Origin of the sequence: Maribacter sp. 1_MG-2023 (assembly GCF_030547005.1) — a bacterium.
Taxonomy (GTDB): domain Bacteria; phylum Bacteroidota; class Bacteroidia; order Flavobacteriales; family Flavobacteriaceae; genus Maribacter.
Genome location: NZ_JAUOPN010000004.1, coordinates 57,672 through 115,342, shown reverse-complemented (window position 1 = coordinate 115,342; position 57,671 = coordinate 57,672). Strand labels below are relative to the sequence as shown.

The window sequence follows — 57,671 nt, the reverse complement described above, 5'->3', positions numbered from 1 at the left end:
GGTGAGGCATTGGATCATACCTTGTTTCATGGTCCTCCAGGTTTGGGTAAAACTACCTTGGCGAATATTCTTGCCAATGAGTTGGGGGTAGGGATTAAGATTACATCAGGTCCGGTTATGGATAAGCCAGGCGATTTAGCTGGACTGCTTACCAACTTAGATGAGCGAGATGTTTTGTTTATTGATGAAATTCACAGATTAAGCCCTATTGTAGAAGAGTATTTATATTCTGCAATGGAAGATTATAAGATTGATATCATGCTAGAATCTGGGCCGAATGCGCGGTCTGTTCAAATAAATTTGAATCCGTTTACTTTAATTGGTGCAACCACCCGTTCAGGATTATTGACAGCACCAATGCGTGCTCGTTTTGGTATTCAGAGTAGGCTTCAATATTATTCTACTGAATTACTTTCTACAATTGTTGAACGTAGTGCAGAAATTTTACGTGTACCTATTTCACAAGATGCAGCCATAGAAATTGCCGGTAGAAGTAGAGGGACACCTAGAATTTGTAATGCGTTACTTAGAAGAGTGCGTGATTTTGCCGAGATAAAAGGAAATGGCTCTATTGATATGGAAATATCAAAATTTAGCCTAAAGGCATTAAATGTAGATGCACATGGTTTAGATGAAATGGATAACAAAATTCTGACCACTATAATCGATAAGTTTAAAGGCGGGCCTGTGGGTATAACCACTTTGGCAACGGCAGTATCTGAAAGTGCAGAAACTATTGAAGAAGTTTACGAACCTTTTTTAATTCAGCAAGGGTTTATTATGAGAACTCCTCGTGGTCGTGAAGTAACCGAATTGGCCTACAAACACTTAGGAAGGATAAAAGGAGGAATTCAACCTGGCTTATTTTGAGTATCGACATAAAACATAAATGGACAAATAGTATAAAAACCGAAGCCAAACGCCTCGGTTTTTTATCATGCGGTATATCCAAGTCAGATTTTTTAGAAGAAGAAGCACCTCGGTTAGAAAAGTGGCTCAATAAAAATATGAATGGCGAAATGAGCTATATGGCAAATCATTTCGATAAAAGATTAGACCCTCGATTATTGGTCGAAGGCTCCAAATCGGTTATTTCTCTACTATTAAATTACTACCCGGAGGAAACGCAAACCGATGATTCTTACAAGATTTCTAAGTATGCATATGGTCAAGATTATCACCATATAATCAAAACAAAACTAAGACGGTTGCAAGAATTTATTACCGAGGAAATAGGAGAGGTCAATGGTCGTGCTTTTGTAGATTCTGCTCCGGTATTAGATAAGGCATGGGCAGCAAAAAGTGGACTGGGGTGGATTGGTAAAAACAGTAATCTACTAACCCAGCAAGTAGGTTCATTTTATTTTATAGCAGAGTTAATAGTTGATTTAGATTTAGAATATGACCATGCGGTAACCGATCATTGTGGTACCTGTACCGCTTGTATAGATGCCTGCCCAACACAGGCAATTGTTGATCCATACGTGGTTGACGGTAGTAAGTGTATTTCTTATTTTACGATTGAGTTGAAAAATGAACTTCCAAACGAGATGAAAGGCTCTTTTGATGATTGGATGTTCGGTTGTGATGTTTGCCAAGATGTTTGCCCTTGGAATCGGTTTTCGAAACCTCATAACGAACCATTATTCAACCCTAATCCAGACTTACTTAGTATGACTAAAAAAGACTGGGAAGAAATTACGGTCGATGTCTTTCAAAAAGTGTTCAAAAAATCTGCTGTGAAGCGAACGAAGTTCGACGGACTTACAAGAAATATTGAGTTTTTGAAATAATTAAAATTTCTCAATCGTTTTCGTTCGTTTTTCTGAATAGTAATGCACTAGAACAGTCTTAATTATATTATATTGGTAGTCGTTCAAAATTACGTTTTCCGAAATAATACTATAGCTTTTGTGAGAATGTACTAAAATGTATCATCAATTAAATAATAGACATCGTACATGAAGTTCAATAAACCTAGTCTTAGTTTCTGGCAGATATTTAATATGAATGTTGGTTTTTTAGGAATCCAGTATAGCTTCGGGTTACAGCAAACAGCCATAAATCCTATTTTTTTATATCTAGGTGCCCCAGAAGATATGCTTCCTATTTTAAATATCGCTGGTCCAGTAACAGGTTTAATCGTACAGCCTATAATTGGAGCTATTTCAGATAAAACGTGGTCAGAACGTTGGGGTAGAAGAAAGCCTTTTTTCTTAATTGGTGCTATTTTAGGTAGTTTATGTTTATTCGCTTTCCCAACGAGTCCCGTTTTGTGGTTTGCTGTTGGTTTACTTTGGATTCTTGATGTAGGTAATAATATGGCGATGGAGCCTTATAGAGCTTTTGTTGGTGATAAACTCCCTGAGAAACAATTGAGTTTAGGTTATCAAATGCAAAGTTTGTTTGTAGGTGCAGGTATACTTTTAGCTAATGGATCTATAGTATTATTCCAATATTTATTTGGAGGAGAATCTGTTGAAGTTGCTGGAACGATACCTACTTGGTTGTACTACTCATTTTATATTGGTGCAATTCTTTCCATTACCACTATCCTTTATTCAGTTTTAAAGACTCCAGAAATTCCCCCTTCATCAGAAGAGTTGACCGCGATTAACAATGCAAAAGCTAAACCGTTAACTGAGCGCATTGCTTTACCCTTTAAAGAAATTCGAGAATCTATACAAAAAATGCCCAAATTTATGTGGAGAGTAGGGGCAGTATATTTATTTCAGTGGTATGCACTATTTATTTACTGGCAGTATACTACACCGCTGTTTAAATTGACAATGGGCTACTCAACAGGTGAGGCAGCTTCTCAATCTGCACAAATGAGTTTAACTTATAATATAGTTACCATGGTGGTTGCTTTGGCTTTGGTGCCTTTGACATTGAAATTCGGTGGTAAAAAAATATATGCATTAAGTTTGTTCGGTACTGCTATTTCATTATTTTCGATTCCGTATATCACAGATCCAATTATGGTTTTAGTGCCAATGGTACTTTTTGGTATTGGTTGGGCGGCAATGATGGGTATTCCTTATACTATGGTTTCTAAAGTAGTTCCGCAAGAAAGACGTGGGGTTTATATGGGTATCTTAAATATGATGATAGTAATCCCTATGGGTGTTGAGACATTAACTTTTGGTCCTATTTATAAATATCTGCTTGATAACAATGCTATTAATGCCATGTTGTTTGCTGGAGCATTTTTTGCAATCTCTGGTTTTCTGGCATTACGACTTAATGTCCCAAATAAAGAAAGGGCATCTGAATTATAATTGCTATGCTACTTTATGCCAATAAAATAGAAGAATTTATTTTGTTTATATAATTACGGATCCGCTTAACACTTTCTTACAGAATACCTTTAAATTTGTTTTTTTAAATAGAAGAGTATGAGTAATGAAAAGCTAAGAAGAGAAGCACTTATTTATCATGCAAAACCACAGCCTGGTAAGATAAAAATAGTACCCACAAAACCATATAGTACACAACGTGATCTTGCTTTGGCATACTCGCCGGGTGTGGCAGAGCCATGCTTAGAAATAGCAAAGGATAAGGAAAACGCATATAAATACACATCTAAAGGTAATTTAGTTGCCATTATTTCTAATGGTACAGCTGTTTTAGGATTAGGAAACATAGGTCCTGAGGCATCAAAACCTGTAATGGAAGGTAAAGGTCTTCTTTTTAAGATTTTCGCTGATATCGATGGTATTGATATTGAAGTGGATACTGAAGATGTAGATAAGTTTATTGAAACTGTAAAGATGATTGCTCCAACTTTTGGTGGAATTAATCTTGAAGATATAAAGGCCCCTGAAGCTTTTGAAATTGAACGCAGATTAAAAGAGGAGTTAGATATTCCTGTAATGCATGATGATCAACATGGTACTGCTATAATTTCTGCAGCGGCTTTATTAAATGCTTTAGAAATTTCTGATAAGAAAATGGATGAAGTGCGCATCGTTATCAGTGGTGCGGGTGCTGCGGCTGTTTCATGTACTAAATTGTATAAAGCATTTGGTGCCAAGGCAGAGAATATAGTAATGCTTGACAGTAAGGGTGTCATTAGAAAAGATGCAGATAACTTATCGCCAGCTAAAAAGGAATTTGCTACCGATAGAAAAATTAACACGCTTGATGAAGCGATGGTTGATGCCGATGTATTCGTTGGTCTTTCAATAGCTAATGTAGTAACTCCAAATATGTTACTGTCTATGGCTAAGAACCCTATTGTATTTGCAATGGCTAATCCGGATCCAGAGATAGCTTACGATTTAGCAGTTGCTACCAGAAAAGATATTATAATGGCAACGGGAAGATCTGATCATCCTAATCAAGTAAACAACGTACTTGGTTTTCCATTTATATTTAGAGGTGCTTTAGATGTTAGGGCTACAGCAATAAACGAGGCTATGAAAATGGCAGCAGTAAAAGCTTTGGCAGATTTAACAAGGCAACCTGTACCTGAGCAAGTGAATATAGCTTATGGCGAAACAAGATTAACATTTGGTAAGGAATATATTATTCCTAAGCCTTTTGATCAGCGATTAATATATGAAATACCACCTGCAGTAGCTAAAGCGGCTATGGAGAGTGGTGTTGCCAAAGCTCCAATCGATGATTGGGATAAATATAGAGAAGAACTTATGCTTCGTTCGGGTAACGATAATAAAGTTGTTCGATTATTACATGGTAGAGCACGTAGTAATGCTAAGAGAATAGTATTTGCTGAAGCTGATCATTTAGATGTTTTAAAAGCAGCACAAATAGTTCATGAAGAGGGTATTGCTATTCCTATTCTTTTGGGTAGAAAAGATATTATTCTTGAATTGAAGAAAGAATTAGAGTTCGATGCCGACTTAGTAATTATCGATCCTATCTCAAAGGAGTTCGATGAACGTCACATTCGTTATGCTACTAAATATTGGGAAAGTCGTAAACGAAGCGGAGTAACTTTTTACAGTGCTAAAATAAAAATGCGCCAGCGTAATTATTTTGGAGCGATGATGGTTCTTGAAGGCGATGCAGACGGAATGATTTCTGGTTACTCAAGAGCTTACCCTACGGTAGTAAAACCAATTTTAGAAGTTATTGGTAGAGCAAGTGGAGTTAAAAAAGTAGCAACGGTGAATATTATGATCACCGATAGAGGTCCATTGTTTTTAGCGGATACTTCTATTAATATAGAGCCTAATGCTGAGGAGCTTGCAGATATTGCGCAAATGACTGCTAACGTCGCTGCTAATTTCGGTTTTGATCCTGTATTAGCAATGTTAAGCTATGCTAACTTTGGATCTTCAACGCATCCTAATGCTAGAAAAGTTAGAGAAGCAGTTCGTATTCTTCATGAAACTACACCTGATTTGGTGGTTGATGGTGAAATACAAATGGATTTTGCTTTGAACAGAGAACTTCATGAGAGTAAGTTCCCATTTTCTAAGCTAGCTGGTAGAAAAGTAAACACTTTAATATTTCCGAATTTAGAATCGGCGAATATTACGTATAAGCTTTTAAAGGAGTTGAACAGTGCAGAATCTATCGGTCCGATAATGGTCGGTTTAAGAAAAGCGGTTCATATTATGCAATTGGGTGCCAGTGTAGACGAAATAGTAAATATGGCAGCAGTAGCTGTAATTGATGCTCAAGAGCGTGAAAAGCGCAAGAAAGCTAAAGGTTCAAAATAATATTTAATTAAATAATAACTCAAACAGGGAAATAGGTAGACATACTTCTTTCCCTTTTTAATTTTTTAAAAAACCATGATACATCACTTAAGAGGAAAACTAGTAGAGAAGAACCCAACTCATGTTATTATCGAATGTAGTGGTGTGGGCTATTTTGTAAATATTTCTTTAAACACTTTTTCAAAGCTGCCAGAGCAAGAAAATATCTCAGTTTTTACGCACCTTCAGGTGAAGGAAGATTCTCACACTTTGTTCGGGTTTGTTGAAAAATCTGAACGTGAAATATTCCGGTTATTGCTCTCTGTTTCTGGTATTGGATCAAGTATAGCCAGAACCATGCTTTCATCTATGTCTCCTTCTCAAGTAAGAGATGCTATTGCTAACGGTGATGTTGCATCAATACAAGCCGTAAAAGGTATAGGAGCTAAAACCGCACAACGTGTAATTTTAGATCTTAGAGATAAGGTCTTAAAAGTTTACGATATAGACGAACTTTCACTAAGTATAAACAATACAAATAAAGATGAAGCGTTATCTGCTTTAGAAGTTCTGGGCTTCGCACGTAAACAATCAGAGAGGGTTGTCGATAAAGTGCTTAGTCAAGATGCTTCTCTAAGTGTCGAGAATATAATTAAACTCGCGCTCAAAAATTTGTAATAAGTTTGAAAAACGGGGTAACTAAATTTCTTAAAATTTCTTTTAAGCACATCTTTGTATTCTTTATGTTTTTGGGTTCCATAACAACTGTTGTGGGGCAGGAAACAGAAGAACAGGAAGTTGATTCGGTGAAAACGGGATATGATCTGGGTAGAATTCTAATTGAGAATCCAGAAAGTATTGTGTCTAGGTATATTTATGACCCAGAACTTGATCGATATATTTATAATGAAAGTGTGGGCGATTTTAATATAGGTAATCCTATAATTCTTACACCAGATCAATATTTTAAGTTGATAAGGGAGGAAGGGATAAAATCATATTTCAAAGAAAAATCTGATGCTTATTCTGGTAAAAAAGAGGGTAGTGACGAAGCTCGTAAAAACTTACTTCCCAACTTTTATGTAAATAACGATTTCTTTTCAACCATTTTTGGTGGTAATACTATCGAGATTATTCCACAAGGATCCGTTGCGATGGATTTAGGTGTTATCTGGCAGAAAAATGATAATCCTTCTTTATCACCAAGAAACAGAACGAATCTTTCATTTGATTTTGATCAACGTATTAGTCTTAGTATGTTAGGTAATATAGGTGAGCGTTTGCAAGTGACCGCTAATTATGATACCGAAGCTACTTTTGATTTTCAGAATATTGTAAAGTTAGATTATACGCCAACAGAAGATGATATCATTCAGTCTATCGAGGTTGGTAATGTTAATATGCCTCTTAATAGTTCATTGATTCAAGGGGCACAAAGTTTGTTTGGTGTAAAGACAAAACTTCAATTTGGTAAAACATCAGTTACCGCTGTTTTTTCTGAACAACGCTCACAAAACAATACTGTTGTTGCGCAAGGTGGTGGAACAGTAAACGAGTTTTCATTAACAGCCTTAGATTACGATGAAAATAGACACTTTTTCTTATCACAATATTTTAGAGATAATTATGATAATGCACTTTCTTCCTATCCTTACATACAAAGTCAAGTACAAATAACCCGTATTGAGGTCTGGATTACGAATAGAACACAACAGACTATAAATGTACGAAACGTTGTAGCTATTCAAGATTTAGGTGAATCAGATAGAGACAAAACTAGGGTAGGTCTAAACAACGGTAGCGGAAGCGGATTTTTTAATGATCCTGCAGATTTAAGACCTAGAAACAATGCAAACGATTATAATCCGGCTTTGATACTTACAGGTGGGGGTGCCTTAAATGACAATATTAGAGAAATTGCAACAGTAGAAGGTGGTTTCAATGATAGTAGTTTTGCCAATGGGTATTCTCCCAACCAAGGTTTTGATTATGCATATTTAGAAAATGCAAGAAAATTAGAAGAAGGTAGAGATTTTGAATATGATACTCAATTAGGTTACATTTCCTTAAATCAGCGTTTAAGTAATGATGAGGTTTTAGGGGTTGCTTTTCAGTATACTTTTCAAGGACAGGTTTATCAAGTAGGTGAGTTTGCAAATGGAGGTATAGAGGCTACTACAACTACTCCAGAAGTTAGTACCGTTATTAAGAATAACACCTTAATTCTTAAATTACTAAAAAGTAATATAACTAATATCACAGACCCTATTTGGGATTTGATGATGAAAAATATTTATGCAACCGGAGCTTATAGTTTAAGTCAAGAAGATTTTAAGATGAATATTTTATATTCTGATCCTACTTCTAGAAACTACATTACCCCGGTAGAAGAGGGTCCAGGCTCTGGATGGCCGGAAGGTTTGGAAGAACGAATTCTTTTAAATGTTTTTAATCTAGATAGGTTAAATGTTTACAATGATATACAGCCAGGTGGTGATGGCTTCTTCGATTTTATTAGTGGTCAAACCATAGATGTTCGAAACGGGCGTATAATTTTTACTACCGTAGAACCTTTCGGTGAGTTCTTATACGAGCAATTGGAAAATGGTAATAGTGGACAATATGATGTTCCTTCTGGATATAACGCTAACCAAGAACAATACGTATTTAGAGATATGTATTCATTGACCAAAACGGCAGCGTTACAAGACCCAGAAAAAAATAAGTTCTTATTAAAAGGTTCGTACAAGTCAGAAGGTAGTAACGGTATTTCTATCGGTGCATTTAATGTGCCCCAAGGTTCTGTTACAGTAACGGCTAATGGTAGAACATTGCAAGAGGGTATAGATTATACGGTAAATTACCAATCTGGAACGGTACAAATTTTAGACCCTAGTTTAGAGGCGTCTAATGTTCCAATCAATATTTCTGTAGAGAATAATGCCGTGTTTGGACAACAAACACGTCGTTTCACTGGAATTAATGTTGAGCATCAAATCAATGAAAAATTTGTGTTAGGAAGTACCTTCTTAAATTTGAATGAGAGGCCATTAACACAAAAATCAAACTACGGAGTAGAGCCGGTTAATAATTCTATATTCGGATTGAATGGTAATTTTTCAACCGAAGTGCCTTGGTTGACACGTATGGTGAATAAGCTTCCGAATATTGACACAGATGTTCCGTCAAATGTATCAATTAGGGCAGAGATGGCTGTTTTACAACCAAATTCACCTAAAAATGCCGATTTTAATGGTGAAACAACTACCTATTTAGATGACTTTGAAGGAGCTCAGGCACTAATCGATATTAGAGCTTCTCTTGGTTGGTCTATTTCAAGTATGCCTTTAGAGTTTGGTAATAACGGACAGCTTTATGGTAGTTCGCCTGAAGATTCAGAAAACTTATTGAATGGCTATGGTAGAGCTAAATTATCTTGGCACACTATAGATCCAATTTTTTATACTACGCAAAGACCAGCGGCAATAAGTGATGATGATATTTCTACAAACTCTAGTCGTAGAATATATATTGATGAAGTTTTTCCGCAGACAGATGTTGCTCAAGGTCAAACTCAGGTACAAACTACCTTAGATATGGTATATTATCCAGCGCTAAAAGGTCCGTATAACAACAATCCAGATTTTGAAACTCAAGCACAAACTGAAAAATGGGGTGGAATGATGCGTTCATTAAGTAGTACAGATTTTGAACAAAGTAACGTTGAATTCGTTCAGTTTTGGGTAATGGACCCCTATGTTGATGGAATTGCAAATGGTGCTGGTGAACTGGTTCTTAATTTGGGTAATATATCTGAAGATATATTACGAGATGGTAAGAAACAGTATGAAAACGGATTGCCAGGGGTGAATAGTAACGATTTCGTTGCTCCAACTTCTTGGGGTGAGGTGCCAGCAACGCAATCATTGGTATATGCTTTTGATGCAGACGAAAATAATAGAGGTTTGCAAGATATTGGTTTTGATGGGTTAGATGATATTCGTGAAGCTGATGTGTATACCAATAACGGAGGTGAAGATCCTGCATTAGATAACTACGGCTATTACTTAAATAGAGAAGGTAGTATTCTAGAGAGATATTTAGATTTTAATAACCCACAAGGTAACTCGCCGGTTTCTGTGACTAATACAGATAGGGGCTCAACAACTTTGCCAGACGTTGAAGATATTGATCGTGATTTAACCATGAATACGGTAAATAGTTATTATGAATATAGAATAGCGATTAAGCCCAATACTACAATAAGTGATAAATATGTAACTGATATTCGTGAAGGCGTTGCTAGTGGAAATAGAGTTCCAAACGGTGACGATGTTAATTATAGATGGATTCAGTATAAGATTCCATTAAGTGATTTTACCGATGCTGTAGGTGGTATTACCGATTTTAGATCTATTAGTTTTATGCGTATGTATATGACAGGCTTTAATAGTCCTACAATACTTCGTTTTGCAACTTTAGATTTAGTTAGAGGAGATTGGCGTACCTATTCTAAATCATTACAAGATTCTGATATCGATGACGACTCAACCGATGATGGTACAACCTTTGATGTTAAGACAGTAAATATTGAAGAAAACAGTACTAGAACACCTATTCCGTATGTAATGCCTCCAGGTGTTGCGAGAGAACTATTAAATAATAATAATACAATAATTCGTCAAAACGAACAGTCTTTATCTTTGTTGGTAGAAGATTTAGAACCTCGTGATTCTCGTGGCGTTTTCAAAAATATAAATGTTGATATTCGCCAGTACGAAAAGTTGAAAATGTTCATTCATGCTGAAAAAATATCAGATAATGATTATGCTGATACATCTACACCTTTGGTTGGTTTCTTGCGAATGGGTACCGATTTTACCCAAAATTATTATCAATTAGAGCTTCCTTTAGAATTTACACCTTTTACCGCTGTTACCGATACGGAAATTTGGCCAGAAGCAAATGAAATGAATATTTCACTTAGTGATTTAAACAAAGTGAAATCTCTTTGGATATCTGATGGTGATTTATCTGAGGTTCGTTTTTTTGAAATTGAAAACGGAGAAGTTATTCCTGTTGATGAATTTGATGTTCGAACCCCAGGTAGAATTAGAATTGGAATAAAAGGTAATCCTTCTTTAGGTAGTGTTCGTACTGTAATGATAGGTATTAAGAATCAAGATATATTACCAGCTCGTGGAGAGGTTTGGTTCAACGAACTTCGCCTTGCCGGATTAGATAATAACGGTGGTTGGGCTGCTATTGCAGCAATTGATGGTAATATTGCCGATTTTGCCAATTTTAGTGCAACAGGTAGTAAAAGTACATCTGGTTTCGGGTCTATTGATCAAATGCCAAATGAGCGTGCTCGAGAAGATGCTGTTTCTTACGATGTGGTAACCAATGTTAATGTAGGTCAACTTCTTCCTAAACAATGGGGTATACAACTACCATTCAACTATGGTATCTCAGAGCAAATGATAACTCCTGAATTTGATCCAGTCTATGACGATTTGAAATTAGATGATAGAATAGCAGCAGAAACTACTCAAGAGGGTAAAGATGAGGTGTTGGAGCAGGCTGAAGATTATACAAAGCGTACTAGTATTAATTTAATAGGTGTTAGAAAGGAACGTGGGGAAGAAGCTGATGCTAATTTTTACGATATTGAGAACTTTACTTTTAACTACAGTTATAATGAAACAGATCACCGCGATTTTGAAATAGCTGAGCTTAGAGAGCAAAATGTAAATACAGGTTTAGTGTATAATCACAGTTTTGATCCTGTAGAGGTTGCTCCTTTTGCTAAAAATGATTCATTATTTACTGGTAAGTATTGGAAATGGCTAAAAGATCTAAATTTGAATCTATTACCTTCTAATATAGGTGTAACTTCTAATATTAATAGGCGATTCAATGCACAAAGGTTTAGAGACGTTTATACAGAAGATATAGATAGAATTGAATTACCCGAGTTACAACAACGTAACTATTTATTTAATTGGCAGTATGCGGTAAACTATAATTTAACCAAATCGTTACGATTAAACTTAACAGGTTCTAATAATAATATCGTTAGAAATTATTTAAACGAAGATGAGCCTATAGAATCTGCTGATAGAATTAATAATGAACTTGGATTATGGGATGGCTTCTTTAATTTAGGAGAGCCTAACAGGCATTCTCAGCAAATGCAATTAAATTATGATGTGCCTTTTTCAAAGATACCTGCGTTAGATTTTATAAGTGCACAGTATTCATATACAAGTAATTTCGATTGGCAGAGAGGTGGAGATGCATTGTTTGAAGTTGCTAGAGAGTATATTAATACGGTTCAGAATGCTAACACGCATACAATAACATCGTCATTGACAATGCAAAAGTTCTATGATATGTTAGGACTTAAGAGACGTGAGTCGCCAAAAGCATCCAATTCAAGTCCTATTCGAAGAGATAAAGCAGGTGCTCTTTTAGAGGATCAAGAAAAAATTGAACGCAAAACGAGTAATGTGTTCAATACGGTGGTTGATATTGTTACCATGGTGAAGAGATTAAACCTAAATTATAGCGAGAATAATGGTACGGTACTTCCTGGATATACGCAATCTGTCGGTTTCGTTGGTACTACCAAACCTACAATTGGCTTTCTTTTCGGTAGTCAATCTGATGTTCGTTTTGAAGCTGCTAGAAATGGTTGGTTAACTAATTTTGAACAGTTCAACGAACAATTTATCCAAAGAACAAATAAACAATTGAATATTACCGCTACAGCGCAACCAACAAAAGATATTACTATTGATTTAGTTGCCGATAGGCAGTATTCAAATAGTTATCAAGAAAATTTTAATGTTACTGATCAAGAGTATAATATTCAACTAGGAAATAACTACGGCAGTTTTAGTATTTCTTCTATGATGGTTAGTACTGCATTTGGTAAGAGCGATGAATTTGATTCAAGTACATTTCAGCAATTTAAGGATAACAGAATTACAGTAGCCAATAGAATTGCCTTAGAAAATAATATTCCAATTGACCCAGAAGGGGGATTTCCTGATGGATATGGAAAAACTCAGCAAGATGTATTATTACCTGCATTCTTTGCTGCATATACAGGTCAAAATGCTGAACGTGTAAACTTAGATACGTTTAGAGATATTCCAATACCGAACTGGAGTATAAAGTATACAGGTTTAATGAAGAGTAAATGGTTTAAAAAGAAATTCAAACGTTTTTCTTTAAGTCATGGCTATCGTTCGGCATATAGTATTAATTCTTATCAGACAAATCTTGAAAAAGTACAGTTGATAAAAGATGGTGATGAACCTATAAACCTCGAGAATGGAAATATACTTCCAGATTTAATTTTAAACAACGTCGTATTAACGGATCAGTTTAACCCGTTAATTCGTGTAGATTTCGAAATGAAAAATTCTGTTAGTGTATTAGCTGAAATAAGAACAGATAGAGCATTGTCATTAAGTTTCGATAATGATTTAATGACCGAAATTAATGGTAAAGAATATACGGTTGGTTTAGGGTATCGTTTTAAAGATGTAAAATTTGTAACCAATATTGGTGGTAACAAGACAAGGTTAAAGGGTGACTTAAACTTAAAAGCCGATGTAACTTTACGAGATAACCTTACTATTATAAGAAATCTAGACATCAATAATAACCAAATTACTTCTGGTCAGAATTTAATGTCGTTAAAATTTACGGCAGATTATGCTTTAAGTAAGAACTTAAATGCTTTGTTCTTTTACGATCATTCGTTCTCTAAATTTGCAGTCTCGACCGCTTTTCCACAAACAACTATTAATACCGGATTTACAATTCGCTACAATTTTGGTAATTAATAGGGTTGTTTAATAAGAGATAGACTTAATTATTAGCTGCACTTTTGATCAAATCATAACATTTGTAATTATTTTGATAACCTAAGTTGAAAACTTTACATTTGCCGAAGTAAAAAATTAATAAACGATTATAATGAATATACCAGCTGAATTAAAATATACAAAAGATCACGAGTGGGTTAAGATAGAAGGGGATATTGCCACTGTAGGTATTACAGATTTTGCACAAGGCGAATTAGGTGATATTGTTTATGTAGAAGTAGATACTCTGGATGAAATATTAGATCGTGAAGCTATTTTTGGTACGGTTGAAGCAGTGAAAACTGTTTCTGACTTATTCTCTCCTTTATCTGGTGAAATTGTTGAGTTCAACGAAGCACTAGAAGACGAGCCAGAAAAAGTAAATTCGGATCCTTATGGTGAAGGTTGGATGGTTAAAATTAAGTTTAGCGATGCTAGTGAATTAGAAGATTTGCTTAGTGATGCTGCATATAAAGAGATAATAGGTGGTTAAAAACACTGTTTATAAAGTACTTTTCATAAGCTGGATGATGTTTGTAACATTTTCCAGCTTATTTTCTTTTTCAGGAATTGCTACCTCAAGGTTCAATATTCCGCATATGGATAAGGCTGTGCATTTCACGTTCTATGCTGTAATGGTAGTGTTTGGTTACTTAGCGATACCTAAAAGCAAAGAACAGGGTATAGGTAAGTCTAAGTTATTGTGGTACATTGTTTTATTCGCTGTATTGTACGGCATAATTATTGAAGTAATACAGCATGTAGCTACCGCTGATAGACACGGAGATCCGCTAGATGCGCTTGCAAATTCTACCGGAGCGATTGTTGGAATGTTGGCTGTTAGATTTATATTTTTTCGGGTGCCCTCGTTAAAATGAAAATTTTAGTTGCATTTTTATGGATTAATTAGTTAAATTAGCAATCACTAAATTGAATATATATGGAACCTAAAAAGAATCCAAAAGCGGATTTAACAAAGAACAGCAGTCTTTATTTCGTTATCGGTTTGTTCGTAGTAATGCTATTTACTTTTGTAGCATTTGAATGGAAAACGTATGATGAGGTAAATGATTATGATATTTCTATGAATGTGGATGATCTTTTAGATGAAGAGGTTCCAATGACAGAACAAATCAAAACTCCACCACCACCACCACCACCAGCTGCACCTGAAATTATTGAAGTTGTAGAAGATGAAGAAGAGGTTGAAGAAACAGTAATCGAGTCTACAGAAACTAGTCAAGAAGAAGAAATCGTTGAGGTTGATGATGTTGTTGTTGATGAAATCGAAGAAGATGTAGATGTACCTTTTGCAGTTATTGAAGATGTACCTGTTTTTCCAGGTTGTGAGAACGAGAGCGATAAAAGAGCTTGTTTCAATAAAATGATTCAAAAACACATCGGTAAAAACTTCCGTTACCCAGAAATTGCTCAAGAAATGGGTGTTCAAGGTAGAGTTAGTGTAATGTTCGTAATTCAAAAAGATGGTAGTATCGGTAACGTTAGAATGCGTGGACCAGATAAGAACTTAGAGAAAGAAGCTGCGAGAATTATCGGTAAATTACCTAAAATGACTCCTGGTAAGCAAAGAGGTAGAGCAGTACGTGTTCCTTTTAGTATTCCAATTAATTTTAAATTACAATAGTATTTAGTTACTGTTTTAATCATATACAAAAAACCCCGAGTAATTTGCTCGGGGTTTTTTTTGCTTTAAACTTTCCTTAGAGATTATTGCTTCTATAATATTAAAAACTGATCTAGATATTTAAAGTTGACAACTACTTACTGTGCCGTATTTAATTCAGCCATTTAATAGTAGTAATTGAAGTTTGGTTTTTAACAAGGTCAATAATACTAGAAATAAAGCTTTTAGGTTGCAGAAATATGACTTGGGGGTTATCTTTGCAGATCTATAAAAAAGAGTATGAAAACGGCTGTTGGTTCGGAAAATGAAAGTGCTTTTGCATTGCTTTTTGCCGATTTTAAGGAGATTACCAAAGCTAGATTGGCTGTTAGTGTCGTTTTTTCTTCGATAGCAGGTTATTTTTTAGGTGCTTACGAAATACAATGGTTTCAAGTTTTGCTTCTTGCTTTTGGTGGGTATTGCATGGTTGGTGCGAGTAATGCGTATAATCAGGTTATAGAAAAAGATTTAGACGCATTAATGAAGCGTACTAAAAATAGACCTATACCTACGGGTCGTATGTCTGTTAATACGGCAATGACTCTGGCAATTGTACTAACATTGGTCGGTATATTATCGCTTTATCTTTTGAATCCTAAAACAGCAATGTTTGGGGCGATTTCTATATTTCTATATACTAGTGTTTATACTCCTTTAAAAACAATAACTCCGCTTGCAGTGTTTGTTGGTGCAATACCTGGGGCAATACCTTTTATGTTAGGTTGGGTTGCTGCTACTGATGATTTTGGTATAGAGCCCGGTACATTATTTATGATTCAATTTTTCTGGCAGTTCCCTCATTTTTGGGCATTAGGATGGATGCTGGATGATGATTATGCCGCTGGTGGATTTAAAATGTTACCGACAGGTAAAAAAGATGCAGCAACGGTATTGCAGATAATAATGTATACTATTTGGATGATGGCAGTTTCAATAATTCCGGTTTTTGGTATTACTGGTAGACTACAATTATCAGTAGTTGCTGCAGTACTAATCTTTTTAATGGGCGCGGTTATGCTAGGTTTTGCTTTTCAGTTATATAGAAAGCGAGATAATATTTCGGCAAGAAAATTAATGTTGGCAAGTGTCAGTTATATTACACTGATGCAAATAGTTTACGTAATAGATAAATTTTTAGCTTAATTATGGATTTAACACAAGGTACGGCGGCAGAGAAAAATGCAAGGGCAAAAAAGATGATGCTTTGGTTTGGTATTATCAGCCTATTAATGGGTTTCGCAGGGTGGACAAGTGCTTATATTGTAAGTAGTTCAAGAGAAGACTGGTCTAGTGATATAACGCTACCGAATTCTTTTCTATATAGTACTATAGTTATCATAATTAGTAGTCTTAGCTATATGATGGCGAAGAAAGCAATTAGTAAAGGTAAAAATGCAAGCGGTACTAAATGGCTATTGGCAACGTTAGGTTTAGGAGTACTTTTTATTTTTCTACAATTCTCGGGTTTTTCTCAATTAGTATCCGAAGGGTACTACTTTACAGGACCTACAAGTAGTATAAAAGTATCTTATGTCTTTTTGATTGCAATGGTGCATGTAGTACATGTTGTGGCAGGTATGATATCCTTATTGGTGGTGTTGTACAATCAAAACAAAGGAAAATATAGTAAAGAGAACTATTTAGGTGTTACCTTAGGGGCAACATTTTGGCATTTCTTAGATTTATTATGGGTCTATTTAGTGTTATTCATGTTCTTTGTGAAATAAAAAGTGTATCAAAGTTAGTTTTGAGTCAAATTGCGTTTTTAAATAGTTCAAAAAAATGTAAATTTGCTAAAGTTTTATTAAAACGATAATTAGTATATGAATTCTACGGTGACTACGGGAACGGAAACAAGCGTATGGGGTGGTGGCAATCAGCCTCTAGGAGCAAGCTACGGCAAATTAATGATGTGGTTTTTCCTTGTATCGGATGCGTTAACTTTCTCTGGATTTTTAGCAGCATACGGCTTTTCAAGATTTAAATTTATTGAAACATGGCCAATAGCGGACGAAGTGTTTACACACGTTCCTTTCTTTCATGGAAATTACCCCATGATTTATGTTGCACTTATGACTTTTGTTTTGATCATGTCCTCTGTAACTATGGTTTTAGCAGTTGATGCTGGTCATAAAATGAAACAGAATGCAGTGATATGGTATATGTTCGCTACAGTTATTGGAGGTATAATCTTCGTTGGTTCTCAAGCTTGGGAATGGGGTACTTTTATTAAAGGTGACCATGGAGCTTTAGAGACTAAAGGTGGTAGAATATTACAATTCGTAAAAGCTGACACGGGTGAGAGAGCTTCGTTAGCAGATTTTGCAGCGTCTATACCAGATGATAGAATTATTCACGAAAGAAAAAACGGACTTTGGTTTTTTCAAGAGCCGACACTAACTAGTGTTTCACTAGCAGAGGTGGTTGAAGGATTTAAAGCAGATTCTAATATTCTGATTAGAACTGAACAAATCAATGAAGAAGGCGAGAAAACACTTTTAGATAGAAAAGCCTCATTAGCAAAATTGGCAGAAGCAACACAAGTTGTAGAAGGTGCTAACTTGATTCATAATGAATACGGAAGTAGACTTTTTGCTGACTTCTTTTTCTTTATTACAGGTTTTCACGGTTTCCACGTATTCTCGGGTGTAGTAATTAATATTATTATTTTCTTTAATGTTGTTATTGGTACTTATGAGAGAAGAGGTCATTATGAAATGGTAGAGAAAGTTGGACTGTACTGGCACTTTGTAGATTTAGTTTGGGTATTCGTATTTACCTTCTTCTACCTAGTATAATCCATTTAAGAAAAACAGCATTACTGAAAATAGAATTTTAGATTAAAGTAAAATGGCAGACGGACATAAATTAGAAATTTTTAGAGGACTTGTAAAGTTCAAATCTAACACACAGAAAATCTGGGGAGTATTAGCTTTTTTAACGCTTATAACTGCAGTAGAGGTAGTATTAGGTATTATTAAACCGGCATCATTAACTGATACTTATGTATTGGGTATGAAATTAATCAACTGGGTCTTTATTATATTAACCTTAGTTAAAGCTTATTATATTGCTTGGGATTTTATGCACTTACGTGACGAGAAGTCTTCATTAAGAAGAGCGATTGTTTGGACACCAATATTTTTGGTTATTTATTTGACATTTATCCTACTAGTAGAAGCCGATTATATTTATAATGTATATAAAGATGGCTTTGTAAGTTGGAACTTCTAAGTTATAATTAACAGTATTAAAAGACGGTTTTATAACCGTCTTTTTTATTTTTGTATAGTTTGTAATTTATTGATTATATCTATTGTAACTAATTAAATGGTTTCAATAACTAGTCTTCCTGATTTATGAAAAAGACCTTTGTTCTTGTTGTCTTATTTGTGCTGCCAATTGTGGCATATTTATTCTTTGCTTCTGGGGTAACTAATTTTGGTAAGCTGTCGCAGCTAACAAAAAATGTTCATGAAATAGATTTTTCTGATGAAGCTAAATTTAAAGGTAAAATTACCATTTTAGGTTTCTTAGGTTCTGATGTTGAAGGTAGAAAGGGTAATGCATTCAATATAAATCAAAAAATATACAAACGCTTCTACGAGTTTAAAGACATCCAATTTGTTATGGTTGTTGCTAATGACACGGAAGGTGAAGTCGAAGCGCTTAAAACGGAGCTGGCTACACTAGCAGATAATGATAAGTGGAATTTCGTGTCTGCTAATGATATTCAAATTCAAGACCTTTTTAATAGTTTAAAAACTGACATCGTATTAGATGCTAAAAACAGTACCTCTTATGTTTTTATTATAGATAAAGACTTGACATTAAGAGGTAGGTCAGATGATGAAGATGATGGTACAAAATATGGTTTCAATTCTAACTCCGTTTCAGATTTGAATAATAAAATGATTGATGATGTAAAAATCGTACTAGCAGAATACAGGCTTGCATTAAAGAAGAATAATACTGATCAATCTAAATAATGAATAAGAAGTATACATATGTTTGGGTTTCGCTTATTGTCCTAGTTTTTGGAATTATTGTAGTGCCAAGAATAGTAGAAAGATTGTCTTCTGGATCAGTGGTTGAAAATGATCGTTTAAATGCTTCTGGTAAAAAAATTGATGCTAAACTTGGGTATGTTTTATTAGATGGCGAGCGAAGAAAAGTACCTCCTTTTGAATTTATAAATCAGGATAGTGTTCTGGTGTCAGATAAAGATTATCTGGGTAAAGTCTATGTAGTAGATTTCTTTTTTACCAGATGCCCAAGTATTTGCCCTGTAATGACAACTAACCTAGTAGATGTTCAAGATCATTTTAAGGATGCTAACGACTTTGCTGTAGCGTCTTTTAGCATTACTCCAGATTTTGATACACCACAGGTTTTAAGAGCTTATGTGGAGAAGTATGGCATTAATGGTGCAAATTGGAATTTAATGACCGGTGATCATGAAGGTATTTACCAATTGGCAAACTCCGGATTTAATATTTTTGCTGCCGAAATGCCTGATGTTCCTGGTGGGTTTGAACATTCGGGTTTATTTGCTTTAGTAGATAAAGATGGTTATCTACGATCAAGAATAGATGACTTTGGTAACGCAATAGTATATTATCGAGGTGCTATTTTAGAAGAAAAAGGAGTTAATGATCATGGAGAAATAGAAGAAATAGGGATTCTGAAAGTTGATATTCAGAAATTGTTAGAAGAATAAGTTAGAAGTATGCAAGGGAGCGTTAAAGACGAGAAAAAGTTTAATAAACTAATTACAGTTGTTTCTGTGATTATACCAATAGTTGTAGCAATTCTTTTTGGTGTTAAGTTGCCTAATGTTGAGCCACTTTCATTTTTGCCGCCAATCTATGCTGCGATAAATGGATTAACAGCTGTATTACTATTGGTAGCTGTCTGGGCTATTAAAAAAGGCAATCAAAAGTTACATCAGAATTTAATGACAACCAATATTGCGTTGTCTTTGCTATTTCTGATTATGTATATAGCCTATCACATGACATCAGACTCTACTAGTTATGGTGGAGAGGGTGCTATTAAATATGTCTATTATTTTATTTTAATAACTCATATCGTACTTTCTATTGCATTAATTCCTTTAGTGCTTAGAACTTATGCAAAGGCATATCTAAAGAAGTTTGAAGATCACCGGGCATTGGCGAAATATACATTTCCTGTTTGGTTATATGTTGCCGTTACCGGTGTTGTAGTTTATTTAATGATATCTCCGTACTATGTATACTAAACAAATAATCTTATTGGTAGTTGTAATGTTTTTGTTGATCCCAATAGATGCTGAGGCGCAATGCGCAATGTGTAGAGCGGTTTTAGAAAGTGAATCTTCTGGTAAAACAGCCGAAGGTATTAATAATGGTATCGTTTATTTAATGGCTGTACCGTATGTTTTGGTAGCTGGTCTTTTCTATTTTATCTACAAAAAGATGAGACCTTAAATCTTTTTTATAGTTTTTTTATACAAATAGTGTAACATTCTTCCTTTTGGTTAGTCTTATGATTGTGTGATAGTTGTATCGCGCTCATCAATCAAACAAACTAATCAATCAATCTTATGTTCGACCTAGAACGTTGGCAAGAAATTTTCGATACTATTCGCAAGAATAAGTTACGCACTTTTCTTACAGGACTTTCCGTTGCTTCAGGAATTTTCATTCTAGTTATTTTATTGGGTTTTGGTCAAGGCATGCAAAATGGTATTGCCAAAGAATTTGAGCAAGATGCTGCTACAAGTGTTTGGGTTTGGCCAGGAGTAACCACTATTGGTTATAAGGGTATGAATCCAGGTAGACCGATACAGTTCCGAAACGAGAACTATGACATGGCCGGTGCTTTGTTTGATGACCAAATTGAAAATAAATCCCCAAGATTATTTGTAAGAGATGTTTTTGTAAACTATGGTAGTGAGTCTTTAGCTTATAATGTACAGGGTGTTTCTGATCAATTTCAATTTATTGAAAATGAGTATATGACCTTAGGTAGATTTCTTAATCAACAAGATGTTGATGTTAAGGCTAAAGTTGCCATCATCAGTAATAAGATTAATCGAGAAGTGTTTCATGCGCTAGATAGTCCTATAGGGGAGTTTTTAGACCTATCTGGTATCCCGTTTAAAATTGTTGGGGTATACGGTGATATTGGTGGTGAACGAGAAGAAGACCGTATTTATATTCCTGTAAGTACTGCACAACAGGTTTTTAATGGAGCAGATCGTTTAAATAACCTTTCCTATACTTTGCCTCCGGTAGATGATTTCGAAACTGCCGTTGCACAATCTATCAAATTTAAGAATGAATTAAAATCGTATTTACAAAAAGCACATACGGTGGCACCAGAAGATACGAGTGCCATTCAAGTATATAACCCTATGGAAGAGGCAAAGCGCTTTTATGCACTAATGGGCGGTATCAAATTCTTCTTTTGGTTTGTTGGGGTGTGTACCATTATCGCAGGTATTGTTGGTGTTAGTAATATCATGTTGATTGTAGTTAAAGAACGTACTAGGGAAATCGGTATACGAAAAGCGCTTGGTGCTAAGCCATGGTCAATTGTTGGGATGATTTTGCACGAAGCAATTTTTATTACTGCAATTGCAGGTTTTACAGGACTTATTTTAAGTATGGGGCTTTTGGAGATTGTGGGTCCGCATATAGAGGTAGATTATGTGCTAAATCCCTCAGTGAACTTCAATGTTGCCTTAACCACTGTATTTGTACTAATTTTTGCAGGAGCGATAGCGGGATTTTTCCCTGCATGGAGAGCAGCTAAAATTCATGTTATAGAAGCACTGAGAGATGAGTAGTTCAAAAATGAAAAGTTTAAATAATTAAGATGTAACCATGTTCAATAGAGACCGGTGGAAAGAAATCTTAGAAGTATTATCTAGCAATGTATTTAGAACATTGGCTACTTCTTTTGGCGTGGGTTGGGGTATATTCATTTTGATTATACTACTTGCAGCAGGTAAAGGTCTGGAAAATGGTATTCGTGCCGATTTTGGAGACATCGCTACCAATACCATGTTTATGTGGTCTCGTAATACGACCATGTCATATAAAGGGCTGCCAAAAGGAAGACGCTTTAGTTTTAAAATTGAAGATGTACTGGCTATAAATGATAATGTTCCCAACTTAAGGTTTATTTCTCCTCGTAACCAATTAGGCGGTTTCGGTAGTGGTAATAATGTAGTAAGAGGTTTGAAAACAGGTGCTTTCAATGTCTATGGTGACTATCCTGAAATAATAAGGCAAGAACCTATGACTATAACATCTGGTAGGTTTGTGAACCATAATGATATTCAAGATAAACGAAAGGTGGCTGTCATTGGTGTTGGTGTAAGAAATGAACTTTATGACCAAGGTGAAACAGTATTGGGGACGTATATTAAAATTCAAGGGGTCAATTTCATGGTAGTGGGTACCTATCAAAAGAAAGATGATGGTGGTGGTGAAGAAGGTCAAAAAGAAATTTACGTGCCATTTACTGCATTCTCACAAGCTTTTAATATGGGTAATGATGTTGGGTGGATGGCTATTACCGCTCATGACGGTAGTTCCATTTCTAATTTAAAAGAGAAGATAGTAGGTGTGGTCAAAGAGAAAAGAAAAATTCACCCAGATGATAAACGTGCCGTCGGGTATTTTGACTTGTATGAACAGTTTAATCGAGTAGAAAGTTTGTTCGGAGCATTACGCTGGGTAGCCTATTTTGTGGGTGTGCTAGTACTACTATCCGGAATTATTGGGGTAAGTAATATTATGCTCATTGTAATTAAAGAACGAACCAAAGAAATTGGAATACGTAGGGCTCTAGGCGAAGCTCCTTGGTCTATTAAAAAACAAATTTTAATGGAGTCTATTTTCCTAACGATCATATCTGGCATGATTGGTATCGTATTCGGTGCTGCATTTATATATGGCGTTAATGCGGTTCTTGATTCCGTAGGTCCGGTAGATATGTTTGTGAACCCAAGTGTAAGTTTAGGTGTGGTGGTCAGTGCACTGGTCATTTTAATATTTTCCGGATTATTAGCCGGTTTCATACCTGCACAAAGTGCTATTAAAATAAGACCAATTGAAGCTTTGAGAACAGAATAAAATTATCATCAAAATATAACCAATCAAAAAATGAAAAAGTCAACAACAATTGTAATCCTGCTAATTATCGTACTAGCCTTTGGTGGCTCTATGTTCTATTTGTATTCTAAAAATGCAGAAGATCCCGTAGTATATCAAACAGAAGAGCCTTCTAAGCAGACCATAATAAAAAAGACAATGGCTACAGGTAGTATTCTTCCATTAGAAGAAGTGCTTATTAAGCCGAATATTTCAGGTGTAATAGAGAAGATTTTCGTGGAGGGTGGAGATTATGTAAAATCTGGCGATTTGCTGTGTACCATTAAAGTAGTGCCTAATTTAAGTTCATTGAACGATGCTAGAAACAATATCAATGAGGCCAAAATCAATTTAGATGATCAATTGAGAAACCTTGATCGTCAAAAAGGATTGTTTACCAAAGGGGTCATTTCTAAGGTAGACTTAGAGCGCGCTCAGTTGAGTTATGATCAGTCTAAACAATCTTATGCTGCTGCCAATAAAAGGTATGATATTGTAAAAACGGGTACAACTTCTGGTTTTGGTAATGCTGCAAATACACAAATAAGGGCAACTGTTAGTGGTATGGTGCTAGAAGTGCCCGTAGAAGTAGGTAATCAAGTAATTGAAAGTAATAACTTTAATGAAGGTACTACCATAGCAGCTATTGCAGATGTGGACAAAATGATTTTTGAGGGTAAGGTAGATGAATCAGAAGTTGGGAAAATTAAAGAAAATCTTCCGTTAGAAATTACCGTTGGTGCTATAGAAGATAAAGTGTTCGATGCTGTTCTAGATTATATAGCTCCGAAAGGTAATGAAGAGAATGGTGCTATACAGTTTGAAATAAAAGGGACGCTTAAGAAACAAGACTCCGTATTCATTAGAGCAGGTCTTAGTGCTAATGCCTCTATTATTTTAGCGCGTGCAGATAGTGTTTTGGCTGTTAAAGAAGCTTTGGTTCAGTTTGATGATAAAACCAAAAAACCTTTCGTGGAAATCGCTACAGGTGATCAAGAATTTGAAAGAAGAGATATTGAGTTGGGTATAAGTGATGGCATTCATGTACAGATCAATTCTGGTATAGAAGAAGGAGAAAAAATAAAGGTTTGGAACGAGGTAGTGCCAGATGAGCTTGCTGAAAACTAAAAACCACAAAAAATAATTCAATTGATGTAACAAATATTACACAACATAGTCTAATTAATAGACAGTGTAAAATTGTTCAAAACAACAACCAACATGATTCAAATTAAAGATCTTCACAAGTCCTATAAAATGGGCAAGAATTCACTTCACGTTCTTAAAGGAATAAATTTTAATGTTGAAGAAGGTGAGCTAGTAGCTATCATGGGTTCTTCTGGTTCTGGTAAATCTACCTTATTGAATATTTTAGGTATGTTAGATAGCTCTGATTCTGGAGAGTATATTCTAGACAATGTTCCAATTAAAGATTTAAACGAAACCAAAGCTGCTAGATATAGAAACAAGTTTTTAGGTTTTGTTTTTCAATCGTTCAATCTTATCAATTATAAGAGTGCAGCAGAGAATGTGGCCTTACCGTTATACTATCAAAAAGTACCTAGAAAAGAACGTCAAGAAAAAGCTTTAAAATATTTAGAACAAGTTGGTCTTAAAGAATGGGCCGGTCATTTACCTAGTGAACTTTCTGGTGGTCAAAAACAACGTGTTGCTATTGCAAGAGCTTTAGCTGCTGAACCTAAGGTATTGCTTGCCGATGAGCCTACAGGAGCATTGGATAGTAAAACATCTTATGAAGTGATGGACTTGATACAGAAAATTAACGACCAGGGTAATACTATTTTAATAGTTACTCACGAACCAGATATTGCCGATATGTGTAAGCGTATTGTGCATTTGAAGGATGGGGTTATTATTGAGGACAAGAAAATAGAACAAGTAAGAGCCGAGCAATATGTTTGATAGAGACATTTGGCAAGAAATATACCATAGTATAAGCAACAACAAGCTTAGAACTTTCCTTACTGGGTTTTCAGTAGGTTGGGGTATTTTCATTTTGGTATTGCTTTTGGCTTCTGTAAAAGGAATGCAAAACGGATTCACACTTCAATTTAGTGATGATGCTACCAACTCCATTTTTGTTAGAACAGGTACTACTTCATTGGCCTATGGCGGATTTGAAGCTGGACGGAGAATTCAAATGACGAATGATGATATTGAATATATAAAAAGAAGTTTTCCTAATGATGTAGAATATATAAGTCCGAGAGTATATCAAAATACATCGGCACGTTATAAGAGCGAAACGGGTAGTTATAATATACAGGCAGTTTACCCAGATCACCAGGCTATTGAAAAGACAATCGTAAATAAGGGTCGGTTCATAAATACTAACGATTTAATGAATGCCTCTAAAGTTGCTGTTATCGGTAGAAAAGTAGAGGAAGATTTATTCAAGAATGAAGATGCCATAGGCAAGTTCGTTGAGTTTAACGGATTACCTTTTAGGGTCATTGGTACGTTTACCGATGATGGTGATGACAATGCCGAGCGTAATATTTACGCTCCTACCACTACATATCAAAAAATGTATGGTCAAACAGATCATATTGATCAGATTGCTTTAACCTATAATCCTAATTACGATTTAACAGAGGCACTTGCTTTTTCAGATAGATTAGAAAATGTTTTTAGAAGACGTTTTAAAATTGCTCCAAAGGATCAATCGGGAATTAGAATCTTTAACTACGCAGAGGTTTTTGAAGACATCAGCAACTTTACAGGAGGTTTAGATATTGCGGTAATTATAGTGGGACTTCTAATATTACTGTCTGGTATTGTGGGTATCGGTAATATTATGGTGTTTATCATTAAAGAGCGTACAAAAGAAATTGGTGTTCGTAAAGCCTTGGGTGCTGAGCCATGGTCGATTATAAAATTAGTATTGTTTGAATCTGTTTTTATAACTGCTTTATCCGGATTTATTGGACTAGGAATTGCAACCGGATTATTGGCGGCCATTGGTCCAAGTATTAAAACAGGTGCATTTGCCAATCCGTCTGTAAGTATGTCAATGGTTGTGACCGCAACTATAATATTGATTGTAGCAGGAGTTCTCGCAGGATTAATTCCGGCAATGAAAGCGGCAAGAGTAAAACCAATTGTAGCATTAAGTGATAAATAATATGTGGATACTTGATAGAGATTTATGGTCAGAGATTTTTGCCACATTAGGTAAGAACTTGTTTCGCACATTTTTAACCATGTTGGGGGTTATTATCGCTATGATAATTCTTGTATTGCTTTTAGGTGGTGCAAACGGAATGAGCAATGGTTTTCAAAAAATATTTGCAGGTACCGCATCTAACAGTCTGTTTGTATGGAGTCAAAGTACATCAGAACCTTATAAAGGATTCGAAAGAGGGCGAAGAATTCAATTTAAACTTGAAGATGCTACCATCTTAAAAGAACAGATTCCAGAAATAGAAGTTCTTGCACCAAGAATAGAGCTTGGTAATCATAGAGGTGTGGTTACAGTATATAGAAAAGGATTAACTAGTGGGTCGGCAGTTTATGGTGATTATCCAAATGTGGATGAAATCATGAAGAAGAAACTATTAGAGGGTAGGTTTCTTAATGAAAATGATATGACCGAGTCTAAAAAGGTTTGTGTTATTGGAGAAGAAACGTATAAACTTTTATTTGAAAAAGGCGAAAATTCGATAGGGGAAGATGTACGTATTAACGGAGTGTTCTTTAATATCGTCGGTATTTATAAGCCAAATCAAAACATCAATATTGACGGAGAGAATTCAGTGTATATTCCGTTTTCAACATTTCAAAAAGCATTTGGTTCTGGAGATAGAATGGGATGGATGGCAATCTCGGTTCAGTCAGATACTAAAGTACCTGTTGTGGAAAGTCAGATAAAACGTCTGTTGAAAAACAAGTATGATATTAACCCTATAGACGAACGCGCCATTGGTAGTTTTGATATGTCTGAAGTATTCAACAATGTATCGGCATTTACAGGTGTATTACAAGGCGTATCGTTCTTCGTTGGAATTTTGACCTTACTGGCAGGTGTTATTGCTATTAGTAATATTCTTTTAATTACAGTAAAAGAACGTACAAAAGAAATAGGTATAAGACGCGCCTTGGGTGCAACCCCAAAAGTAGTTAAGAGACAAATTGTACTGGAGTCTATCGTAATTACGGTATTTGCTGGCTTTGTCGGTTTTGCAATCGCAATAGGGTTTCTAGCGATTGCGAATAATATGATAGGTGAAAACAGTGATATGCCATTTTATAATCTTATGATTAGTATACCGCAGTTTTTGGGTTCTTTTATTTTAATGGTAGGTCTGAGTGTTTTAATCGGATTGATACCTGCGAATAGAGCTATTAGAATAAAACCAATTGACGCCTTAAGAGAAGAGTAAAAGACCAAACAACAAAAGAATAAATAACAATCAAATAGTTGAGCATGAACAAGTATGTAAAGTACGCATTAATAGGAGTAGCAGTTATAGGGATACTGGCTGCAGTAGTCTATTTTTTAAAGAAGAATAGTACTCCTTTAAAAACATATGAAACGGAGACCGTTGAAAAAAGAGATATTACCAATAAGGTTGTTGTTACCGGTAAGGTAATACCACAAGATGAAATTGAGATCAAACCTCAAATTTCTGGTATTATACAAAAGGTATATTTAGAAGAAGGAGTTCAGGTAAAAGCAGGAGATTTAATAGCTACTATAAAAGTGGTTCCTAATGAGCAGTCTTTAAATCAAGCTCGTGGTAGAGTAAACAATGCCAAAATTTCTTTAAGTAATACAAAGATTGAATACGACCGAAATAAAACACTATTTGATAAAGGGGTGATTTCTAGTCAAGATTTCAATGCGTTACAATTACGTTTTGATCAGGCTACGCAAGAACTACAGAATGCTCAAGCAGACTATCAGATAATTAGAGTAGGTTCTGCAGGTGGCTCATCTAGTGCAAATACCAATATTAGGGCTACGGTAACTGGTACATTATTAGAAATACCTGTTGAGGTAGGTGATCAGGTTATTGAAAGTAATAACTTCAATGACGGTACTACGATTGCATTTATTGCAGATATGTCTAAAATGATTTTTGAAGGTGAAGTTGATGAAGCTGAAGTGGGTAAACTTAAAGTAGGTATGCCATTAGAAATTAGCATGGGTGCTTTACAAGATGAAAAATTCAATGCTAAATTAAAGTTCATTGCTCCTAAAGGAGTGGAAGAAGAGGGTGCAGTTCAGTTTAAGATAGAAGGTGATTTGGTAGTGTCTGATAGCACTAATATTAGAGCTGGTTATAGCGCAAATGCAGCTATTGTTTTAGAAGAGAAGAAAGATGTGCTTTCTATTAAAGAAGCACTGCTACAGTTCGATAAAGAAACCAATAAACCATACGTTGAAGTTGAGACAGGTGATAATGAATTTGAAAAAAGAGAGCTTGAACTTGGCGTTAGTGATGGTATCGACGTAGAAATTATTTCTGGCATCGATGCAAACTCCAAAATAAAAATCTGGAACAAGTTAGAAGCTAAGAGTGAAAATAATGGCTCGGAGGAGGATTAAGAATAATCAATCAAATCAAAAAACGAATCGAGCAACCTAGGTATAGGTTGGTTTAAAAAAGAAAAAAATGAAAGTAAAAATCACAGGATTACTACTGATATTTTCTGTTGTCTTTGGAATGGCACAACAAAAGAAATGGACTTTAGAAGAATGCGTTTACTATGCTGTAGAGAACAATCTTACCGTCAAGCAATTTGAGTTGGATTTAGAAAATGCTATAATAGATGAATCTGATGCTATCGGAAATATGCTACCTACATTAAGTGCTTCTTCAAATGCATCAAAAAACGTTGGATTTACTATCGTAAGCACCTCTAATCAACCGGTTTTAGGTAATCAATCTACCGTTAGTGTTAGTGGAAATATAAATTCTGATATAACCCTGTATAATGGATTAAGGAATTTTAAACAACTACAACGTGCAAAATTAAATGCAATTAGTAATCAGTATAGACTAGAAAATTTAAAAGATGATATAGAGTTAAGGGTAGCTAATGCATATCTACAAATCTTATCAAATAAAGAGGCGCTGGCAGTTTCAAAGTCGCAGTATGCAATAACAGAACAAGATTTAAAGAGGACAAAAGAATTGGTAGATTCAGGGATTGTCCCTAGGGGAGATTTGCTTGATTTAGAGGCGACCGCTGCCGGACAAGAACAACAAATGGTCAATAATGAAAGTTTAGTTTTGATTTCAAGGATAAATCTTGCACAACTTTTGCAAATAACCGATTATGATAATTTTGATATTACTAATGAAACTTTTGAAGTTCCGCCATCGGATATTTTAAATAATTCGCCTAAAACAATTTTTACTAAAGCATTAGAATTTAGAAATGATATTAAGTTTTCTGAATCTACGGTTGACTTAGCGGAGAAAGATTTGGAGATTGCAAAAGGGGCTTATGCGCCAACTTTAAGTGGTTTTTTTCAATATGGGGCAAGATATTCTGATGCTACCGAACCTTTACCAGATGGTAATGGAGGATTTTTTACTCCTGGTTTTATAGATCAACTTTGGATTTTTGATGGAATCGCATACGGAGCACAATTAAATGTACCTATTTTTAATGGGCATAGTACTCGTAATAGTGTAAAGCGTTCGCGAATTAATTTAGAAAAATCAAAACTTCAGTTTGAATTGGATAAGTTAGATTTGGAAACAACTGTAAATCAAAGTTATGTAGATGTTACAACATTTGCTAAAGCGTATTATGCTGCCGAGAAAACTTTAGAGGCGAGAAGATTGGCTTTTAATTATTCAAAAGAACGTTTCGATGTAGGGCTAATGAATTCATTTGAATATAGTCAAGCACAATCTAGAGTAGATAATGCAGAAGCAGATTTAATTCGCACAAAATATGATTATATCTTCAGGTTGAAAATTCTAGAATTCTATTACGGTATTCCGTTGTCGTTAGAATAGCATAAAATATTCTATAGTTGATAAGCCTGTAACATTTTCATGTATACAGGCTTTTTCATTTTGTAGTAAGTAATACCTTTGCAAACATGGGCATAATATTAAATCTAGAAACATCATCAACAAATTGTTCGGTTTGTGTTGCTAAAAAAGGTGAAGTTCTTTCATTAAAAGAATTGAATTCTGCAAACTATTCGCATGCAGAGAAACTACATATCTTCATTGAAGAGGTAATGCAAGAGGCCTCTTTGAAAATGGAAGATTTAGAAGCTGTAGCGGTTAGTAAAGGTCCTGGCTCTTATACGGGACTTAGAATTGGTGTTTCGGCGGCAAAAGGCTTGTGTTATGCATTAGGTATTCCGTTGATTTCGATTTCTACATTGAAAAGTATGGCATCCCAAGTGAAAATTAAAAATGATGAAGTATTAATACCGGTTTTAGATGCTAGACGTATGGAAGTGTATTCATTAGTTTTTGATGCTGAACTCAATGAAATAAGAGAAACGAAAGCTGAAGTAATCGATAAGCATTCTTTTCAAGAATATATCAATAAAAAGCATGTTCACTTTTTAGGTAGTGGAGCAGAGAAGATAAAAGAATTGTTTCCTTTAGAAATGATTACTTACCATTGTGAAGTAGTGCCATCAGCAAAAGAAATGGCAGCTATTTCATCGGATAAATATAATATAGCTGACTTTGAAGATGTGGCTTATTTTGAACCGTATTACTTGAAAGATTTTGTGATGCAAACCAAGAAAGCGAAAACATAAAAGTGACGTAAAATAAAAAAGCCCTTGATTACTCAAAGGCTTTTTTATTTGTTGTGATTTGTACATTAACTTTTCATCTGTGTAACTACTCTTTGTGGGAATGGTATTTCTATACCTGCAGCATCAAAACGATACTTTATTTCTTCTAAAACATAGAAATGCGCAGCCCAAAAATCGGTATTGTTCGCCCAAAACCGTAACGTCAGGTTTACCGAGCTATCTCCTAATTCACCTACATAAACTTCAGGAGCTGGAGTCTTATGTATAGTTTCATGCTCATGGCAAATAGTCAAAAGAATTTCTTTGGCTTCTTTAATATTCGAACTATAACCAATGCCGACATCAATTTTATCTCTTCTAGTATCTTGAGCGTTATAGTTTGTAATTGTATTGTTTGAAAGTTGACCATTTGGAATTATCGCAATTTGATTACCGAAGGTGCTTACTTTAGTAGTGAATATTGAAATCTCTTTTACCGTGCCATCTACACCCTGAGCAGAGATAAAATCTCCTATTCTAAATGGTTTAAATAATAAGATAAGAACACCTCCTGCGAAATTTGCCAATGAACCTTGTAGGGCTAAACCAATAGCTAAACCTGCAGAGGCTAAAATAGCAACTAAAGAACTTGTTTGCACTCCTAATTGGGTAATTACCAATATGAAAAGTATTATTTTTAAAGCAATGCTGATAAAGCTTTGTAAAAATGTTTCTAACGCTAAATCGTAGTCTTTATTTGCAAAAAAATTACGTATCATTTTATTTATGAAACGTATGACATACGTACCTGCAATTAATAGAAATATTGCCCATAATAGACTAGGTAGTACCGCCCATAGCCAAGCTATTGCATTATCTGCATGCTCTTGCAGATTCATTATTTTATCCATCATAACTTTTATTTATTTTAACTGCTAAATCGACTAGTTACTTATAACCTAAAATTAATACGAGGCTGAATAAATTGTTAAGTGATAGATGAAACTAGATCTAAAGCTTTGCTAGGTTCTTCTACGGGCATTTGACAGCTACCGTGATTACAAACGTAGATGAGCGTCTTGTTCATTACATACCTGTTCATTAACAAAGGTAAGTTGCTAGTTTTAGCATTTGAAGCAGCAAATATAGCGTTTGGCAGATAGTTCTTCATCAGGGTTTTGCATATGAGTTCAAAGTTTTCACCGATAACGACCAATTCATAGAAATTCTCACTCATTAGCTGTGCTAAGTAAAGCCAATTAGCATGATTTTGAGGATTATCAGTGATTGATGGTTTCATGGTTTTCATCATTTGATGCAAACGAATATCAAAATTATCTTCAGGGAAATATTTTGACAGCTTATGTAAATTATGTGCCATCATAGAATTAGAAGACGGAATTACGTTATCTGCAACCTCTAGGGTTTTTCTAATAAGATTGTTTTCGTTATTAGATGTAAAAAAGAATAGTCCTGTATCAGAATCTGAGAAATTTTTAATTGCATATTTTGTTAATTCTAAACTATGATCTAGCCATTTCTCATCAAAAGAAACTTCATATAGCCCTATGAATGCATCGATAATAGAGGCGTAATCCTCGAGAAAACCATGAATAGTACTTTTTCCATTTTTGAAGTTGCGGTATAAACCACCATCTTCTGTGGTCATATGTTCTAGAATAAAATTAGCATTATTAATAGCAAGGCTCAAATACTTGTCATCTTCTAAATATCTATAGGCATCTGTGAGTCCTTTTAATGTCAAGCCATTCCAAGAAGTTAAAATTTTATCATCTAACCTTGGTTTGTTTCTTTTTTCTCTCTCTACCTTCAATAGTGAAAGACACTTCGTAATTATTTTTTGTAATTCTATTTTGGTGATAGAATGATTCATTGCAATAGCTAAGGCTTCTGAATCTCTAATAAGTACATATTTGTCATCTTCCCAGTATCCATAAGAGTTAATACTGAAGTAATCACTAAAAATAGGGTAATCGTCTTTTAATAGCTCTTTAAGTTGTTCTTCTTGCCAAACATAAAATGCACCCTCTACTAACTTGTTGTCATCAGTTAAACTATCAGCATCTAAAGAAGAGTAAAATCCGTTGCTTTTATCTAATAGTTCTTCTTCTAGGAATATGACACTTTTTTCTACGACAGCTTTATAGAGATTATTGTTAGTCTTTGCATATGCATTCGCGTAAAGACTAATTAACAAGCCGTTGTCATATAACATTTTTTCGAAATGGGGTACATGCCATTTAGTGTCTACGGAATATCTAGAGAATCCACCACCGACATGATCAAATATGCCGCCCCAGGCCATTCTTGTTAGAGTGGTGTTTACATATTCATTTACAGTATTATCTTGTTTTGCGTGAGAATAGTATTGTAAAAAGTTCAGATTGGTAGGCATCATGAATTTTGGTGCCCGTTTATATCCTCCTAAAAAGGTATCAAAGTATTTGGTCCAATCGATAACCATCGTATCAATTTCAGAATCTTCAATTAAATCTTGATTTTCATCTGAAGTAATAGCATTTATTTCTTTTAGTCCTGCTGCCATGTTTTCGGCATATCCCATAATCTTATTAGGGTCTTCAACATAAAGTTGTTGAAGTTGATTCAATACTTGTATCCATTCTTGTTTTTTGACGAAGGTTGCGCCCCAGAAAGGTCTGCCGTCGGGTAGCGCAAGTATATTTAAAGGCCAGCCGCCACTACCTGTCATCATCTGTAATGCATGCATATAAATATGGTCGATATCTGGTCGTTCTTCCCTGTCCACTTTTATATTAATAAAATGGGCATTCATTGTTTCTGCGACTTCTTCATCTTCAAAACATTCATGTTCCATAACATGACACCAATGACAAGCGGCATAACCAATACTAATAAGTATTAGTTTTTGTTCTTCTTTTGCTTGTTTTAAAACATCATCATTCCACGCTTCCCAATTAACTGGGTTATGCGCGTGCTGTAGTAAATATGGACTGCTTTCTTTAATTAGATTATTAGTGTGCTTTTGTGGGGTAGGCATTGGGAGTATTTTAGTTTTAAAACAAAAAAAAGCGCCTTTTGGCGCTTTTAATCCTGTTAGGTAATTGTTATTTCACTTCAAAAGTGATTTTCACATTTACTCTATAATTTTTGATTTTACCATCTTCAACAGTAGCACTTTGCTCGTTGATGTAAACCGATTTAATATTTTTTACTGATTTAGATGCTTCAGAAACTGCTTTTTTTGCTGCGTCTTCCCATCCGTTGTCAGAATTTGCTAATATTTCGATTACTTTTAAAACTGCCATAATTAATGATTTTTAGATTTATTTAAAGTTACAAAAATTGAAGGCAATGTTTAATTCAATTCAATGATTAATTAACCATTAAGCGCAACTACCTCATTTACTTTGTCTCCCATCATATTTTTTAGCATCGTCTCGATACCGTTTTTCAAGGTAAAAGTTGATGATGGGCAGCCACTGCACGCTCCTTGTAAAATTACATTAACCGTTTTGCTTTCTACATCGTATGATTGAAACATAATATTACCACCGTCACTCGCTACGGCTGGTTTTACATATTCTTCTAAAATATCAACTATTTCTTGAGAGATTTCATCAAGTTCTATCGTGCTTTCTGCCGATACAGTTTCAGATACTTGCGCTTCTGCACCAATAGCTTTTGCATTATCAGTAACAATTTCTTTGCCATCAGCAATGAAATTTCTAATTACTTCGCGTAATTCGATATTGATATCGTCCCATTCTGCAACTTCATATTTAGAAACAGAAACGTAGTTCTCATCTATAAATACTTGTTTTACGAACGGAAATTGAAATAGCTCCATAGCTAATTTAGAATCTCTAGCTTCATCAATGTTTTTGAATTCGAATGCCGATGCTACTATTTTTTTGCTAGCTACAAACTTCATCGTAGATGGGTTAGGTGTAACCTCTGCATAAACGGTTACCGGTACTGGTTTATCCATGTCTTCTTCAATAACTATTGGTTCCCCAGCATTTAAATACTCAACTAACTGTTGTGCCACTTCATCTTTTACATCTTCCCATTGAACAATATCATAACGTTCCAATCCGATAAAATCACCAGAAATATATACCGTTTTAATAAATGGCAAATGAAATAATTGCTGTGCTAAAGGTGAGTTTTTGGCATTATCAATATTCTTGAATTCGTAATTTTTTCGTTGAACTAAAATATGATTAGTTTCGAACTTTAATATATTTGGGTTATTGGTCTTTACGACCGTAATCGAATACTCTTTCATTTCATCAAATATTTTACACAAAAATACAAAGGAAATCTTAGTTTCGCGTCACATAATAATGTTCAGGTTAACTCGTTATTAACTTTGTAATTGCGAAACTAAACCTAGTTTTAACATTCTAAGATGAAATACAACTTTTTATTGATATTAATTTTTCTTATTGTTGGTTCCAAATCTACTGCACAGGAAGGTATACCTGTGTATTTTGATTATTTGTCAGATAACTACTATTTGGTTTTTCCATCAATGGCAGGTATCGGTGAAGGTGGTAAAGTAAGAGCTACGGCTAGAAAGCAATGGTTCGATGTCGACGATGCTCCAAGTTTGCAGACGATAAACGCTCATTTTAGATTGGGTGATTCTCCAAGTGGTATTGGTGCAATTGTATTTAATGATGCAAATGGCTATCACTCGCAAACTGGAATGAAATTAACATATGCACATCATTTAAGAATGGGCAGTAATGATGTTAGGGTTTTAAATCAATTATCGTTTGGTCTAAGCGGAACCATTTTACAAAGTAGTTTAGATGAGACTGAATTTAGGTCGGTTACCCCAGATCCTGCAGTTTCAGGTATTAAATTAAGTTCTACTTACGCCAATGTTGATATAGGTATTTCTTATAATTATCAAGAGTTTTATACACATTTCGCCGTGACTAATGCACTTACTGGTAGTAAGAGAAATGTTTATTATAGAGATAGGCAAGATAATCCTGACCAGTTGGTGATTGATAATATTAGACGTTTTTTAATTTCTACAGGCTATGTTTTTGGTAAAAACGAATGGCAAGTTGAACCTTCAGTACTTTTTCAATTAACTGAATTCACCAAAGAGAAAACTATTGATATAAACGGTAAAGTTTATAAGGATGTTGACTTTGGTCGCATTTGGGGAGGAATTTCTTATAGAAGAAGTTTCGATGGAGCTCAATTTCAAGATAATGGAACTTTCGGAGAACAACGTTTGCAATTGATAACACCTATAGTGGGTGCTAATATTAATAACTTTATGGTTTCTTATAATTATTCTTATCAAATGGGAGATATCCGTTTTGATAACGGTGGTTTTCATCAAATTACTTTAGGGTACGATTTTGGACAAACAGGTCGTAAGTACGATTGTTATTGCCCATCAGCTAATTAAAAAGGTCTGCCCGTAATTGAGCAGACCTGGTATTTTATTATTCCCAACTGTAATTTTTTGTCTTAGCTTGTTTTTTAATTGCTTTAATCATAGCATTTTCAAGCTCTCCTGATTTTTCATCTTTTTGATGTTCAGAAATATAGGCTAGTCGTTTCTTGTTATATTCTTGTATCTCTTTTTGAATTTCTTCTCTTTCATTCTTTTTTGATTCGACGTAGGTTCTTATTTCTTTCTCATTTTTACCTTGTAGTTCTTCTGGTAATTCATCATTTTCTACTGAACTAATTTCAAATTCGGCATCGTCGTAAGCATCGACCAAATCCCATTTTTTATTATTATAAAGTCTAGAACTTTTGCTGACCGCTCTTTTAACGGCAACGGCTTCTTCCATCTCTAATGCATTACTGTCTTGTACTTCTTGTGCGATAATTTTTGATTGACCCATCGATCCATAAGAAACATAGGTGGTATTTAATTTAGAGTTCAGTTTAATGATAGTATCGTCATAAGGAGTTTTAATATGTACAACTTCTTTGTTGTGATCAATAGCCATATATTCCCCACCTGTTAATGAAGCGCCATTTTTCCAATCGGTTTTTATTCCCAATTCATAATTTCCACAGAAGATGGTATTTACCACTACATCTTTTTCATTGGCATTAGCTAATGCAGTTCTGTAGTTGTATCTACCTTGCGTAAAGGGTTCGTTACCGGCAATGAAAATCATTCGCAATAAATCCGGATTCTTATTCCATGGTAATTGGTGTAAAGAGGTCTGTAATACCTTTCCGCAATACTCTTCGCCGCCATTGGTAGTCAAAGAAAATAATTTTTCTGAAATTTCATCTAAATCACTACTAAAACCTAATACTTGCTGAATGTACCCTTCGTTTGCAGAAAGATTGTCGTTGCCATACTGGTATAATGCAATTTGTAAATTTGGTCTGGTATCGTTACCACATTTTGCATAGCTAAACTCATTTACAATATCCCAAAGCTGAGATTTTGCTTGGTTTATTAGCCCGTCCATACTATTACTAGTATCTAATAACAAAGCTATCTGAACGGTGTTCGTTTCTTTTGGTTCAATAGTTTCAGAAGCTTGGGCAATTAATTCAATAGGCTTTTTCTTATCAGTAGTATTACATGCAAATACTGTAGTTAAAGTGAGAAGTGCTATGCCGAATGATCCAAGTTGTTTAATCGTTTTCATCGTTTTTTGTTTTAAATTCAATACTAAACTAAAAGCAAAGTATTTCTCTGAATAACGATAATGAGCGAACTGTCCGTTTCACTTAGTAAAGTGGTATGCAGAGTTTGTAAACCCATGAAATGATGCTTTAATATTGGGTGTTTTAAGTATTTCGTATTTTTTAGTGCCACAATAATCAGCTAAGTTTACCGTAGTAATAACAGATGAAAAATTATAGTATCTATATCGTAATATGTTTTCTTTTGGGATGGAGCGCACTTTATTCTCAAGGGCAAAACGATGCTCTAAGATTTACTTTAGAGGGTAGGGTAGAAGTTAGAAATACTGGAAAACCAATATCGGGAGTTTCCATTTCTAATGATATGGGAGACTTTGTGATTACTAACGGTTTAGGAGAGTTTGAAATTAGAACTAGAATTGGTGATCAGCTAGTTATAGAGCATGATGATATTGAAACCTTACGGTACGATGTACAGAAGAATGACGATGTTTTAATCTTAGTTGAAGATTTTGAATCTTCACCAATTAGCAGTCGATCAAAATCATTACCGGATATAGCTGTCAAACATCAGCAGTTATTAGATTCGGCAGAAGAGTATAAAGCTCAAGATATTGAAAGAAGTATTGACTTGGTAGCGCAATCTATATCAATTTTAGGGAAGCGAGGGCGAAAGAAAGAACTGGCAAGGTCGCTTTCTAAACTTGGCGAGATCTATCAATATCATAAGCAATTAGATTTGGCTATTGATAATTATGAAGATGCTTTAGAAAATAATAAGACGATTTCAACTTCTTTGCTTTTAGCTAAGGCGTATAACTTAACGAACAGATATGACGAAAGCTTAGCGTTGTTGAATCCGTTATTAGAGATTAAGTCCATGCCGCCACACCAAAGTGTAGTACTTTATGAACTGCTAGGTGATGCTAAAAAAGGGAATGGTAGAACAGAAGAAGCTTTAGATTTATATAATAGAGGGTTGTTGATTGCCAATAAGAATCAGATTACATCAAAAATGATTGACCTAAATTCTAAAATAGGCGACACCTATTCTTTAGGAAATCAGAATATGGAGGCTGAAGCTTATTATGATAGTTCTTTAGAACTTGCAACTCAGTCAGCACCCAAAAGAGCATTGCAAGAGAAAGAAAAGGTAGCGGATTTCTACAATACAAAAAATAGGTTCAACGAAGAGATTACTATGCGTAAAAGTAGTCTTCAAGAATTAAAAAAGCTTAATTCGCCCAACGCAGGTGTTAAGAAATTAGAATTAGGCGACACTATTACATCACAGCGTATTAACTATAAAATTGCGAATGCGTATATCTCTCAAGATAAGTACAACGAGGCTATTCCTTTTTTAGAGAAAAGTATTGTTGAAGCAGATTCAGATGATGATTTAGTGGTTCAGAAAGATGCTACTAGAAAGTTATCTGAAGTGTATAAGGTGAAAGGTGATTTTACCAAGGCATTAGATACTTACCAAGCATATGTGGCTTTAGTAGATTCGCTATATGTTCGTAAAGAACAAGAGATTTCTAGAGCTACCAGGTTTAATCGTGAAATTTCAAATGCAGAAAACCGACTTACAGGTTTAGAGCAAGAAAGAGAACTTTCGCAAAGCAAGTATGATTTAGCACTTACGGAGCAGGAGTTGGTGAAAGAGAGTAATAAGCGGCAGCAATTGGTGATTTATTCCCTCATATTCGGGCTCTTATTAACTTTATTGGCGGCTTTTTTCTTTTACCGTAGTAATCAACAACAAAAACTGGCAAATAATTTATTGGCGTTGAAATCGTTGAGGTCGCAAATGAATCCGCATTTTATATTTAATGCACTTAATTCTGTAAATAATTTTATTTCAAAAAGTGATGAACGTAGTGCCAATAGATATCTAAGCGATTTCTCAAAGTTGATGCGCTCTGTACTTGAAAATTCTGAAGAAGATTTTATTCCGTTGGAAAAAGAATTGCAACAGTTAGAACTTTATATAAAACTAGAACATTCTAGATTCGAAGATAAGTTTGATTATCAGATAGCTGTTGATGAGAATGTACAGGTTTCTAAATTTCAAATACCACCAATGTTATTACAGCCATATATTGAAAATGCTATTTGGCACGGATTACGATATAGGGATGAAAAAGGCGAATTGTTGGTCACTATAAAAGAGAATACTGCAGATTCAATCATAATTTCTATTACTGACAATGGTATCGGAAGAAAGAAATCTGCAGAAATTAAAACCCAAAATCAACGAAAACAAAAGTCGAAAGGAATGGGCATCATTAAAAAACGTGTGGCTATTCTAAACGATATGTATACCGATAAGGTAGATATCAAAATTTCAGATTTACAGTCAGATGGTTCAGGAACTAAAGTCCTATTCATTTTAAAAAGAGAAAAATGAGCTTAAACGCAATTTTAGTAGAAGATGAGGCAAATAGTAGAGAGATATTAAGAAATTATATTGCTAAATATTGCCCAAGTGTAAATTTGTTAGGGGAGGCTTCATCAATTAAAGAAGCCTTGGTCTTAATTGGTGATAACGACTTAGATTTGGTGTTTTTAGATGTAGAGATGCCTTTTGGTAATGCTTTTGATTTGCTAGATCAATTACCGGACAGAACTTTTGAAACCGTTTTTGTTACTGCTTATGATCATTATGCAAAAGATGCTTTAAATAACCATGCTGCATATTATTTGACGAAACCTATTAATATAGATGAGTTGGTAAACGCGGTAGCTTATGTAGAAGGTGTTCGTGAGAAAGAAGCTAGTTTAGAGGGAGAGGTATTAAGTACAAAATCTAACGGAGTTGAAGGGAAGTTGACATTGCCACAGCAAGACGGATTTCAGGTTTTAAACATTGCCGAAATACTGTATTGTAAGGCAGATGATAATTATACCGAAATCTATTTATTGAATAAGAAGATTTTGGTCAGCAAAACATTAAAATATTTTGAAGATGCTTTAACCGACTATCCGTTTGCAAGAGTACATAAATCTTTTTTAGTAAATGTAAATGAGGTGGTGAATTACAGAAAAGGTAAAGGCGGTAGTGTAGTAATGTCTAACGGTAAAGAAGTAATGGTTTCCGCATCAAAGAAAAAAGATTTTCTATCCTATTTTAATTAAAAGAATTACAATGATAAAAGCAGTTAGAGGTAAAGAACCTGTTATAGGTGAAGATTGTTTTATTGCAGAAAATGCAACAATAGTTGGTGAAGTGAGCATGGGTAAACAATGTAGTGTCTGGTTTAATGCAGTTTTACGTGGCGATGTTCATTTCATTAAAATGGGTGATAAGGTTAATGTACAAGACGGTGCCGTTATACATTGTACGTATTTAAAATTTCCTACCACAATTGGTAATAATGTTTCTATTGGGCATAATGCTCTTGTACATGGCTGTACCATACATGATAATGTGCTAATTGGTATGGGTAGTATTATTATGGATGATTGTGTAGTAGAAAGTAATAGTATTATTGCTGCCGGAGCTGTGCTAACTAAAGGTACCCACGTACCATCTGGGAGTATTTTTGCGGGTATGCCTGCAAAGAAAATAAAAGATATTAGTCCCGAATTAAGTTCTGGAGAAATTAATAGAATTGCCGAAGCCTATACTATGTATTCTGGTTGGTTTAAAGAATAGGTGGGTATCCAAATATGTAATTGGGTATTGCAGTCTATGTAAAATACGTATTTTTGCCCCACCAAAACTAAAAGTTATGAACGCGTATGTTTTTCCTGGGCAAGGTGCTCAATTTGTTGGAATGGGTTTAGATCTCTATGAAAAATACCCTATTGCAAAAGAGTTGTTTCTTAAGGCAAATGATATATTAGGCTTTGAGATTACTGAGGTAATGTTCAGAGGTACTGCCGAAGGATTGAAAGAGACCAAGGTTACCCAACCTGCTATATTTCTTCATTCTGTTATTCTAAGTAAAGTAATGGGAGATTCATTTAAACCAGATATGGTTGCGGGTCATTCATTAGGAGAGTTTTCTGCTCTTGTTGCAAATAACACTCTTAGTTTTGAAGATGGATTAAAATTAGTTTCGCAACGTGCCTTGGCAATGCAGAAGGCCTGTGAACTTAAGCCATCGACAATGGCAGCCGTTTTAGGTTTGGAAGATGCTGTTGTAGAAAAAGTATGTTCAGAAATTTCAGGAATTGTTGTTGCGGCGAATTATAACTGTCCGGGTCAATTAGTGATTTCTGGTGAAATATCAGCAGTAGAAGAAGCTTGTGAAAAATTAAAAGAAGCAGGAGCAAGACGTGCATTAATGTTGCCTGTAGGTGGTGCTTTTCATTCACCTTTAATGGAGCCTGCTAGAGAAGAGTTAGCTGCGGCAATTGCTAATACTACATTTTCTGCGCCTAGTTGCCCAATATACCAGAATGTGCCTACCACTGCGGTGACTAGTGCAGATGAAATTAAAAAGAATTTAATGCTGCAATTAACTGCGCCAGTGAAATGGACGCAGAGTGTGCAGCAAATGGTAAAAGATGGCGCTACTGTTTTTACTGAAATAGGCCCTGGTAAGGTATTACAAGGGTTGGTAAGAAAAATTGAACCTTCTGTTACTACGCAAGCCCCAGAGTTAACAGACTAACCATTGTTTCCTTAATATTACCATTTAACCTATAAATCCTTTTTTCAACTGTTTGTGAGGGGTTTACCTTGATTTTTTTGTAATATTGAGACCCTCATTTTTGGCTATGGATTTAGAACATCCTTCAGCCTTATTGTTGGGAATGATAAAGAATGCTATGAAAATAAGTATATATAATAATTTTTTGACTCCTCATATTAGTAGGATTCTAAAGAAATTCCTTTTCGTTTTTGGATTCCTTTTTTTAGGTGCTTTTTCGCAAAATGTTTCTGCTCAAAACGTAACTATTGAAAAAATCAACGATGCTCTTGAAGAGGGCGAAATATCTGGTAGTTTTCGAATTAATGTTATTAATCTAGGATTTGGTGCCGGTAGTGTTACAGTTAAGTATAATGTATTATTAACTAGTACAGCCACTTCAAATATCGATTATCAGGAGTTAGATGAAGAAATTGATATATCTTATAATTTTGCTGGGGTTGGTAGTGCAACTGTAGATATTGTAGTTGACGATGATAATCTTGTTGAAGGTGAAGAAACTATTAATATCGAATTAGTTGAAGATGAACCTAACTATTTTATAGGAGTAGATAGTGAGGTTACCATTAATATTGAGGACAATGATTTTGGAGAGGTTTCTGTTACTGCTTTTGTGCCTGAAACAATAGAGGGGGCTACTACAGGAGCTGATCGTGGAAGATTCAGGTTTTTATTAGACAATGAGAATAATACTGGGGAGCCTGTAGAGATTGATTATGAACTTTCTGGTACGGCAATTAGTGGAGACGATTATTCTATTACAGGAAATGTAATTATTAATGATGGTGCCAGTGCCACGAATATTTATATAATTCCTGATGATGATGATCTTGTAGAAGGAGATGAAACTGTAGTGTTGACAATTACAGGTATTGATAGCGATTCATATACAATTGGTACTCCAGATACAGATACGGTTACTATAATTGACAATGATATTTTTGAAGCCTCTATTGAGACAACAGATGCCACAATCAACGAAAATCCTTTGATTGAAGGTGATTTTACTGTAGATGTGGGCAAAATAAATGCGACCGGTACACCTATTGAAATAGAATATACGGTTAATGTTAATAGTACAGCAGATGAGGGTGATGATTTTATTGCTCTTTCAGGTTTCGTTACAATTGAGGAAGGTGAAAGCACTGGTGTAATTACGATTACACCAATTAACGATACTGATATTGAGATTAACGAAACGGTTATGTTAACATTAGTAGATGGTCCAGATTATTCAGTTGGTGGTCCAAATAATGCTACGATGGTAATCGTAAGTGACGATATTAATGTTGCTCAAATTACAGCCTCAGATGGTACAGCTGCAGAAAGCAGTGGAGCAAATTCAACCGGAGAATTTACCGTGAGTTTAAGTGCTCCCAACAATACTAGCGGTCCAATAATTGTTAATTATGCAATAAGTGGTACTGCTGATAATGAAATAGATTTTGATGAAATAAATGAAAATGCTGTAAGAATTGAGGTTGGCGAACAAAATGCTGAAATTGATATTCTACCGATTAATGATGCAATTCAAGAGGGTACTGAAACTGTTATATTGACATTGGTTTCAGGTGCTGGTTATGAATTAGGTGCTGCGGCTACCAGAACGGCTACAGTTGAAATTGACGATAATGATCAGGCAGAATTAACTTTTTTAGATATTTCTCAGGTTAATGAAAATATTGATGCCGGTGAATTGGTTTTTGAAGTGGTATTGGATATTGCAGTTGTAGGGGGTACAACAGTTGATTACTCTTTTAACGATGATACAGCAGCTGAAGGTGAAGATTATACTGGAAATAGTGGAACTTTAATATTTGATGGTGAAGCTAATGAAGTACAGAATATTACGATTCCAATTATAAACGATGCAATCCTAGAAAATACAGAAACCTTTGTTATCGAATTGGATTCGCCTTCAAACAATGTAAATCTAGAAGGTAATAGTTCGATAATAATTTCTATTACTGATGATGATAATTGCTTGGCGGCCCCAACCCTAGATACAACGGTTTCAAATATCTATTGTGTAGAAGAGGCTGGAGATGATTTTTCTGCCAACTTATTTGATTTTACAAATAGTACAGCTCCTGCAGGTACGGTTTTGACTTGGAGTAGAGTTTCCAATCCTTTGAATACAAATTCTCACTTGACGGCTACAGAAGCTCAAGATGTAGATTTACCAGCTTCTTATTATGGTTTTTTCTATGATGAAGCCAATGATTGTGCAAGTGGTACCATAGAAGTGCAAATAGTTAGAAATGTATTGCCACAATTAACTGTAATTAATGATAATGAACGTTGTGGCCCTGGTACTTTATTGTTAAGTGTTGAACCAACTGATGGCGCTTCTGTTAATTGGTATGATTCTTTGGATGCAGTTACGCCAATTGCAATGGGCGTAACATTTACAACTCCTTCTTTAAACGCTACCGCGACATACTATGTAGAAGCAACCGAAAATGAATGTACAACAGACAGACAACCTGTTATTGCTAGAATAGGTTCTCAGGCAACTACCGGAACGGCAACAAACGGTTCTATCTGTAATGTGGCTGCGAACGGACTTACAGCGATAGATTTAGATACGAGACTATCTGGTGCGGATCCTGGGGTTTGGGTTTTTGTTTCCGGACCGCAAAACGATGTAAATATTAGTTCTACAAATGTTGTGGAATTCGAAGATTTTGCTTCTGGGGCTTATGTTTTTAGATTTACGACAACAAATTCTACTGCACCATGTGTTAACCCTACCGTAGATGTAACTATAAACGTTAGCGATTGCGAAACCGATGACGATAATGATGGTCTTTTAGGTGGTCAAGAAGTAACTCTTGGTACAGATTCTAACGATGCTGATACCGATGGTGATGGTATTGAAGATGGTGATGAGGTTGGTGATGATATTGCTAATCCTTTAGATGAGGATGAAGACGGAATTATCGATGCTTTAGAATCTAATACTGCAGATGCTGATAATGATGGAGTAAATGATCAACAAGATCCTGCCAATAATAATCCGTGTATACCTAATCGATTCAACGGTAGTTGTGATACCGATGGTGACGAAATTTCAGATTTAGACGAGCAAACAAATGGTTCTGACCCTGATGATCCTTGTGATCCGGTGGCTACGCCCAATTGTGATGATCCAATTGATTTAGAAGTGTTGAAATCTGTTGATAATATTGATGCTTTAATTGGTGATACGATTATTTTTAAAATTCTAATTACTAATTTATCTGACAGAACTGCAAGAGCTATTGTTGTTGGTGATCTTTTAGAATTAGGTTTTGATTTTGTTTCTGTAGATGCTCCTGGGGCTACTGATTATGATGAGGTATCGGGTAATTGGACCATTTCAGAAATTGCAGCTGGTATTTCTTTGGAACTATCTATCACGGTAATGGTGGCAGAACAAGGGCCGTATATTAACACTGCCGTTCTACTTGAATCTATTCCTTCAGATAATAATCCTGAAAATGATGAAGCTACTGTAGAATTGAGTACTGAAGCTCCACAAGGGGTTGATCTTAAGATAGAGAAAGAGGCTCGCCCAGATAAAGCATTGGTGGGAGATGAGGTAGAATTCATTATTCGTGTTACCAATGTTTCTGAATCTGATGTGGTAACAGATATAGTTGTCAATGATTTGATTTTGATTGAAAACGGATTTGAATTTGTTTCTGCTGAATCAGATTTTGGTGGTACGTATGAAGAAGCTTCGGGTAATTGGAATATTCCGACTTTAAATAGAGAAGAAACAGCTACATTGAGAATTATTGCTAGAGTTCCAGCAATGGGTACATATACGAATACTGCAAATATTGTTAGGTCTACACCACGTGATGGTAATACAGAAAATAATGAAGCAACCGTTGAGGTTGAGGTAATTCAGAAAAGCCCTGGGGATCCAGGTTTTCTGTTTAATCAATTCTCTCCAAACGGTAATAATCAGAATGAGGTTCTTCGTATTAATAGAACTTTAACGAATCCAGATACTGGTGCACAGTTAGAAGTTAATTTGCAATACAGAATAAAAATTTACGATCGTTATGGAAACCTTGTATTTGAAACCGAAAAAGTAAATGATGGCGATGTATGGGACGGTACTTATAAAGGAAAAGAAGTGCCAAAGGGAACTTATTTTTATATCATGAATTATAGTGTTAATAATCAACCTGCAATACTAGATAAAGGTTGGATACAGCTTATTAGATAAAATAAATTATGGATTATAACTTTTATAAATCGAGTTATACTATTGCTTTAGTACTATTTTCTCTGTTAGGCTTTAATGCATTTTCACAGAAAGAACCTCAGTACACCCAGTACATGTATAATATCGGTAGTTTTAACCCGGCTTATGTTGGTACGGTAGAAAATCCAGAATTTTCTGGATTATATAGAGCTCAATGGATTGATATACCTGGTGCACCTAGAACATTTCGTTTTGGGGCAAACCTGCCATTTAAAAATGAAAAAGTAGGTTTAGGTATTAATATTGTAAATGATGAATTAGGTCCGGCTACACAGACCTATGCCGATATTTCGTATTCTTACCAAATAAAGGTTACCGACGAGACAAAATTGTCTTTTGGTATTGATGCTGGTGGTTCGTTTCTAAATGTAGATTTTTCAAAAGGTATTTTTGAGAATCCTGGTGAGAACCTTAGTGAAGAGATGTTGAGTAAATTCTATCCAACAGTAGGTGCTGGTGCTTTCTTATACTCAGAAGATTGGTATTTAGGTGCATCTGTACCTAATTTTTTAACCGAAGGGGTGTATAATGACGAGATTGCATCTGTGGTAGAAGATAAGCTTCAATTTAATTTTATAGGGGGTTATGTTTTTGAACTATCAGATAACCTGAAATTTAAACCTGCCTTTTTGGTTAATACGATATCTGGCTCGCCAGTTAATGTTAACTTATCGAGTAACTTCTTAATTTCTGATGTGGTTACGGCAGGTGTTTCATATCGCTTAGATAATGCGTTTAGTGGTTTAGCAGGTTTTCAGATTTCAAATACTTTGTTTGCTGGGTATTCGTATGATTATAATACGAACTTACTTGGCGAATTTAATAAAGGGTCTCATGAGATCATACTTAAATTCTATTTGGGTAGAAAAGGACCTTCGAAATCTAAAGGGAGTAGTGATAATAATGCAAAGGGTAAACCAAAACAAGTTGATTCACCTCGATTCTTTTAAAGAGAACTAAAATGAAATTTAAATTAATCATAGTATTACTAGTTTTTGTACCATTTCTAAGTACGGCTCAAGACAAAAAATCTAAAGCCGATAACCTTTTTTATGGTTATCAATATGAAAAAGCGATTGCAGCGTATAATAGTGAAATGCAAAAAGATTCATTGACCAATCATCAATTACTTAACCTTGCAGATTCTTATTTTAGTACAGGCAGTTATGATAGTGCATCTGAGCTTTATTTAAAGGTCAACAAGAACGATACGATAATAACTGTAAACAGATTTAATAAAATGTTGCAGAGTCTTTCTAAAAACTCTGAAAGAGATAGAGTGAAAATGTTCTTAAAATCAAAAGCAGACAAATTATCTCCAGAACTTTTAGAAAATGCTGAATTTAATTACAGTTTATTAGATATACCTTCTGGAACTGATAATAGTAACATTCGAGATTTAGGGGTGAATAGTGCACAAGGAGATTTCTCGCCGGCATTTTATAAGAATGGTTTGCTTTTTAGTAGTAGCAGAGGTCGAAATACTAAAAACCTGTATGAACCAACGGGTGAATCATATTTAGATATTTACTTTGCTAGATTGAGCTCTGATAATAATTTGGTTGATGTAGAAACTTTTGAAGAAATACCGACAACCGACTTCCATAAATCAACTCCCTATTACTCTGAAAAACTAACTACATTTTTTTATGTCTTGTCTAATGAAGAAGATGGTGAGCTTAGATATGATGAGAATGGTAAAAATGCATTGGCAATAGGTACACTTACAAAAAATAATCGGTTTCGATTTATTTTAAAAGATTTAAGTACTTCTTTTTATTACCCCTTCTTTGACGATGCTACTGAACGATTATATTTTGCTGCCAATTTTGACGATAGCTATGGTGGTACAGATTTGTATTATGTGTACACTAATAACGGGCAGATAATGTCTGCACCTATTAATCTAGGACCTAGAATAAACTCACCGGGCAACGAGATTGCTCCGTACGTTTTTGACGGTAGTTTATATTTCTCTTCGGATGTTTTCTATGGCTTTGGAGGGATGGATATTTACAAGTCTAATATGTTACCTAATGATTCGTATACTATACCTGTAAACCTAGGAGACGGTATTAATTCAGTAGCAGATGATTTCGGATTCATTATTCAAAATATTGAAAATAAAGGATTATCTGGATTCTTTGCTTCTAATAGAGCTGGTGGTAAAGGCGGAGATGACTTATATGGTTTTGAGCTTAAAAATACTCCTGGTTTAAAAACTTTTGCCTTAGGTGGTAAAGTAGTTAACCTTCGAAATAAAGTAGGATTAAAAGGTGCTCAAGTGAGATTGTTGAACCAACAAGGAGATATTTTAAAAGAAGTTTTTGCAGGTGATGACGGTAGCTTTAGAGTAGAAGTGCCGTGGATGTCTCAAGTAACGATCCAGGCTATGAGTGATGGTTATTCTATTTTCTCTACCACGTATTCTGAAGAGGGGATGGAAGAAATTCAAAATACTGCTTATAATATGGGTCTTTCAAGAATGGAAGACTTGGTAACACAACGAGAAGATAAAACGGTATTAAAACTAAATAAATTCTATTTCGATAAAGGTAAATCAGTATTAAACGCTCAAGTAGAAGAGGAGCTTAATAAAGTTATAGACGCTGTCGTACGTTTTCCTCAAATGAGATTAAGAATACAATCTCATACAGATACCAGGGGCAGTACTTCGTCTAATAAAAGGTTATCGCAACAGCGAGCTGATGTTATTAAAAACTATCTTTTGAGCAATGGTTTAAATTCAAATAACATTATTGAGGCAACTGGTTATGGTGAAGAGATAATCGTAAACAATTGCGTAAATGGTGCTTATTGCCTAGATTTTCTTCATAAACAAAACGAACGTACATTATTTGTTGTAGAGTAATTGTTGCCTACTTCCATATCATTGTTAAAAAATAATGATATAGAAGTAATAGAAGGCGAAACCAGACAAGAATAAAATTCCTACATAGGTGAGTAATTTTAGTTTCTTACCTGGTCGAAATTTAGGTTCTAGGTCATCGCTGGTTACATTTTTTAAATTCATATAACCTACAATCGGCGCTACAACGAAAGATACAAATGTAGCCAAAGCAACCAGATTTCCCATATTTGCGCTAAACGCTGCTATAACTACAAAATTAATTAGTGTTAAGGCGAAGACGCCTGCTGCGTATGCTGTTTTTGTTCTATACCATGTGGTTTTTGGTTTTAATAGCGATATAATATCTAAGCTGACTCTAGCTAAAGCATCATGTGCGGTCATACAAGTGCTGAACATTGTGGCAAATGCAGAAATGGCTATGAATAGATATGCCCAAGATCCAATATGTTGTGTAAATAACCGAACAACTTGGTCTGCGAAACTTACTGCGTTATTACTGAGTTCTATATTCGTTCCGTATAACGTATACCAACCTATTATCATAAAGAAGACTGCTAATATGGCGGTAATGGTATATCCGATATTAAATTCTTGTAGAGATTCTTTTAAGCTAGGTTTGTCTTGAGTTTTCCATTTTTCAATACTCCACAAACTTATCCAGCTAGATGCTTCTACGCTGGTAGGCATCCACCCGATTAATCCTATTAAAAATAGTATTCCTACTTCATTTAAAATGGGTAAGGGTTTAAAGTCTGACACATGGCTTACTGGTCCTTTTGCTAGAACTAAAATAGTAGTAACCAGTAAAGCAATAAATAATACACCGACCACAAATTTTAAGCTGATTTCTAAAAACTTGTATTTTCCGAAAATCAGAAGTGCACTTATTATTAAAAATAAACTTAGCGCTACCATGGCAATATAACTATGCCCGATTCCGAATAGATTTATGAATAGACCGGCTGTAACGGTATATAAGGCAGCTAGTATGGTGAAAGTGGTAATAAAGCTAATTATAGCATAAAACCATAAATATCCTTTACCGCGATTTAAATAGCCTTCTATTAAGGTTTTATTGGTAACGTTAGTATATCGAACACCGAACTCGAAAAAGGGGTATTTTAAGATGTTAGCTAAAATTATAGGAATAATCATCAGCCAGCCATATTGCGCCCCAGCTTTGGTAGATAAGACAAGATGAGAGGTGCCTATGGCCATACTTGCAAATAAAAGTCCCGGACCTAAGTTTTTAAGTATCGTTTTTAAATTGAGCATTCTAGTTGGTTTTAGTCAGTGCTCTTAAATGTAGTGTATTTTATTGTACTGAATTTAGCGACTTATTTTATCTCTATAGGGGTACCGTAGAATTTTGGTTGGGTGTTTAGTATCATATCAATAAATACTTTTACTCGAGCTAAATATTCTCTTATTTGAACTTTTAGCCCTTGACTTGCAGAAACATCTTTAGCATTGAAACCAATTGCATTCAAGCCTTTTTGCTTTGCAATATAAATAGCTCTTTCGTTATGGAATTTTTGAGAGATAACCGTTACGTCATCTAAACCGAAAATAAACTTAGCCCTGAACATAGAATCTAAAGTTCTAAAGCCTGCATAGTCTAAGAAAATAACCTCTTCTGGTATACCAGCTTTTACTAAGTCTTTCTTGAAGGTGTCGGGTTCGTTGTAATAGATGCTACCATTGTCCCCGCTAACTAATATAAATTTAATCTTACCCTCATTGTAGAGCGCTTTGGTTGCGTTTATACGATAAGTGTAGTATGGATTAGGAGAGCCGTTGGTTAATCGATTAGAAGTGCCTAAAACGAGACCGACTCTATTGGCTGGTATTAATGCTACATCTGTATAAGTTTTGTCTTCTGCGGTACTTGAGATAATACTATTACAGGCAAATATGATTAGAATTAACGCTAATAGTAATAACCCTGATATTTTTAGTATTTTTTTTAGCATGCATTTGTAATGATAACTAAAGTTAATGAATAACTGAAGACTTCGATTTGAAAAGTATATAAAATAAAAAACCCTTGAAAATCTAAAGATTAACAAGGGTTTTGTGGTACTCGAGGCGGGACTTGAACCCGCACGCCCCAAAGAGCACAGGATTTTAAGTCCGGCGTGTCTACCAATTCCACCACTCGAGCATACTTGGCTTTGAAAAAAATGTTGACTGGCAACATTTTCTGAGCGAAAAACGGGATTCGAACCCGCGACCTCCACCTTGGCAAGGTGATGCTCTACCCCTGAGCTACTTTCGCAAATTTTTAAGAACGTGCATCTCTTGAAAGATGCGGCTGCAAATTTAAAACAATTCTGTAAAAACCAAAGTAAAAAAGTGCAAAAGAATTAAAAAATTTATGAAGTAGCCTTTTTACCCTTGGTTAACAGCCTTTTAATCTCATTTAATTTCATTAAAGCTTCTACCGGAGTTAGTGTATCTATGTCTAAATTCGTGATTTCGTCCTTGATTTCGTCCAATAAAGGGTCGTCTAAATTGAAAAAGCTCAATTGCATTTCGTCAGAATCACTTTTTAATTTGTCTCCGACATCTTCACTTACATGTTTATTTTCCAACTTCTTCAAAATTTTATTTGCCTTTTGAATTACTTGTTGAGGCATACCAGCCATTTTAGCCACATGAATACCAAAACTATGTTCACTACCACCCGGAACCAATTTTCGTAGAAATAAAACCGTATCCTTTAACTCTTTTATAGCGACATTATAGTTTTTAATGCGATTAAAGGTGTTGGTCATTTCATTGAGCTCATGGTAATGTGTAGCGAACATTGTTTTTGCTCTTGCTGGGTGCTCATGTAGATATTCAGAAATTGCCCAAGCAATAGATATACCATCATATGTACTTGTACCGCGACCAATTTCATCTAATAATACAAGGCTTCGCTCAGAGAGATTATTAAGTATCGATGCCGTTTCGTTCATTTCTACCATAAAAGTAGATTCGCCCATTGAAATATTGTCACTTGCACCAACTCGGGTAAATATTTTATCTACAACACCAATTTTAGCTGATTCTGCAGATACAAAACTTCCCATTTGTGCAAGTAGTACAATTAATGCTGTTTGTCGTAGTAATGCTGATTTACCACTCATATTCGGACCGGTAATCATTATAAATTGTTGATTAGATCTGTCTAGTTGTAAATCGTTGGCAATATACTGTTCGCCTAAAGGAAGCTGTTTTTCAATAACCGGGTGCCTTCCGTCTTTTATTTCTAAATCTGTAGAATCATTTAAAGAAGGGCAGTTGTATGCATTTTCTTTTGCAAGTTGTGCAAAACCACAAAGACAATCTAATTGAGCAATAAGGTGTGCATTGTTTTGTACAGGGGCAATATACTCTTGCATCCATACGACCAATTGAGAAAATAGTTGTTGCTCTAAAGTTGAAATACGGTCTTCTGCTCCTAGAATTTTTGCTTCGTATTCTTTAAGTTCTTCGGTAATATAGCGTTCTGCATTTACCAAAGTTTGTTTACGCGTCCATGTTTCAGGTACTTTATCTTTATGGGTGTTTCTAACTTCTATATAATAACCAAAGACATTATTAGAGGCTATTTTAAGGGATGTTATGCCGGTTGCGGCAGTTTCCCTTTCTAGCATTTTGTTTAGATAGTTTTTTCCTGAAGTTGCTAATCCTCTAAGTTCGTCTAATTCTTTAGAAAATCCTTTAGCGATAGTACTTCCTTTTAAAATATTTACAGGTGCTTCTTCGCTAAGCATCTCTTTTATTTTAGCGCGTAGTAAATCGCAAGATTGTATTTGGTCTCCTGTTAAAGCTAGTGACTCGTTTTTAGATGCCGTAGCTAATTGCTTAATGGGAATTAAAGCTTCTAAAGAATTTTTTAGTTGTACTACTTCTTTAGGGTTTACCTTGCCTGTAGCGACCTTAGAAATTAATCGTTCTAAATCGCCCATTTGTTTAATATGGTGCTGAAACTTTTCTAAAACAACTTCTTCATCATGTAAGAAAGAAACAATTTGTTGCCTCCTTTTAATTTTTTCTAAATTTTTAAGCGGTAAGGCAAGCCATCTTTTAATCATTCGCCCACCCATTGGTGAGATTGTTTTATCAATAACATCTAACAGTGTTACTGCATTAACATTGGTAGAATGGTAAAGTTCTAGGTTTTTAATGGTGAAGCGATCCATCCATATATAATCATCTTCAGCTATTCGCTGTAATTTAGATATATGCTGTAATTGGCGGTGTTGTGTTTCGCCTAAGTAATGCAAAACCACACCTGACGCTATAATACCACAGGTTAAATGATCTACACCAAAACCTTTTAACGTATTGGTATTGAAGTGAGATGTAAGGTTATCTAGAGCGTAATCTTCTTGAAAAACCCAGTCTTCTAAGTAAAACAAATGATGGTTTTTGCCAAATATCTCTAAGAATTCTTTTTTATATGCTTTGGATATTAAAATCTCATTAGGTGAGAAATTCTGTAATAATTTGTCTATTTGCTCTTGGCTACCTTCTGATGTTAAAAACTCACCCGTAGAGATATCAACAAAAGCAATTCCTATTTTTTTTCTTCCGAAGTGAACGGCACATAGAAAATTATTAGTCTTAGAGTTTAAGATATCGTCATTCATTGCCACACCTGGGGTAACCAATTCGGTCACACCTCTTTTGACAATAGTTTTTGTTTGTTTTGGATCTTCTAACTGGTCGCATATTGCAACACGCTGACCTGCTTTTACCAATTTAGGTAAATAGGTATTTAGGGAGTGATGTGGGAAGCCAGCTAACTCGGTTCGCTCGCCACCATTATTTCTATTGGTTAGAATAATACCTAGTATGCGTGAAGCCTTTACTGCATCTTCACCAAAAGTTTCATAAAAATCGCCTACTCGAAATAGCAATAATGCATCAGGATACTTGGTCTTGATGGTATTATATTGCTTCATTAAAGGGGTTACCTTTTTTGTCTTGCTTTTATCCGCCACTTTATCTTTATCTCATTAATTTTGCACCTTCACGAAAGTATGGTTTAATCTCTTGAATTTTAATCATTGTTGATATTTGAGGATAAGTTTATAACCAGTCAAACTAACGAAATTGATCAATTAAGTATGAGAAAATTAAAAAATGAGGAGTTAGATAGAATTGATGTTGAAGGGTATAAGCTTGCCGGTAAATCTCCCATAATTATTGTTCTTGATAATATAAGAAGTTTAAATAATATTGGATCTGTCTTTAGAACTGCCGATGCTTTTTTGATTGAGAAAATATATTTGTGTGGTATTACCGCTACACCGCCTCATAAAGATATTCATAAAACGGCATTAGGTGCAACCGATAGTGTCGATTGGGAGCATGTTGATGATACGGTGGTTTTGGTTGAAAAATTGAAGAAAGAGGGCTGCCACATTATTTCTGTAGAACAGGCTGAAAAAGCTACGCAGCTTAACGAATATATGCCTGCTGAAGGCAAAAAGCAGGTATTCATTTTTGGAAACGAGGTAAAGGGTGTTGCCCAAAATGTGGTTTCTGGTAGTAATGAGGTTTTGGAAATACCGCAATTCGGCACCAAGCATTCATTGAATATTTCAGTTAGCGTGGGTGTTGTAGTGTGGGATTGCTGGAGCAAGTTAAACGCATAAAAAAAGCCTGGTCGTAGACCAGGCTTTTTAGTATAGTTTGAGTTAGTTAGTTGCACGTATGCCTTCACAATAAAAGATTTTCTTTTCATTTACGCAAGAAATAATGCGATTTATTATTGTCATGTATTGGCTAAGGCAAAGTCTTCTATCTTAGCTAAAACAGTTTCATAATCACTCTTGTGACTCACAAAATCAAGCTCGCTTACGTCTATAATTAGTTGATTTTCTTTAGGGTATGTTCTTAGAAAGTCAAAATAACCACGGTTGATTTTTTCAAGATAGGTGAGTTCTATATTCTGTTCATAGTCCCTGCCACGTTTCTTTATTTGCTCTAGTAATCTTTCTGTTGTTTGATACAGATAAACGTATACTTTGGGCTTTTTAACTTCCTTGTACATAAAGTTAAACACCTTTCTATAAAGGTCAAATTCATTTTGTTGTAGGGTAACCTTGGCGAATATCAACGATTTATAAATATCATAATCACTTACCATAAAACTCTTAAAAAGGTCTAGTTGATTTGTATCTTCTGTAAATTGCTGATATCGGTCTGCTAAAAAAGACATCTCTAGAGGGAAAGCATACCTCGCTTGATCTTCATAGAAATTAGGTAAAAACGGATTCTCGGCAAAACGTTCTAAAATTAATTTTGCATTGAAGTCTTCAGAAATTTTAGTTGCCAATGTTGTTTTGCCTGCTCCAATATTTCCTTCAATGGCAACATACTCCAAACTAGCAAAAAACGTATGCCTGCTTTTGAAAAGTCTTTTTATTTGTTTTGTTATGGTGCTTTTATCTTTGCACTCTTGAAGCAAATTTCTAGTGTCTTTATTAAAAATGGGATGATAGAATTGCGGAGTAATATCTGCAAGTGGTTTCAAGATGAACTTTCTGTCTTGCATCTTAGGGTGCGGTACAGTTAACTTGGTGGTGTTTATTACATCTTTTTCGTAATAAATGATATCAATGTCCAAAGTTCTGCTTTGGTAATTGTTTCCTTCGCTCCGTTCTCTTCCAAAATCGGTTTCGATTGCCAATAATTTTGCTAATAGATCTTCTGGGGAAAGCAATGTCTGTAATTCTAAACAAGCATTCAAAAAATCTTCACCTTCAAAACCCCAAGACGGAGTTTCGTAGACAGCAGAAACCTGCCTAATTTCGCCGGCTACTTTACCGATTTCGAAAATAGCTTTTTGTAATAACAATTGACGGTTGCCTAAATTACTACCAATAGATAAGAATGCTGTTTTGTATACTCCCATAATGTTGGAACAAAATAACTAAAACATATCCACATTAGTTATCTTTGTTCACTATTATAATAAAGATTTAAATGAATTTTTTAAGAAATTTTCTTGCTTCCATTTTGGGTTCTCTGTTTGCATTCGGAATCATGTTTGTTATGTTTTTGATTTTTATAAGCTTAGTCAGTAGTGGTGAAGATACCGTTGCTATTGAAGATAACTCTATTCTTGAGTTGCAATTTAAAAGACAAATTTCAGATTATACGGGTAGTGATGAATTAGACCCCTTTGCAGGTATTTTTAAAGAGTCGCAAGGATTGGATGAAATAATACAAGCTATTGAGGTAGCGAAAAATGATGACCGTATAAAGGGAATCAGTATTAATAACAACTTTATAATGGCAGGTTTGGCACAAACACAAGCTATTAGAAAATCATTAGAAGATTTTAAGGCTGAAGGTAAATTTATTTACGCATACGCAGATATTTTTATGCAACGTGATTATTATTTGGCTAGTGTGGCAGATTCTATTTTTATAAATCCGGTAGGGATTTTAGATTTTAAAGGCTTGTCTACAGAGGTTCTTTACTATAAAGAACTGCAAGAGAAATCTGGAATTAAGATGGAGGTTATTCGTCATGGAAAATACAAAAGTGCTGTTGAGCCATATCTTGAAAATAACATGAGTGAAGCAAATAGAAGCCAATTAACTTCTTTACTTCAATCTCTTTGGAATTCTATGATTGTAGATATTTCAAAAACACGATCTATCTCTGAGTCAGATTTAAATATTATTGCAGATACTTTAGGAGGTAGAACTCCGAAATATGCAAAAAAATCAGGCTTGATTGATGATGTTGTTTTTTATGATGAGTATGAGAGCAAACTAGCAAATGCACTAAAGATTAAAAAAAACGCAGATATTAACTATAGTGCCTTGGGTGATTACGTAAAGTATTCGAATAAAAAGAAGTTAAAGTTTGGTGATGATAAAATTGCCGTTGTTTTCGCACAAGGTGAAATTTTATATGGTGAAGGTGGTCCGAATGTTATTGGTCAGGGTATTATAAATGAAGCATTGATTAAAGCGCGTGAAGATGATAAGGTGAAGGCTATTGTTCTGCGTGTTAATTCGCCAGGCGGTAGTGCTTTGACTTCAGATATTATTTGGAGAGAAGTTGCACTTGCCAAGAAAGTGAAGCC

The 57,671-nt window shown here is 34.9% G+C and carries 45 protein-coding genes and 2 tRNA genes (2 of these 47 cut by a window edge); 36 read left to right on the top strand and 11 right to left on the bottom strand.

The window, feature by feature from the left end; all coding sequences use genetic code 11:
- The 26 genes from ruvB to tsaB form a co-directional block, all read left to right on the top strand.
- On the top strand, window positions 1-870 hold the 3' portion of the coding sequence (gene ruvB, locus Q4500_RS06575; RefSeq protein WP_303598909.1) for a Holliday junction branch migration DNA helicase RuvB. 153 nt of this gene lie to the left of the window's left edge; the window shows 870 of its 1,023 coding nt (coding positions 154-1,023); the start codon falls outside the window, past its left edge; the stop codon is at window positions 868-870.
- 2 nt (window positions 871-872) lie between these two features.
- Window positions 873-1,793: a tRNA epoxyqueuosine(34) reductase QueG gene (gene queG, locus Q4500_RS06570; protein WP_303599034.1), complete on the top strand. Its 921-nt coding sequence runs from the start codon at window positions 873-875 to the stop codon at window positions 1,791-1,793.
- A 168-nt stretch (window positions 1,794-1,961) separates the two neighbouring features.
- Window positions 1,962-3,281 (top strand): MFS transporter, encoded by a 1,320-nt coding sequence (locus tag Q4500_RS06565; RefSeq protein WP_303598908.1) that lies wholly within the window; start codon window positions 1,962-1,964, stop codon window positions 3,279-3,281.
- A 117-nt stretch (window positions 3,282-3,398) separates the two neighbouring features.
- Window positions 3,399-5,693 carry an NADP-dependent malic enzyme gene (locus tag Q4500_RS06560; protein WP_303598907.1) on the top strand — a complete coding sequence of 765 codons (2,295 nt, stop codon included), beginning with the start codon at window positions 3,399-3,401 and terminating at the stop codon, window positions 5,691-5,693.
- Between the two features lie 75 nt (window positions 5,694-5,768).
- Window positions 5,769-6,350 carry a Holliday junction branch migration protein RuvA gene (ruvA, locus tag Q4500_RS06555; protein WP_303598906.1) on the top strand — a complete coding sequence of 194 codons (582 nt, stop codon included), beginning with the start codon at window positions 5,769-5,771 and terminating at the stop codon, window positions 6,348-6,350.
- Window positions 6,351-6,415: 65 nt separating this feature from the next.
- Window positions 6,416-13,531, top strand: coding sequence for a cell surface protein SprA (gene sprA / locus Q4500_RS06550; protein ID WP_303599032.1), 7,116 nt, complete (start codon window positions 6,416-6,418; stop codon window positions 13,529-13,531).
- Window positions 13,532-13,664: 133 nt separating this feature from the next.
- Entirely contained in the window at window positions 13,665-14,045 is a 381-nt protein-coding gene (gene gcvH / locus Q4500_RS06545) for a glycine cleavage system protein GcvH (RefSeq protein ID WP_303598905.1), read from the top strand.
- Complete coding sequence (locus tag Q4500_RS06540; RefSeq protein WP_303598904.1) at window positions 14,038-14,430, top strand: VanZ family protein; 393 nt, start codon at window positions 14,038-14,040, stop codon at window positions 14,428-14,430. The genes gcvH and Q4500_RS06540 overlap by 8 nt, the downstream gene beginning before the upstream one ends.
- 62 nt (window positions 14,431-14,492) lie before the next feature.
- Window positions 14,493-15,197: an energy transducer TonB gene (locus Q4500_RS06535; protein WP_303598903.1), complete on the top strand. Its 705-nt coding sequence runs from the start codon at window positions 14,493-14,495 to the stop codon at window positions 15,195-15,197.
- A 279-nt stretch (window positions 15,198-15,476) separates the two neighbouring features.
- Window positions 15,477-16,379, top strand: coding sequence for a heme o synthase (cyoE, locus tag Q4500_RS06530; RefSeq protein WP_303598902.1), 903 nt, complete (start codon window positions 15,477-15,479; stop codon window positions 16,377-16,379).
- Window positions 16,380-16,381: 2 nt separating this feature from the next.
- On the top strand, window positions 16,382-16,963 hold the full coding sequence (locus tag Q4500_RS06525; protein ID WP_303598901.1) for a cytochrome c oxidase subunit 3: 582 nt from the start codon (window positions 16,382-16,384) through the stop codon (window positions 16,961-16,963).
- A 96-nt stretch (window positions 16,964-17,059) separates the two neighbouring features.
- Window positions 17,060-18,034 carry a cytochrome c oxidase subunit 3 gene (locus tag Q4500_RS06520; RefSeq protein WP_303598900.1) on the top strand — a complete coding sequence of 325 codons (975 nt, stop codon included), beginning with the start codon at window positions 17,060-17,062 and terminating at the stop codon, window positions 18,032-18,034.
- A gap of 52 nt (window positions 18,035-18,086) precedes the next feature.
- Window positions 18,087-18,470: a cytochrome C oxidase subunit IV family protein gene (locus tag Q4500_RS06515; RefSeq protein ID WP_073242389.1), complete on the top strand. Its 384-nt coding sequence runs from the start codon at window positions 18,087-18,089 to the stop codon at window positions 18,468-18,470.
- A 125-nt stretch (window positions 18,471-18,595) separates the two neighbouring features.
- Window positions 18,596-19,225 (top strand): hypothetical protein, encoded by a 630-nt coding sequence (locus Q4500_RS06510; protein WP_303598899.1) that lies wholly within the window; start codon window positions 18,596-18,598, stop codon window positions 19,223-19,225.
- Complete coding sequence (locus Q4500_RS06505; RefSeq protein WP_303598898.1) at window positions 19,225-19,956, top strand: SCO family protein; 732 nt, start codon at window positions 19,225-19,227, stop codon at window positions 19,954-19,956. Before Q4500_RS06510 ends, Q4500_RS06505 begins: the two co-directional genes overlap by 1 nt.
- 9 nt (window positions 19,957-19,965) lie before the next feature.
- Window positions 19,966-20,499 carry a DUF420 domain-containing protein gene (locus Q4500_RS06500; RefSeq protein ID WP_303598897.1) on the top strand — a complete coding sequence of 178 codons (534 nt, stop codon included), beginning with the start codon at window positions 19,966-19,968 and terminating at the stop codon, window positions 20,497-20,499.
- Window positions 20,489-20,707 carry a hypothetical protein gene (locus Q4500_RS06495; protein ID WP_303598896.1) on the top strand — a complete coding sequence of 73 codons (219 nt, stop codon included), beginning with the start codon at window positions 20,489-20,491 and terminating at the stop codon, window positions 20,705-20,707. Before Q4500_RS06500 ends, Q4500_RS06495 begins: the two co-directional genes overlap by 11 nt.
- A gap of 116 nt (window positions 20,708-20,823) precedes the next feature.
- Window positions 20,824-22,071 (top strand): ABC transporter permease, encoded by a 1,248-nt coding sequence (locus Q4500_RS06490; RefSeq protein WP_303598895.1) that lies wholly within the window; start codon window positions 20,824-20,826, stop codon window positions 22,069-22,071.
- Between the two features lie 37 nt (window positions 22,072-22,108).
- Window positions 22,109-23,365 carry an ABC transporter permease gene (locus tag Q4500_RS06485; RefSeq protein ID WP_303598894.1) on the top strand — a complete coding sequence of 419 codons (1,257 nt, stop codon included), beginning with the start codon at window positions 22,109-22,111 and terminating at the stop codon, window positions 23,363-23,365.
- Between the two features lie 30 nt (window positions 23,366-23,395).
- Complete coding sequence (locus Q4500_RS06480; protein WP_303598893.1) at window positions 23,396-24,511, top strand: efflux RND transporter periplasmic adaptor subunit; 1,116 nt, start codon at window positions 23,396-23,398, stop codon at window positions 24,509-24,511.
- A 93-nt stretch (window positions 24,512-24,604) separates the two neighbouring features.
- Window positions 24,605-25,306 (top strand): ABC transporter ATP-binding protein, encoded by a 702-nt coding sequence (locus Q4500_RS06475; RefSeq protein ID WP_282049218.1) that lies wholly within the window; start codon window positions 24,605-24,607, stop codon window positions 25,304-25,306.
- A complete protein-coding gene (locus Q4500_RS06470) occupies window positions 25,299-26,528 on the top strand; it encodes an ABC transporter permease (RefSeq protein ID WP_303598892.1) in 1,230 nt (409 codons plus the stop codon). The genes Q4500_RS06475 and Q4500_RS06470 overlap by 8 nt, the downstream gene beginning before the upstream one ends.
- A gap of 1 nt (window position 26,529) precedes the next feature.
- Window positions 26,530-27,786: an ABC transporter permease gene (locus Q4500_RS06465; protein WP_303598891.1), complete on the top strand. Its 1,257-nt coding sequence runs from the start codon at window positions 26,530-26,532 to the stop codon at window positions 27,784-27,786.
- 44 nt (window positions 27,787-27,830) lie between these two features.
- The gene (locus Q4500_RS06460; RefSeq protein ID WP_303598890.1) at window positions 27,831-28,955 is read left to right on the top strand and encodes an efflux RND transporter periplasmic adaptor subunit; all 1,125 of its coding nucleotides are present in this window, start codon (window positions 27,831-27,833) and stop codon (window positions 28,953-28,955) included.
- A gap of 67 nt (window positions 28,956-29,022) precedes the next feature.
- Window positions 29,023-30,381 (top strand): TolC family protein, encoded by a 1,359-nt coding sequence (locus Q4500_RS06455; protein WP_303598889.1) that lies wholly within the window; start codon window positions 29,023-29,025, stop codon window positions 30,379-30,381.
- Window positions 30,382-30,467: 86 nt separating this feature from the next.
- Complete coding sequence (gene tsaB, locus Q4500_RS06450) at window positions 30,468-31,148, top strand: tRNA (adenosine(37)-N6)-threonylcarbamoyltransferase complex dimerization subunit type 1 TsaB (RefSeq protein WP_303598888.1); 681 nt, start codon at window positions 30,468-30,470, stop codon at window positions 31,146-31,148.
- Window positions 31,149-31,213: 65 nt separating this feature from the next.
- Here the strand turns inward: tsaB and Q4500_RS06445 are convergent, their stop codons facing one another.
- The 4 genes from Q4500_RS06445 to Q4500_RS06430 form a co-directional block, all read right to left on the bottom strand.
- A complete protein-coding gene (locus Q4500_RS06445; protein ID WP_303599031.1) occupies window positions 31,214-32,038 on the bottom strand; it encodes a mechanosensitive ion channel family protein in 825 nt (274 codons plus the stop codon).
- 77 nt (window positions 32,039-32,115) lie between these two features.
- Window positions 32,116-34,167: a thioredoxin domain-containing protein gene (locus tag Q4500_RS06440; RefSeq protein ID WP_303598887.1), complete on the bottom strand. Its 2,052-nt coding sequence runs from the start codon at window positions 34,165-34,167 to the stop codon at window positions 32,116-32,118.
- Window positions 34,168-34,234: 67 nt separating this feature from the next.
- Window positions 34,235-34,435, bottom strand: a complete 201-nt coding sequence (locus tag Q4500_RS06435) for a dodecin family protein (RefSeq protein ID WP_027064938.1) — start codon at window positions 34,433-34,435, stop codon at window positions 34,235-34,237.
- Between the two features lie 71 nt (window positions 34,436-34,506).
- Window positions 34,507-35,418, bottom strand: a complete 912-nt coding sequence (locus Q4500_RS06430) for a NifU family protein (RefSeq protein WP_303598886.1) — start codon at window positions 35,416-35,418, stop codon at window positions 34,507-34,509.
- Between the two features lie 123 nt (window positions 35,419-35,541).
- Here Q4500_RS06430 and Q4500_RS06425 point away from each other — a divergent pair, with 123 nt between their 5' ends.
- Window positions 35,542-36,564 carry a type IX secretion system membrane protein PorP/SprF gene (locus Q4500_RS06425; RefSeq protein ID WP_303598885.1) on the top strand — a complete coding sequence of 341 codons (1,023 nt, stop codon included), beginning with the start codon at window positions 35,542-35,544 and terminating at the stop codon, window positions 36,562-36,564.
- A gap of 37 nt (window positions 36,565-36,601) precedes the next feature.
- Here Q4500_RS06425 and Q4500_RS06420 read toward each other — a convergent pair whose 3' ends face one another.
- Complete coding sequence (locus Q4500_RS06420) at window positions 36,602-37,777, bottom strand: VWA domain-containing protein (RefSeq protein ID WP_303598884.1); 1,176 nt, start codon at window positions 37,775-37,777, stop codon at window positions 36,602-36,604.
- Between the two features lie 203 nt (window positions 37,778-37,980).
- Between Q4500_RS06420 and Q4500_RS06415 the strand changes: the two genes are divergently transcribed.
- The 7 genes from Q4500_RS06415 (at window position 37,981) to Q4500_RS06385 (ending at window position 49,569) form a co-directional block, all read left to right on the top strand.
- Window positions 37,981-40,185 (top strand): histidine kinase, encoded by a 2,205-nt coding sequence (locus Q4500_RS06415; protein ID WP_303598883.1) that lies wholly within the window; start codon window positions 37,981-37,983, stop codon window positions 40,183-40,185.
- Window positions 40,182-40,913: a LytTR family DNA-binding domain-containing protein gene (locus tag Q4500_RS06410; RefSeq protein ID WP_303598882.1), complete on the top strand. Its 732-nt coding sequence runs from the start codon at window positions 40,182-40,184 to the stop codon at window positions 40,911-40,913. The genes Q4500_RS06415 and Q4500_RS06410 overlap by 4 nt, the downstream gene beginning before the upstream one ends.
- A gap of 10 nt (window positions 40,914-40,923) precedes the next feature.
- The gene (locus Q4500_RS06405; RefSeq protein ID WP_303598881.1) at window positions 40,924-41,433 is read left to right on the top strand and encodes a gamma carbonic anhydrase family protein; all 510 of its coding nucleotides are present in this window, start codon (window positions 40,924-40,926) and stop codon (window positions 41,431-41,433) included.
- Window positions 41,434-41,509: 76 nt separating this feature from the next.
- On the top strand, window positions 41,510-42,397 hold the full coding sequence (gene fabD, locus Q4500_RS06400; protein ID WP_303598880.1) for an ACP S-malonyltransferase: 888 nt from the start codon (window positions 41,510-41,512) through the stop codon (window positions 42,395-42,397).
- A gap of 106 nt (window positions 42,398-42,503) precedes the next feature.
- Window positions 42,504-46,658 carry a Calx-beta domain-containing protein gene (locus tag Q4500_RS06395; RefSeq protein WP_303598879.1) on the top strand — a complete coding sequence of 1,385 codons (4,155 nt, stop codon included), beginning with the start codon at window positions 42,504-42,506 and terminating at the stop codon, window positions 46,656-46,658.
- An 8-nt stretch (window positions 46,659-46,666) separates the two neighbouring features.
- Window positions 46,667-47,647, top strand: a complete 981-nt coding sequence (locus Q4500_RS06390; RefSeq protein WP_303598878.1) for a type IX secretion system membrane protein PorP/SprF — start codon at window positions 46,667-46,669, stop codon at window positions 47,645-47,647.
- A gap of 11 nt (window positions 47,648-47,658) precedes the next feature.
- Window positions 47,659-49,569, top strand: a complete 1,911-nt coding sequence (locus Q4500_RS06385; protein WP_303598877.1) for an OmpA family protein — start codon at window positions 47,659-47,661, stop codon at window positions 49,567-49,569.
- Between the two features lie 24 nt (window positions 49,570-49,593).
- Here the strand turns inward: Q4500_RS06385 and Q4500_RS06380 are convergent, their stop codons facing one another.
- The 5 genes from Q4500_RS06380 to mutS form a co-directional block, all read right to left on the bottom strand.
- A complete protein-coding gene (locus tag Q4500_RS06380) occupies window positions 49,594-50,844 on the bottom strand; it encodes an NRAMP family divalent metal transporter (protein ID WP_303598876.1) in 1,251 nt (416 codons plus the stop codon).
- A gap of 62 nt (window positions 50,845-50,906) precedes the next feature.
- Window positions 50,907-51,542 (bottom strand): vancomycin high temperature exclusion protein, encoded by a 636-nt coding sequence (locus Q4500_RS06375; RefSeq protein WP_303598875.1) that lies wholly within the window; start codon window positions 51,540-51,542, stop codon window positions 50,907-50,909.
- Window positions 51,543-51,646: 104 nt separating this feature from the next.
- A tRNA-Leu gene (locus Q4500_RS06370) sits at window positions 51,647-51,733 on the bottom strand.
- Between the two features lie 42 nt (window positions 51,734-51,775).
- A tRNA-Gly gene (locus Q4500_RS06365) sits at window positions 51,776-51,847 on the bottom strand.
- A 97-nt stretch (window positions 51,848-51,944) separates the two neighbouring features.
- A complete protein-coding gene (gene mutS / locus Q4500_RS06360) occupies window positions 51,945-54,527 on the bottom strand; it encodes a DNA mismatch repair protein MutS (protein ID WP_303598874.1) in 2,583 nt (860 codons plus the stop codon).
- Between the two features lie 165 nt (window positions 54,528-54,692).
- Here mutS and Q4500_RS06355 point away from each other — a divergent pair, with 165 nt between their 5' ends.
- Window positions 54,693-55,223, top strand: a complete 531-nt coding sequence (locus tag Q4500_RS06355) for a TrmH family RNA methyltransferase (RefSeq protein WP_303598873.1) — start codon at window positions 54,693-54,695, stop codon at window positions 55,221-55,223.
- A 119-nt stretch (window positions 55,224-55,342) separates the two neighbouring features.
- On the opposite strand, the gene folK is transcribed toward Q4500_RS06355, so the two are convergent.
- Window positions 55,343-56,485 carry a 2-amino-4-hydroxy-6-hydroxymethyldihydropteridine diphosphokinase gene (folK, locus tag Q4500_RS06350; protein ID WP_303598871.1) on the bottom strand — a complete coding sequence of 381 codons (1,143 nt, stop codon included), beginning with the start codon at window positions 56,483-56,485 and terminating at the stop codon, window positions 55,343-55,345.
- A gap of 71 nt (window positions 56,486-56,556) precedes the next feature.
- Between folK and sppA the strand changes: the two genes are divergently transcribed.
- Window positions 56,557-57,671: the 5' portion of a signal peptide peptidase SppA gene (gene sppA, locus Q4500_RS06345; RefSeq protein ID WP_303598870.1), read on the top strand. 646 nt of this gene lie beyond the right edge of the window; only the first 1,115 of its 1,761 coding nucleotides appear in the window; its start codon is at window positions 56,557-56,559; the stop codon falls past the right edge of the window.

Excerpts from the sequence above, each read along its gene's own strand:
- Q4500_RS06565 (WP_303598908.1), top strand. The coding sequence starts at position 1,962 with ATGAAGTTCAATAAACCTAGTCTTAGTTTCTGGCAGATATTTAATATG.
- Q4500_RS06560 (WP_303598907.1), top strand. The coding sequence starts at position 3,399 with ATGAGTAATGAAAAGCTAAGAAGAGAAGCACTTATTTATCATGCAAAA.
- ruvA (WP_303598906.1), top strand. The coding sequence starts at position 5,769 with ATGATACATCACTTAAGAGGAAAACTAGTAGAGAAGAACCCAACTCAT.
- sprA (WP_303599032.1), top strand. The coding sequence starts at position 6,416 with ATGTTTTTGGGTTCCATAACAACTGTTGTGGGGCAGGAAACAGAAGAA.
- gcvH (WP_303598905.1), top strand. The coding sequence starts at position 13,665 with ATGAATATACCAGCTGAATTAAAATATACAAAAGATCACGAGTGGGTT.
- Q4500_RS06535 (WP_303598903.1), top strand. The coding sequence starts at position 14,493 with ATGGAACCTAAAAAGAATCCAAAAGCGGATTTAACAAAGAACAGCAGT.
- cyoE (WP_303598902.1), top strand. The coding sequence starts at position 15,477 with ATGAAAACGGCTGTTGGTTCGGAAAATGAAAGTGCTTTTGCATTGCTT.
- Q4500_RS06525 (WP_303598901.1), top strand. The coding sequence starts at position 16,382 with ATGGATTTAACACAAGGTACGGCGGCAGAGAAAAATGCAAGGGCAAAA.
- Q4500_RS06520 (WP_303598900.1), top strand. The coding sequence starts at position 17,060 with ATGAATTCTACGGTGACTACGGGAACGGAAACAAGCGTATGGGGTGGT.
- Q4500_RS06515 (WP_073242389.1), top strand. The coding sequence starts at position 18,087 with ATGGCAGACGGACATAAATTAGAAATTTTTAGAGGACTTGTAAAGTTC.
- Q4500_RS06510 (WP_303598899.1), top strand. The coding sequence starts at position 18,596 with ATGAAAAAGACCTTTGTTCTTGTTGTCTTATTTGTGCTGCCAATTGTG.
- Q4500_RS06505 (WP_303598898.1), top strand. The coding sequence starts at position 19,225 with ATGAATAAGAAGTATACATATGTTTGGGTTTCGCTTATTGTCCTAGTT.
- Q4500_RS06500 (WP_303598897.1), top strand. The coding sequence starts at position 19,966 with ATGCAAGGGAGCGTTAAAGACGAGAAAAAGTTTAATAAACTAATTACA.
- Q4500_RS06495 (WP_303598896.1), top strand. The coding sequence starts at position 20,489 with ATGTATACTAAACAAATAATCTTATTGGTAGTTGTAATGTTTTTGTTG.
- Q4500_RS06490 (WP_303598895.1), top strand. The coding sequence starts at position 20,824 with ATGTTCGACCTAGAACGTTGGCAAGAAATTTTCGATACTATTCGCAAG.
- Q4500_RS06485 (WP_303598894.1), top strand. The coding sequence starts at position 22,109 with ATGTTCAATAGAGACCGGTGGAAAGAAATCTTAGAAGTATTATCTAGC.
- Q4500_RS06480 (WP_303598893.1), top strand. The coding sequence starts at position 23,396 with ATGAAAAAGTCAACAACAATTGTAATCCTGCTAATTATCGTACTAGCC.
- Q4500_RS06475 (WP_282049218.1), top strand. The coding sequence starts at position 24,605 with ATGATTCAAATTAAAGATCTTCACAAGTCCTATAAAATGGGCAAGAAT.
- Q4500_RS06470 (WP_303598892.1), top strand. The coding sequence starts at position 25,299 with ATGTTTGATAGAGACATTTGGCAAGAAATATACCATAGTATAAGCAAC.
- Q4500_RS06465 (WP_303598891.1), top strand. The coding sequence starts at position 26,530 with ATGTGGATACTTGATAGAGATTTATGGTCAGAGATTTTTGCCACATTA.
- Q4500_RS06460 (WP_303598890.1), top strand. The coding sequence starts at position 27,831 with ATGAACAAGTATGTAAAGTACGCATTAATAGGAGTAGCAGTTATAGGG.
- Q4500_RS06455 (WP_303598889.1), top strand. The coding sequence starts at position 29,023 with ATGAAAGTAAAAATCACAGGATTACTACTGATATTTTCTGTTGTCTTT.
- tsaB (WP_303598888.1), top strand. The coding sequence starts at position 30,468 with ATGGGCATAATATTAAATCTAGAAACATCATCAACAAATTGTTCGGTT.
- Q4500_RS06445 (WP_303599031.1), bottom strand. The coding sequence starts at position 32,038 with ATGGATAAAATAATGAATCTGCAAGAGCATGCAGATAATGCAATAGCT.
- Q4500_RS06440 (WP_303598887.1), bottom strand. The coding sequence starts at position 34,167 with ATGCCTACCCCACAAAAGCACACTAATAATCTAATTAAAGAAAGCAGT.
- Q4500_RS06435 (WP_027064938.1), bottom strand. The coding sequence starts at position 34,435 with ATGGCAGTTTTAAAAGTAATCGAAATATTAGCAAATTCTGACAACGGA.
- Q4500_RS06430 (WP_303598886.1), bottom strand. The coding sequence starts at position 35,418 with ATGAAAGAGTATTCGATTACGGTCGTAAAGACCAATAACCCAAATATA.
- Q4500_RS06425 (WP_303598885.1), top strand. The coding sequence starts at position 35,542 with ATGAAATACAACTTTTTATTGATATTAATTTTTCTTATTGTTGGTTCC.
- Q4500_RS06420 (WP_303598884.1), bottom strand. The coding sequence starts at position 37,777 with ATGAAAACGATTAAACAACTTGGATCATTCGGCATAGCACTTCTCACT.
- Q4500_RS06415 (WP_303598883.1), top strand. The coding sequence starts at position 37,981 with ATGAAAAATTATAGTATCTATATCGTAATATGTTTTCTTTTGGGATGG.
- Q4500_RS06410 (WP_303598882.1), top strand. The coding sequence starts at position 40,182 with ATGAGCTTAAACGCAATTTTAGTAGAAGATGAGGCAAATAGTAGAGAG.
- Q4500_RS06405 (WP_303598881.1), top strand. The coding sequence starts at position 40,924 with ATGATAAAAGCAGTTAGAGGTAAAGAACCTGTTATAGGTGAAGATTGT.
- fabD (WP_303598880.1), top strand. The coding sequence starts at position 41,510 with ATGAACGCGTATGTTTTTCCTGGGCAAGGTGCTCAATTTGTTGGAATG.
- Q4500_RS06395 (WP_303598879.1), top strand. The coding sequence starts at position 42,504 with ATGGATTTAGAACATCCTTCAGCCTTATTGTTGGGAATGATAAAGAAT.
- Q4500_RS06390 (WP_303598878.1), top strand. The coding sequence starts at position 46,667 with ATGGATTATAACTTTTATAAATCGAGTTATACTATTGCTTTAGTACTA.
- Q4500_RS06385 (WP_303598877.1), top strand. The coding sequence starts at position 47,659 with ATGAAATTTAAATTAATCATAGTATTACTAGTTTTTGTACCATTTCTA.
- Q4500_RS06380 (WP_303598876.1), bottom strand. The coding sequence starts at position 50,844 with ATGCTCAATTTAAAAACGATACTTAAAAACTTAGGTCCGGGACTTTTA.
- Q4500_RS06375 (WP_303598875.1), bottom strand. The coding sequence starts at position 51,542 with ATGCTAAAAAAAATACTAAAAATATCAGGGTTATTACTATTAGCGTTA.
- mutS (WP_303598874.1), bottom strand. The coding sequence starts at position 54,527 with ATGAAGCAATATAATACCATCAAGACCAAGTATCCTGATGCATTATTG.
- Q4500_RS06355 (WP_303598873.1), top strand. The coding sequence starts at position 54,693 with ATGAGAAAATTAAAAAATGAGGAGTTAGATAGAATTGATGTTGAAGGG.
- folK (WP_303598871.1), bottom strand. The coding sequence starts at position 56,485 with ATGGGAGTATACAAAACAGCATTCTTATCTATTGGTAGTAATTTAGGC.